At 52.8% G+C, this 57,671-nt stretch carries 51 protein-coding genes and 1 tRNA gene (1 of these 52 running past the window's edge); 29 read left to right on the top strand and 23 right to left on the bottom strand.

The features are described 5' to 3' along the window. Positions 1-126, bottom strand: the start of a protein-coding gene (gene yiaK / locus OGX92_RS15235; protein WP_003827358.1) for a 3-dehydro-L-gulonate 2-dehydrogenase. The gene continues 873 nt to the left of window position 1, outside the view; 126 of the gene's 999 nt are visible here — the first part of the coding sequence; the start codon lies at positions 124-126; its stop codon lies off the left edge, out of view. Between the two features lie 217 nt (positions 127-343). On the opposite strand from yiaK, the gene yiaJ reads away from it, so the two are divergent. Beyond that, positions 344-1,159, top strand: a complete 816-nt coding sequence (gene yiaJ / locus OGX92_RS15230; RefSeq protein WP_003827359.1) for an IclR family transcriptional regulator YiaJ — start codon at positions 344-346, stop codon at positions 1,157-1,159. A 117-nt stretch (positions 1,160-1,276) separates the two neighbouring features. Next, on the top strand, positions 1,277-1,750 hold the full coding sequence (locus OGX92_RS15225) for a 4Fe-4S dicluster domain-containing protein (RefSeq protein ID WP_003827360.1): 474 nt from the start codon (positions 1,277-1,279) through the stop codon (positions 1,748-1,750). Between the two features lie 34 nt (positions 1,751-1,784). Here the strand turns inward: OGX92_RS15225 and avtA are convergent, their stop codons facing one another. Both avtA and malS read right to left on the bottom strand, forming a co-directional pair. Further along, complete coding sequence (gene avtA / locus OGX92_RS15220; protein WP_353622209.1) at positions 1,785-3,035, bottom strand: valine--pyruvate transaminase; 1,251 nt, start codon at positions 3,033-3,035, stop codon at positions 1,785-1,787. Positions 3,036-3,211: 176 nt separating this feature from the next. Next, on the bottom strand, positions 3,212-5,242 hold the full coding sequence (gene malS / locus OGX92_RS15215; RefSeq protein WP_286586744.1) for an alpha-amylase: 2,031 nt from the start codon (positions 5,240-5,242) through the stop codon (positions 3,212-3,214). 316 nt (positions 5,243-5,558) lie between these two features. Here malS and OGX92_RS15210 point away from each other — a divergent pair, with 316 nt between their 5' ends. Next, entirely contained in the window at positions 5,559-6,383 is an 825-nt protein-coding gene (locus OGX92_RS15210) for a protein bax (RefSeq protein ID WP_003827364.1), read from the top strand. Positions 6,384-6,427: 44 nt separating this feature from the next. Here the strand turns inward: OGX92_RS15210 and xylR are convergent, their stop codons facing one another. Continuing rightward, positions 6,428-7,606 (bottom strand): D-xylose utilization transcriptional activator XylR, encoded by a 1,179-nt coding sequence (gene xylR, locus OGX92_RS15205; protein ID WP_286586743.1) that lies wholly within the window; start codon positions 7,604-7,606, stop codon positions 6,428-6,430. Positions 7,607-7,967: 361 nt separating this feature from the next. On the opposite strand from xylR, the gene xylA reads away from it, so the two are divergent. The 3 genes from xylA (at position 7,968) to yiaB (ending at position 11,349) form a co-directional block, all read left to right on the top strand. Next, positions 7,968-9,290 carry a xylose isomerase gene (gene xylA / locus OGX92_RS15200; protein WP_063941889.1) on the top strand — a complete coding sequence of 441 codons (1,323 nt, stop codon included), beginning with the start codon at positions 7,968-7,970 and terminating at the stop codon, positions 9,288-9,290. A gap of 71 nt (positions 9,291-9,361) precedes the next feature. Further along, positions 9,362-10,816 carry a xylulokinase gene (gene xylB / locus OGX92_RS15195; RefSeq protein WP_003827367.1) on the top strand — a complete coding sequence of 485 codons (1,455 nt, stop codon included), beginning with the start codon at positions 9,362-9,364 and terminating at the stop codon, positions 10,814-10,816. 167 nt (positions 10,817-10,983) lie between these two features. After that, positions 10,984-11,349: an inner membrane protein YiaB gene (yiaB, locus tag OGX92_RS15190; RefSeq protein ID WP_003827369.1), complete on the top strand. Its 366-nt coding sequence runs from the start codon at positions 10,984-10,986 to the stop codon at positions 11,347-11,349. Here yiaB and OGX92_RS15185 read toward each other — a convergent pair. Continuing rightward, entirely contained in the window at positions 11,346-12,341 is a 996-nt protein-coding gene (locus OGX92_RS15185; protein ID WP_003827371.1) for an acyltransferase, read from the bottom strand. The two genes, yiaB and OGX92_RS15185, sit on opposite strands and share 4 nt — an antisense overlap. A 172-nt stretch (positions 12,342-12,513) precedes the next feature. Between OGX92_RS15185 and OGX92_RS15180 the strand changes: the two genes are divergently transcribed. The 3 genes from OGX92_RS15180 to glyS all read left to right on the top strand — a co-directional run bounded on the left by OGX92_RS15180 (position 12,514) and on the right by glyS (position 15,908). Next, positions 12,514-12,822 carry a YsaB family lipoprotein gene (locus OGX92_RS15180; protein WP_003827372.1) on the top strand — a complete coding sequence of 103 codons (309 nt, stop codon included), beginning with the start codon at positions 12,514-12,516 and terminating at the stop codon, positions 12,820-12,822. 95 nt (positions 12,823-12,917) lie between these two features. After that, complete coding sequence (gene glyQ, locus OGX92_RS15175; RefSeq protein ID WP_001168551.1) at positions 12,918-13,829, top strand: glycine--tRNA ligase subunit alpha; 912 nt, start codon at positions 12,918-12,920, stop codon at positions 13,827-13,829. A gap of 9 nt (positions 13,830-13,838) precedes the next feature. Further along, positions 13,839-15,908: a glycine--tRNA ligase subunit beta gene (glyS, locus tag OGX92_RS15170; protein ID WP_003827381.1), complete on the top strand. Its 2,070-nt coding sequence runs from the start codon at positions 13,839-13,841 to the stop codon at positions 15,906-15,908. A gap of 66 nt (positions 15,909-15,974) precedes the next feature. Here glyS and cueP read toward each other — a convergent pair whose 3' ends face one another. The 3 genes from cueP to OGX92_RS15155 all read right to left on the bottom strand — a co-directional run bounded on the left by cueP (position 15,975) and on the right by OGX92_RS15155 (position 17,485). Beyond that, positions 15,975-16,514 carry a copper-binding periplasmic metallochaperone CueP gene (gene cueP / locus OGX92_RS15165; protein WP_003827382.1) on the bottom strand — a complete coding sequence of 180 codons (540 nt, stop codon included), beginning with the start codon at positions 16,512-16,514 and terminating at the stop codon, positions 15,975-15,977. A gap of 188 nt (positions 16,515-16,702) precedes the next feature. Next, a complete protein-coding gene (cspE, locus tag OGX92_RS15160) occupies positions 16,703-16,915 on the bottom strand; it encodes a transcription antiterminator/RNA stability regulator CspE (RefSeq protein WP_000014594.1) in 213 nt (70 codons plus the stop codon). 279 nt (positions 16,916-17,194) lie between these two features. Further along, entirely contained in the window at positions 17,195-17,485 is a 291-nt protein-coding gene (locus OGX92_RS15155; RefSeq protein WP_003827383.1) for an HTH-type transcriptional regulator, read from the bottom strand. 380 nt (positions 17,486-17,865) lie between these two features. Between OGX92_RS15155 and OGX92_RS15150 the strand changes: the two genes are divergently transcribed. Then, positions 17,866-18,576: a DUF3053 domain-containing protein gene (locus OGX92_RS15150; protein WP_286586742.1), complete on the top strand. Its 711-nt coding sequence runs from the start codon at positions 17,866-17,868 to the stop codon at positions 18,574-18,576. Between the two features lie 57 nt (positions 18,577-18,633). Here OGX92_RS15150 and ghrB read toward each other — a convergent pair whose 3' ends face one another. The 6 genes from ghrB to OGX92_RS15120 all read right to left on the bottom strand — a co-directional run bounded on the left by ghrB (position 18,634) and on the right by OGX92_RS15120 (position 24,550). Beyond that, entirely contained in the window at positions 18,634-19,608 is a 975-nt protein-coding gene (gene ghrB / locus OGX92_RS15145; protein ID WP_063941887.1) for a glyoxylate/hydroxypyruvate reductase GhrB, read from the bottom strand. 22 nt (positions 19,609-19,630) lie between these two features. Further along, a complete protein-coding gene (locus tag OGX92_RS15140; protein ID WP_003827389.1) occupies positions 19,631-20,911 on the bottom strand; it encodes an MFS transporter in 1,281 nt (426 codons plus the stop codon). A gap of 64 nt (positions 20,912-20,975) precedes the next feature. Next, the gene (locus OGX92_RS15135) at positions 20,976-21,914 is read right to left on the bottom strand and encodes a sugar kinase (RefSeq protein ID WP_286586741.1); all 939 of its coding nucleotides are present in this window, start codon (positions 21,912-21,914) and stop codon (positions 20,976-20,978) included. A 3-nt stretch (positions 21,915-21,917) separates the two neighbouring features. Further along, complete coding sequence (locus OGX92_RS15130; protein WP_267440633.1) at positions 21,918-22,667, bottom strand: sugar phosphate isomerase/epimerase family protein; 750 nt, start codon at positions 22,665-22,667, stop codon at positions 21,918-21,920. Between the two features lie 99 nt (positions 22,668-22,766). Beyond that, complete coding sequence (locus OGX92_RS15125) at positions 22,767-23,783, bottom strand: LacI family DNA-binding transcriptional regulator (protein ID WP_005133828.1); 1,017 nt, start codon at positions 23,781-23,783, stop codon at positions 22,767-22,769. A gap of 104 nt (positions 23,784-23,887) precedes the next feature. Continuing rightward, a complete protein-coding gene (locus OGX92_RS15120) occupies positions 23,888-24,550 on the bottom strand; it encodes an OmpA family lipoprotein (protein WP_003827397.1) in 663 nt (220 codons plus the stop codon). A 159-nt stretch (positions 24,551-24,709) separates the two neighbouring features. Between OGX92_RS15120 and OGX92_RS15115 the strand changes: the two genes are divergently transcribed. After that, positions 24,710-27,043, top strand: a complete 2,334-nt coding sequence (locus OGX92_RS15115; protein ID WP_286586738.1) for a molybdopterin guanine dinucleotide-containing S/N-oxide reductase — start codon at positions 24,710-24,712, stop codon at positions 27,041-27,043. On the opposite strand, the gene OGX92_RS15110 is transcribed toward OGX92_RS15115, so the two are convergent. Both OGX92_RS15110 and tag read right to left on the bottom strand, forming a co-directional pair. Then, a complete protein-coding gene (locus OGX92_RS15110; RefSeq protein ID WP_003827401.1) occupies positions 27,012-27,452 on the bottom strand; it encodes an N-acetyltransferase in 441 nt (146 codons plus the stop codon). The two genes, OGX92_RS15115 and OGX92_RS15110, sit on opposite strands and share 32 nt — an antisense overlap. Next, the gene (gene tag, locus OGX92_RS15105; RefSeq protein WP_003827403.1) at positions 27,442-28,011 is read right to left on the bottom strand and encodes a DNA-3-methyladenine glycosylase I; all 570 of its coding nucleotides are present in this window, start codon (positions 28,009-28,011) and stop codon (positions 27,442-27,444) included. The genes OGX92_RS15110 and tag overlap by 11 nt, the downstream gene beginning before the upstream one ends. Before the next feature lie 159 nt (positions 28,012-28,170). Between tag and OGX92_RS15100 the strand changes: the two genes are divergently transcribed. The 11 genes from OGX92_RS15100 (at position 28,171) to OGX92_RS15050 (ending at position 40,232) form a co-directional block, all read left to right on the top strand. Beyond that, positions 28,171-28,872, top strand: a complete 702-nt coding sequence (locus OGX92_RS15100; protein ID WP_003827405.1) for an autotransporter outer membrane beta-barrel domain-containing protein — start codon at positions 28,171-28,173, stop codon at positions 28,870-28,872. A gap of 251 nt (positions 28,873-29,123) precedes the next feature. Beyond that, positions 29,124-30,326, top strand: a complete 1,203-nt coding sequence (locus tag OGX92_RS15095; RefSeq protein ID WP_003827410.1) for an L-lactate MFS transporter — start codon at positions 29,124-29,126, stop codon at positions 30,324-30,326. A gap of 210 nt (positions 30,327-30,536) precedes the next feature. Beyond that, entirely contained in the window at positions 30,537-32,231 is a 1,695-nt protein-coding gene (eptB, locus tag OGX92_RS15090; RefSeq protein ID WP_003827412.1) for a kdo(2)-lipid A phosphoethanolamine 7''-transferase, read from the top strand. 91 nt (positions 32,232-32,322) lie between these two features. After that, a tRNA-Pro gene (locus tag OGX92_RS15085) sits at positions 32,323-32,399 on the top strand. Positions 32,400-33,001: 602 nt separating this feature from the next. Next, positions 33,002-33,238, top strand: a complete 237-nt coding sequence (locus tag OGX92_RS15080; protein WP_286586746.1) for a hypothetical protein — start codon at positions 33,002-33,004, stop codon at positions 33,236-33,238. Beyond that, positions 33,153-34,760, top strand: coding sequence for a dipeptide ABC transporter periplasmic-binding protein DppA (dppA, locus tag OGX92_RS15075; RefSeq protein WP_003827414.1), 1,608 nt, complete (start codon positions 33,153-33,155; stop codon positions 34,758-34,760). Before OGX92_RS15080 ends, dppA begins: the two co-directional genes overlap by 86 nt. A gap of 166 nt (positions 34,761-34,926) precedes the next feature. Next, on the top strand, positions 34,927-35,946 hold the full coding sequence (dppB, locus tag OGX92_RS15070) for a dipeptide ABC transporter permease DppB (RefSeq protein WP_286586737.1): 1,020 nt from the start codon (positions 34,927-34,929) through the stop codon (positions 35,944-35,946). A 9-nt stretch (positions 35,947-35,955) separates the two neighbouring features. After that, positions 35,956-36,858: a dipeptide ABC transporter permease DppC gene (gene dppC / locus OGX92_RS15065; protein ID WP_003024315.1), complete on the top strand. Its 903-nt coding sequence runs from the start codon at positions 35,956-35,958 to the stop codon at positions 36,856-36,858. Between the two features lie 10 nt (positions 36,859-36,868). Further along, positions 36,869-37,852 (top strand): dipeptide ABC transporter ATP-binding protein, encoded by a 984-nt coding sequence (gene dppD, locus OGX92_RS15060; RefSeq protein WP_286586736.1) that lies wholly within the window; start codon positions 36,869-36,871, stop codon positions 37,850-37,852. Beyond that, the gene (dppF, locus tag OGX92_RS15055) at positions 37,849-38,853 is read left to right on the top strand and encodes a dipeptide ABC transporter ATP-binding subunit DppF (protein WP_003827418.1); all 1,005 of its coding nucleotides are present in this window, start codon (positions 37,849-37,851) and stop codon (positions 38,851-38,853) included. Before dppD ends, dppF begins: the two co-directional genes overlap by 4 nt. Before the next feature lie 176 nt (positions 38,854-39,029). Further along, positions 39,030-40,232, top strand: coding sequence for a sigma-54 interaction domain-containing protein (locus OGX92_RS15050; RefSeq protein WP_193134830.1), 1,203 nt, complete (start codon positions 39,030-39,032; stop codon positions 40,230-40,232). 35 nt (positions 40,233-40,267) lie between these two features. Here the strand turns inward: OGX92_RS15050 and OGX92_RS15045 are convergent, their stop codons facing one another. Together OGX92_RS15045 and megL are read right to left on the bottom strand one after the other, a co-directional pair. Beyond that, positions 40,268-41,566 carry an SLC5/6 family protein gene (locus OGX92_RS15045; RefSeq protein WP_193134829.1) on the bottom strand — a complete coding sequence of 433 codons (1,299 nt, stop codon included), beginning with the start codon at positions 41,564-41,566 and terminating at the stop codon, positions 40,268-40,270. A gap of 117 nt (positions 41,567-41,683) precedes the next feature. After that, positions 41,684-42,880, bottom strand: a complete 1,197-nt coding sequence (gene megL / locus OGX92_RS15040; protein ID WP_008786414.1) for a methionine gamma-lyase — start codon at positions 42,878-42,880, stop codon at positions 41,684-41,686. A gap of 425 nt (positions 42,881-43,305) precedes the next feature. Here megL and OGX92_RS15035 point away from each other — a divergent pair, with 425 nt between their 5' ends. The 4 genes from OGX92_RS15035 (at position 43,306) to OGX92_RS15020 (ending at position 48,805) form a co-directional block, all read left to right on the top strand. After that, a complete protein-coding gene (locus OGX92_RS15035; protein ID WP_003827426.1) occupies positions 43,306-43,413 on the top strand; it encodes a type I toxin-antitoxin system toxin Ldr family protein in 108 nt (35 codons plus the stop codon). 226 nt (positions 43,414-43,639) lie between these two features. Beyond that, on the top strand, positions 43,640-45,646 hold the full coding sequence (gene hmsP / locus OGX92_RS15030) for a biofilm formation regulator HmsP (RefSeq protein WP_020996063.1): 2,007 nt from the start codon (positions 43,640-43,642) through the stop codon (positions 45,644-45,646). Between the two features lie 157 nt (positions 45,647-45,803). Next, positions 45,804-47,090 (top strand): C4-dicarboxylate transporter DctC, encoded by a 1,287-nt coding sequence (gene dctA / locus OGX92_RS15025; RefSeq protein ID WP_003827429.1) that lies wholly within the window; start codon positions 45,804-45,806, stop codon positions 47,088-47,090. Between the two features lie 221 nt (positions 47,091-47,311). Then, on the top strand, positions 47,312-48,805 hold the full coding sequence (locus OGX92_RS15020) for a M16 family metallopeptidase (protein ID WP_003827432.1): 1,494 nt from the start codon (positions 47,312-47,314) through the stop codon (positions 48,803-48,805). Between the two features lie 99 nt (positions 48,806-48,904). On the opposite strand, the gene kdgK is transcribed toward OGX92_RS15020, so the two are convergent. Further along, on the bottom strand, positions 48,905-49,834 hold the full coding sequence (gene kdgK / locus OGX92_RS15015; RefSeq protein WP_003827433.1) for a 2-dehydro-3-deoxygluconokinase: 930 nt from the start codon (positions 49,832-49,834) through the stop codon (positions 48,905-48,907). A gap of 230 nt (positions 49,835-50,064) precedes the next feature. Between kdgK and pdeH the strand changes: the two genes are divergently transcribed. After that, positions 50,065-50,832: a cyclic-guanylate-specific phosphodiesterase gene (pdeH, locus tag OGX92_RS15010; protein WP_003827436.1), complete on the top strand. Its 768-nt coding sequence runs from the start codon at positions 50,065-50,067 to the stop codon at positions 50,830-50,832. A gap of 78 nt (positions 50,833-50,910) precedes the next feature. Beyond that, positions 50,911-52,971: an AsmA family protein gene (locus tag OGX92_RS15005; RefSeq protein ID WP_286586735.1), complete on the top strand. Its 2,061-nt coding sequence runs from the start codon at positions 50,911-50,913 to the stop codon at positions 52,969-52,971. 83 nt (positions 52,972-53,054) lie between these two features. Here OGX92_RS15005 and OGX92_RS15000 read toward each other — a convergent pair whose 3' ends face one another. From OGX92_RS15000 to OGX92_RS14990, 3 genes are all read right to left on the bottom strand, one after another. Further along, the gene (locus tag OGX92_RS15000) at positions 53,055-54,377 is read right to left on the bottom strand and encodes an MFS transporter (protein ID WP_003023312.1); all 1,323 of its coding nucleotides are present in this window, start codon (positions 54,375-54,377) and stop codon (positions 53,055-53,057) included. Positions 54,378-54,710: 333 nt separating this feature from the next. Then, the gene (yhjD, locus tag OGX92_RS14995) at positions 54,711-55,712 is read right to left on the bottom strand and encodes an inner membrane protein YhjD (protein WP_003827439.1); all 1,002 of its coding nucleotides are present in this window, start codon (positions 55,710-55,712) and stop codon (positions 54,711-54,713) included. 71 nt (positions 55,713-55,783) lie between these two features. Beyond that, positions 55,784-56,683 carry a LysR family transcriptional regulator gene (locus OGX92_RS14990; RefSeq protein WP_003827442.1) on the bottom strand — a complete coding sequence of 300 codons (900 nt, stop codon included), beginning with the start codon at positions 56,681-56,683 and terminating at the stop codon, positions 55,784-55,786. 119 nt (positions 56,684-56,802) lie between these two features. On the opposite strand from OGX92_RS14990, the gene OGX92_RS14985 reads away from it, so the two are divergent. Then, the gene (locus OGX92_RS14985) at positions 56,803-57,561 is read left to right on the top strand and encodes an SDR family NAD(P)-dependent oxidoreductase (protein ID WP_003827444.1); all 759 of its coding nucleotides are present in this window, start codon (positions 56,803-56,805) and stop codon (positions 57,559-57,561) included. A gap of 47 nt (positions 57,562-57,608) precedes the next feature. Here the strand turns inward: OGX92_RS14985 and OGX92_RS14980 are convergent. Then, positions 57,609-57,671 (bottom strand): IS1 family transposase (locus OGX92_RS14980; RefSeq protein WP_071603212.1); only part of this gene is annotated, 63 nt, incomplete at its 5' end.

Raw genomic sequence — 57,671 nt, 5'->3', positions numbered from 1 at the left:
ATAAACGCCGGACTCGGTAGTGCGCGCAAACATTTCGGCACAGGCATCGGCGGTTTCAACGGCAATACCGCGTGCCAGCAGTACCCGATTGAACGCATCTTTCAACTGCTCAAAAGTGACTTTCATTCCTGTTTCCTTGTTTAAATTTGATCGCTTTTTTATCTCTAAATTTCACTATGCGAAATCTGATTTCAAATATAGCGATCAAATTTTGACAGATCAACGGGGTGGTCTATTTTTTAAAATCATCAAAATCAAATAGTTGTGTTTTTTCGGTTCAGATCGTGAACTGAAACACACTTTGCGCTACCATCAGAGCGCGACGAAAAGGGGAGCGGAAGCGATGGGCACAAAAGAGAGTGAAATGACGCAAGACAAAGAGAGGCCAGCCGGAAGTCAGAGCCTGTTCCGTGGTTTGATGTTGATTGAGATTCTGAGTAACTATCCGAATGGGTGCCCATTGGCCCATCTGTCTGAACTGGCCGGGCTGAACAAAAGTACTGTGCATCGACTCCTGCAAGGGCTGCAGTCCTGCGGATATGTCACGCCTGCACCTGCTGCGGGTAGCTATAGGCTGACCACCAAATTTATCGCCGTTGGGCAGAAGGCGCTGTCGTCACTGAATATCATCCATGTTGCCGCTCCGCACCTCGAAGCGTTGAATATTGCTACTGGTGAAACAATCAACTTCTCAAGCCGTGAAGATGACCACGCGATTCTGATTTATAAGCTGGAACCGACGACGGGCATGCTGCGTACTCGCGCTTATATCGGTCAACATATGCCACTGTATTGCTCCGCGATGGGTAAAATTTACATGGCGTTTGGGCATGCGGATTATGTGAAATCTTACTGGGAGAGCCATCAGGATCTTATTCAGCCGCTGACCCGCAATACCATTACCGGTTTACCAGCGATGTACGACGAATTGGCGCAGATCCGCGAAAGCAGTATGGCGATGGATCGGGAAGAGAACGAATTGGGCGTTTCCTGTATTGCCGTGCCGGTGTTTGATATTCATGGTCGGGTGCCGTACGCAGTGTCAATTTCACTCTCTACCTCGCGACTTAAGCAGATAGGGGAAAAAAATCTACTCAAGCCGCTACGGGAAACCGCGCAGGCCATTTCAAATGAGCTGGGTTTTACCGTTCGCGATTAGGCACATACCAGGCGTCGTTCAGGCACCTGACACTATTTAACCGTTTCCCCTGTCCGATCAAAGCGTCAGGGGCGGTCTCTCTGGCACTCTGTGGTTTTCACGCAGAAGGAGGGGGCAATGAACGCGTTTATTATGGCGGATGCGGCAAAATGTATTGGATGTCGTACCTGTGAAGTTGCCTGTGTCGTCGCGCATCAGCAAAACCAGGACTGTGCGTCGGTCTCTTCTTCTGCGTTTATCCCGCGGATTCGGGTAATTAAAGACGACGCCTTTACCACGGCGGTCGCCTGCCATCAATGCGAAGACGCTCCCTGTGCGAATGTTTGTCCAACTCACGCCATTCGTCGTGAACATGGGCATATCTTCGTTGAGCAGGCACGTTGTATTGGTTGTAAAAGCTGTATGCTGGCCTGCCCGTTTGGGGCAATGAATGTCGTTGCCCGTTCGTCGCGGGTGCAGGCGATAAAATGCGATTTGTGCTGGCATCGCGAGGCGGGACCAGCGTGTGTAGAAGCCTGCCCGACCAGTGCGTTGCAGTGTATTGATGCCGTCAGTATTCAGCGCCAGCGCCTGCGTTCACAGCCACTGTGAAGTGAGCCCGACCCACACCTGGGTCGGGTTTGCGTTAGCCTTCCAGCCAGGCGCGTTCGATCTCTTCAGCCAGAATCTTCACGCCAGCTTCGATTTTCTCAGGTTCTGGTACGTAGTTCATCCGCATGCACTGATGGGTATGCGGCCAGGGTTTATCCAGACCTGGGAAGAAGTAGTCACCAGGAACCATCAGTACGCCGCGCGCTTTCAGGCGCTGATACAACAGTTCGGTGGTGATCGGTAAATCTTTGAACCATAGCCACAGGAAAATCGCGCCTTCAGGTTTATGGATAAGGCAACGATCTTCAGACAAGTAGCGGCGAATAATCGCAATCGTCTCCTGAACGCGCTGATAGTAAAACGGCTTGATAACCGTTTCGGACAGGCGCAGCAGATCGTTACGTTTAATCATCTCGCACATCATCGCCGGTCCCATCCCGCCAGGTGCAAGGCTGATGATGCCGTTCATATTGGTAATCGCAGTGATGATTTTTTCATTCGCGATAATGATACCGCAGCGGGAACCCGGCAGACCCAGCTTGGAAAGGCTCATGCACAACACAATGTTGGGGTTCCACAGCGGGCGTGCTTCGCTAAAAATGATGCCAGGGAACGGTACCCCATAGGCGTTATCAATCACCAGTGGGATCCCATGCTGGTTGGCCAGCCGGTCCAGCTTCATCAGCTCGTCGTCGGTGATCACGTTGCCTGTCGGGTTAGTGGGGCGCGACACGCAGATCATGCCCGTTTCTTCACCGATATTCAGGTGTTCAAAATCAACGTGATACTTAAATTGGCCTTCCGGTAGCAGCTCAATGTTCGGACGTGCTGAGACGAAGAGATCTTCTTCCAGCCCGGAATCGGCATAGCCAATGTATTCCGGCGCTAACGGGAATAACACTTTTTGCGTTGTTCCGTCAGCGCGGCGTCCGGCGAACAGATTGAATAAGTAGAAAAACGCGCTCTGACTGCCATTTGTCAGTGCAATATTTTGTGGTTCGATATCCCAACCCTGCTTCTCACGTAGCAGTTTCGCCAGTTCAGACAGTAGCTCGGTTTTCCCTTGCGGACCGTCATAATTGCAAAGCGCATCAGTGGCTTTGCCGTTTTCCAGCATATCTGTCAGCAGAGACTGGAAGTAATTTTGCATCTCTGGAATTTGCGCCGGATTACCACCGCCGAGCATGATGGCGCCTGGGGTGCGTAAACCGTCGTTGAGGTCCTCCATCAGGCGGGTGATGCCTGAATGGCGGGTAAATTTGTCGCCAAAAAGTGAGAATGTCATAGCAGGGGGTCTGTCGAACTGAGTAGTAAAGTGGCTAACCATAGCGCTACCTATGGCAGGGTGCAAATCAGGGGGAGCGGGCTGGGTTGATGTTTTATGCTACAGATGTTTACCTGGCTGGTTTTTTATTTTGTGTTGAGCTTCCCGCTGTATGCACAGCGAGAAGCCTGTTGGGATCAGGGCTGACCGGCCCACACCACCATCACCTTATCGTCGCCATGCTCGCGGATAAATCCGTATCCCTGCTTCAATGTCAGCGTGGTCTGTTTACCGGCACCGATGGCGGGATGTCTGGCCCGGAACTGACTGATGCGCTGCCAGTGAGCGACGCTGGCGGCAGATTTCCCGGTCACATCCGGCCAGTTCATTTCTGAGCGCGTACCCTGCAATGGGTCTGAACCTGTTGGTCCAAAGGGCCGGGCAGACTCGTCGCCGTAAAAGAGTTGTACCGCGCCTGGCGCCAGCAGCAATAGCTCGGCGGCTTTGTCTCCACCTTCGCGGAACAGACGCGTATCGTGCGAGGATAGATAGCTCAGAACGTTGAAATCTTGCAATTTTTCCGCCATCTGTTGCCAGGTGAGATCCATACTCGCCAGACAATCGACGGCCTTTGCCGCTTGCTCCTGATAGTCGAAATTGATCATCGCATCAAAGCCGTGACGGTAATAGTCGCTTTGCATCACGCCGTGACCCCAAGCCTCGCCGGTCATCCAGAAAGGTTTGTCATCAAGCGCTTTATCCGGGTTCGCTTTCTTCCATTCAACCAGTGCCGCGCTGGCCTGTGTTTTTAACTGCTGCCAGGCGGGAAGTTCGACGTGTTTGGCGGTATCGACCCGAAACCCGTCAATCCCGTAATCACGCACCCACTGGCTGAGCCAGTGGGTCAGATAATCGCGGGGCGTGTAACCAGCAATAGCTTTAGCGTGCGTATCCGGTTTGTGTTGATAAAAGTTTGGTAGCCCGGAAGGCGTGGTGGATTCGGTTTTCAGATCGGGCAGGAAAGCCAGCGACATGGTCAGGTCGTCAAAACCCGGATTGTCGTAATCGCCAATATCGGTGCGGATCCAGTTTTTCCCCCACCATTTTTCCCAGCCTGCTTTATCGCTGAAGTTGATGTAATCATTAAAGCTGTGCCAGCTTTGCCCGGCGGCTGGCTTCCAGTCCGTCCAGCGTTCACCGAGCGTGTTTTTCAGTTCATCGCCCGACAAGTACAGGGTCCCAAACTGATACTCCTGCATATCCGCCAGCGTGGCGTAGCCGGTATGGTTCATGACGACATCGAACAGGATGCGAATGCCGCGCTGGTGCGCACCGTCAACCAGCGCACGCAGGTCAGCTTCATTACCCATATTCGCGTCGAGCGTGGTCCAGTCCTGAGTGTAATAGCCGTGGTAAGCATAATGGGGGAAATCACCTTTGGTGCCACCGCCGACCCAGCCGTGGATTTGCTCAAACGGCGCGCTGATCCACAGGGCGTTGATGCCTAACTGTTGTAGATAGTCGAGTTTGCTGGCCAGACCGCGCAAATCGCCCCCGTGGAAAGTGCCAATTTCCTGCATGCCGTCGTTGCGACGCCCGTAGCTGTGGTCGTTGCTTGGGTCACCATTTACAAAGCGATCCGTCAGGACGAAGTACACCGTAGCGTTATGCCAGTCGAAAGCGGCTGGGGCGTCAGTTTCCGCCCGTTCCAGCAGCAACAGTCCGTTACTGGCTGCAGCAGGCTGTAGGGTAATCGACCCATTTTTTACCGTTGCCGTTTGCTGGCTGTAGAAATCACGTACCACGGCACCTTCCGGAAAGGTCTGGCTCACATCCAGTGTTAACGGCGAACCATCCCATTTCGGGCACTGGCGAATCTGGGTCGTGACAGGGTCAGCGGCGCTTTTTACCGAGAGCATCAACGTTGGCGTTCCGGAGCGGGTATCCACTTCCAGCGTGTAATCGCCGTCTTTGAATAAGCGCCACTGCGGCGGGGCGCCTTCACACGGTTTTAGCGACAGCATCTGGTTGAGTTTTATTGCATCAGCAGGCTGCCAGCACTGTTGGTCAAAATTCAGGATTAGAGGACGAGTACCCTTCGTCAACGCTGCATGGCTGACGAATTTACCCGTACCTTCCGCTTCGAAGGTGGGGAGTCCCTGAGAAGTCCATGATGAGGCGATGGCAATGCCGGGCATGAGCGCCAGCGCAACGGCGGCAAGTTTCATAATGCTGTCCTTGGTGCTGCGATTTTCGCCAGTTTGCCAGTGAAATCAGGCCGGAAACTCCTCCTTTGAGTCGATTCCGCCAGGAGGAGAAGTGAGGGTGAGCGATCGCGCGCAAAAAATGAACTTATTTTGCGATAACCTCCACATTTTCTTCGAATTAATAGCACCCTGAACCGTTAATGCGTGACATGGTTTCAGAATTGGACTATTCCTTTGGGTGCTCTTGACGGCTATTTTTGATATGATTTGAGATTCATCTCTCATTTTTGTGAAAAATATAAGGTGTTGGAATGTATAAATCCGACCAGGAGACCTAATGATATTGACTCCCATTCGACGATATGGGGCAATGATTCTTATGTTACTCACCGTTGCATTTTCGGGTGAGGTGCTGGCAAAGACACACACGGCGACAACGAGTCACAAGCCCCAGGTAATCAAGACAAGTAATACACAGGTAAGCAGTAAACAAGAGTATTCTCGCAATAGTGCAAAGAGTAGTTCACTTCCTGATTTGCGAAAATACCCTTCCGGAACACCAAGGAAAAAAGCGTTTCTCCGGACGGTTATGCCTTATATTACCAGTCAAAATGCTGCCATTACGGCAGACCGTAACTGGCTGATTTCAAAACAGTACCAGAACCGCTGGTCACCGACTGAGCGTACGCGTATGAAAGACATCGCGAAGCGCTACAAGGTGAACTGGTCTGGCAACACGCGTAAAATTCCGTGGAATACGCTGCTTGAGCGCGTAGACATTATCCCGACCAGTATGGTGGCAACCATGGCTGCGGCTGAAAGTGGCTGGGGTACGTCGAAGCTGGCGCGTAGCAACAACAACCTGTTTGGCATGAAATGTGGCAAAGGTCGTTGTAACAATGCACCGGGTAAAGTGAAAGGCTACTCACAGTTTGAATCGGTGAAAGAGTCGGTGAATGCCTACGTCATTAACCTGAACACGCATCCGGCTTACTCTTCTTTCCGTAAGTCACGTGCGCAGCTGCGTAAAGCCGATCAGGAAGTCACCGCTACCGCGATGATTCATAAGCTGAAGGGTTATTCCACTAAAGGACAGAGCTACAACAACTATCTGTTCGCAATGTATCAGGATAACCAGCGTTTAATCGCCGCGCATATGTAATTCTGTGTGCCGGATGGCGGCTTCGCCGCATCCGGCAATATTCCTCACAGCAACACTTCGCTGTTCACATCGCGATACTCTTTGGGCGTCGTGTCATACTCTTTCTTAAAGACCGAATAAAAGTATTGCAGAGACGGATAGCCGCACATCTGTGAAATTTCGTTGATTGAAAGCGTGGTAGAAATCAACAGGCTGCGCGCTTTTTCCAGCTTTTCGGCATGAATCACGGCGTGGATAGTCTCTCCGACCTCTTCTTTAAAACGCTTCTCCAGATTCGAACGAGAAATCCCCACTGAATCCAGCACTTGTTCAACCTTAATACCTTTACAGGCATGGTTGCGGATAAAGTGCATCGCCTGAATCACCGCCGGATCGGTTAATGAACGGTAGTCGGTTGAGCGGCGTTCAATGACGCGCACCGGAGGAACCAGTGTACGTTGCAGCGGCAGCTCTTCATTTGCCAGTAAACGATGTAAGAGTTTAGCGGCCTGATACCCCATCTGCCTGGCTCCCTGGGCCACGGATGACAGCGCCACCCGCGACAGATAGCGGGTTAGTTCTTCGTTGTCGATCCCAATCACACACAGCTTTTCCGGTACTGGAATATGCAGGTGCTCGCAGACTTGCAGGACGTGCCGTGCCCGCGCGTCGGTAACGGCGATAATACCGGTTTGCGGCGTTAGTGTTTGTAGCCAGTCCGCCAGACGATTTTGCGCGTGCTGCCAGTTTTCCGGTGCGGTTTCCAGCCCCTGATAGACAATGCCGCGGTACTTCTCTTTGGCAACCAGCTGGCAAAACGCATATTCACGTTCCGCGGCCCAGCGTTTGCCGCTTGAAGAAGGCAGACCATAAAACGCAAAGCGGTTAACCCCTTTCTCTTTCAGATGCAGGAAAGCGCTTTCTACCAACGCGTGGTTATCGGTGGCGATGTAATGTACTGGGGGATAATCTTGCTCCAGATGGTAGGAGCCTCCAACGCCGATAATGGGAACCTCCACATCGGCAAGTAATTGTGCAATGTCATCATCGTCATAATCAGCAATAACGCCGTCGCCTAACCAGTCTTTAATATTATCGATACGGGCGCGGAAATCTTCCTCAATGAATATATCCCACTCGGATTGCGATGCCTGTAAATATTCACCCACTCCTTCTACCACCTGGCGGTCATAGGCTTTATTGGCATTAAATAACAGAGTGATGCGGTGACGTTTATCAAACATAAGAACCTGTCCTGGAAAGGTTAACGTGGGCCTGTCGATACTAGCAAAATCGCAGGTACGACTGCTTGATGAAGCGTGACAAATTTCTTATTTGCCTGGTGCTACGCAAAATTCACATACTGCCAGTGGGATGACAATTGCCATTTTTTATCTGCGCATTACGGTTTTTTGTTTATTGGCTAACCTTCGATCGCGATCGCTTTTTTATTTCGTTTTTCAGAGCGTTTTTTTGGGAGCCAGCGCACGTTTGGGTATTCTCTTAATAGCGGTGTGAAATAACGTAATTGAGCAATAAATCAGGAAATTCCAGTATAGCTACATCGCAGTTTACTTACCGTATTACCTGATTATGGAGCTTATTATGCCGGCTTATTTTGACCAACTCGATCGTGTTCGTTTTGAAGGCACTCAATCCACCAACCCGCTCGCATTTCGCCATTACAACCCTGACGAAATCGTATTGGGCAAGCGCATGGAAGATCATCTGCGTTTTGCTGCCTGCTACTGGCATACCTTCTGCTGGAACGGGGCGGATATGTTCGGTATGGGCGCTTTCGATCGTCCATGGCAGCAGCCTGGTGAAGCTCTGGCGCTGGCGAAACGCAAAGCGGATGTGGCATTTGAGTTTTTCCACAAGCTGAACGTGCCTTACTACTGCTTCCATGACGTGGATGTTTCGCCGGAAGGTGCGTCTTTGAAAGAGTACAAAAACAACTTTGCGCAGATGGTTGATGTGCTGGCGGCAAAACAGGAACAGAGCGGCGTGAAGCTGCTGTGGGGTACAGCAAACTGCTTCACTAACCCACGCTACGGTGCGGGTGCGGCCACAAACCCAGATCCAGAAGTGTTCAGCTGGGCAGCCACGCAGGTGGTTACGGCCATGGATGCCACGCATAAGTTAGGCGGTGAAAACTACGTTCTGTGGGGCGGTCGTGAAGGTTATGAAACGCTGCTGAATACCGATCTGCGTCAGGAACGTGAGCAGATTGGTCGTTTCATGCAATTAGTCGTGGAACACAAACACAAAACTGGTTTCCAGGGCACTTTGCTTATCGAGCCGAAACCGCAGGAACCGACCAAGCACCAGTACGACTACGATGCGGCGACCGTGTACGGATTCCTCAAGCAGTTCGGTCTGGAAAAAGAGATCAAACTGAATATCGAAGCCAACCACGCTACGCTTGCAGGCCATTCGTTCCATCACGAAATCGCCACCGCTATCGCGCTGGGTCTGTTTGGCTCTGTCGATGCCAACCGCGGCGATGCACAGCTGGGCTGGGATACCGACCAGTTCCCGAACAGCGTAGAAGAGAATGCCTTGGTGATGTACGAAATCCTGAAAGCGGGTGGCTTCACCACCGGCGGCCTGAATTTTGATGCCAAAGTACGTCGTCAGAGCACCGATAAATACGATCTGTTCTATGGTCATATTGGCGCGATGGATACCATGGCACTGTCGCTGAAAATTGCGGCCCATATGATTGAAGACGGTGGCCTGGATCAGCGTGTGGCTAAACGTTATGCCGGTTGGAATGGTGAGCTGGGCCAGCAAATTCTGAAAGGCCAGATGACGCTGACAGAAATTGCGCAGTACGCTGAACAACACAACCTGGCGCCAGTGCACCAGAGCGGTCATCAGGAATTGCTGGAAAATCTGGTAAACCATTATTTGTTCGACAAATAACGGGTCTCTGAGAACGTCCGTAAGCCCGGTCAGCTAGCGCTTCCGGGCCTTTCTTTAAGGAACGATGCCTTATGTATATCGGGATAGATCTTGGCACATCAGGCGTAAAGGCCATTCTGCTCAATGAGCAGGGCGATGTGGTGGCTTCACAAACGGAGAAACTCACCGTCTCGCGCCCGCATCCGTTATGGTCAGAACAAGACCCTGAGCAGTGGTGGCTGGCAACGGATCGCGCGGTAAAAGCACTGGGTCAGCAGCATTCACTCCGCAAGGTGAAAGCGTTGGGGATTGCCGGGCAGATGCACGGTGCGACGCTACTGGATGAACAACAAAAGGTATTGCGTCCGGCTATCTTATGGAACGACGGTCGCTGTGCTGAAGAGTGCGTGATGCTGGAGAATCAGGTTCCGCAGTCTCGAGCGATCACTGGCAACCTGATGATGCCTGGCTTTACCGCGCCAAAACTGCTGTGGGTGCAACGCCACGAGCCGGAGATTTTCAACCAGATTGATAAAGTCCTGCTGCCGAAAGATTACCTGCGTTTGCGCATGACCGGTGATTTTGCCAGCGATATGTCTGATGCGGCAGGGACAATGTGGCTGGATGTCGCGAAGCGTGACTGGAGCGATGTCATGCTGGCTGCCTGTAAACTGACTCGCGCACATATGCCTGCGCTCTATGAAGGCAGCGAGATTACCGGAACCTTATTGCCAGACGTCGCCAAAGCCTGGGGAATGGAGGAGGTTGCGGTGGTTGCCGGAGGCGGTGATAACGCGGCGGGCGCGGTTGGCGTAGGCATGATGAATGCCGGTCAGGCGATGCTTTCGCTGGGGACATCCGGCGTCTATTTTGCGGTGAGTGATGGTTTCCTAAGCAAACCGGAAAGTGCGGTTCACAGTTTTTGCCATGCTTTGCCTGAGCGATGGCATCTGATGTCTGTAATGTTAAGTGCGGCATCGTGTCTGGACTGGGCGGCAAAATTAACCGGACTGGTGAGCGTTCCTGCGTTGATTGACGCTGCGCAACAGGCGGATGAACACGCGGAGCCGGTCTGGTTTTTACCTTATTTGTCCGGCGAGCGTACGCCGCATAACAATCCGCAGGCCAAGGGCGTTTTTTTCGGTCTGACGCATCAGCATGGTCCGGCAGAACTGGCACAGGCGGTGCTGGAAGGTGTGGGTTTTGCGCTGGCTGACGGTATGGACGTGGTACATGCCTGTGGCATTCAGCCCGCCAGCATTACGCTGATCGGCGGCGGGGCACGTAGCGAATACTGGCGTCAGATGCTATCTGACATCAGCGGATTGCAGCTGGATTACCGTACCGGCGGTGACGTTGGCCCTGCACTCGGCGCGGCGCGCCTGGCGCAAGTTGCCATGAATCCGCAAACGTCGTTATCAGAGTTACTGCCTCAGCTTACGCTGGAGCAGGCGCATTATCCTGACGCGGAGCGTCATGCTCGTTATCAACAGCGTCGAGAAACCTTCCGTCGTATCTATCAGCAATTACAACCGCTGATGTCCTGACCACTTTCCCCTCTGGCTAGCAGAGGGGAATTTGCCGCATGCATATATCCACAAAAATAATAAATTACACGTATGGATGTATTCTGAAAGTCCTGTGTAGTCGCTTTTTTCTGTGTTGTCTTTAGCGGGTTATTCATATTGTATCCATGATGGATAAGGAGATCCCAATGAAGACAACCAGGCTGTTGCCATGGATATTATTCCTCTCAGGCATACTGACTTACAGTATCGGTTTATGGCGCGCATGCCCGTTACTGAGCGGCAAGGGGTATTTTTTGGGGGCGCTGATGACGGGGATGTTCGTTACGTATGCCTATCAACGTGCAGTAAATCTCAATCAAATTGATGAACGCTTCGCTTCCGTGTGTCAGATGGTGGCGCTCATCACGATAGGGTTGTTGCTGGTGGGGGTGTGGAATGCCCCGTTGGCACCCTTTGAAATAGGGTTATACCCGGCAGCATTCTTCGTCTGTTTAATGGGGCAATTTTTACTGCAGCGTTCGCGTAATCAGGCGCTGCCTGGAGACACCTAACTCACCAGCCTGCGCGTATCGATACGTTGCAACAATACGGACAGCAGCAGGCTTCCCGCCAGCGTGGCGCTGAAAATCCACAGCATATCCAGCGGTGGCCAGTTTTTGAGTTCAATTCCGTTGGTACGTAGTGCGTGAATGATCAGCGCATGAAAACCATATATGCCCAATGAATGGCGAGAAATAAGGCCCAGTAGCGGCAGAGTACGTGTGCTGAGCGTATTTTTGACCAGCGTCAGGAGCGAGGCGGCGCAAATAAATACCGCTGGGCCGCAGTAGAGGTACCAGGTATCGGCAAAATTGCCTCGCCAGCGCAGTTCATGCAATGTGCCACGAGAAATAATAAATACTGCGGTAATAAATACCGTCGCACAGAGCCAGCTGAGCGCACGCTTTTGCGTATCCATCATGCCAATCGCCCGGCCCAGCATGCCGTACAGGATGTAATAGAAAGTATCGCCACTGATGTACAGGTTGACAGGGAGCCACTCAAAGCCGCCGATTTTTTGCGAGACGGTGTTGGGATTGGCAATCACCCCAATCACAACCATGAGCGCCAGTAGCATCTTGCCGCTGATATTTTTCACCTGTATCAGCGGAGAAACCAGGTAGATGACGGCGATCGCGAAGAAAAACCACAGATGATAGAACACCGGCTTTTGCAGCAGGTTCTTCAGCGACAGCTCAGCGTTGATCGAGGTAAACAGCAGGATATAGGCCAGCGCCACGCTGCTGTAAAACAGAATGCAAAGCGCGATGCGCAGGAAATGGCGCGGTTTGGCGCTACGCTCACCAAAGAACAGATAGCCCGAAATCATAAAGAACAGCGGAACGCTGACGCGAGAGGCTGAATTGAGCACGTTAGCCAGATCCCAATTCAACGGGCTGACGCTTTGCGCATTGGTGATGTACCAGGTTGTGGTGTGGATCATCACGACCATTAAACAGGCTATCCCGCGCAGGTTATCAATCCAGAAAATTTTGGGCTGCATCAGTTCCTCTGTGTCCATTAAAAAAAGTCTGACCGATATTTTGCGAACGTAGCTCACTGGAATAATCCGAGTTCTTACGCTAAAGCTTGAGATGGTCTGATGAGATTCTCAAAATAGGATCTGTTTCCAGACACTAATAATAAGACTGACCAGCAAACCAGGCGGTAATAAAATGATGATGAAGTATTTCTTTCCCGCGATCGCTGCCCTTTTGCTGGTAGCGTGCGCTGACACACAATCGTCTGCACCTGCGCAGAAAGCGCAAAAGGTTAAGGTCAGTGCCACGCGTTCGCTGGATATGGAGTCATTGTGCAAAAATGAGGCGGCGCAACGCTACAACACTGGCACGCAGAAAATTGATATCTCCGGCCTGGAACAATTCCAGGGCAGCTATGAGATGCGTGGTTCTACCTTCCGTAAAGAGAGTTTTGTCTGTTCTTTTGATGCAGACGGGCAGTTTTTGCACCTTTCCATGCGCTAAGTTCCCCCTTTTTCCCGTTTCGTACTGTATATCTTGCAGCCAGCGGGTATACTGATCGCTTCCTTTAAATCCACACGTATCCAGCACGAAATAATATGCAAAAGTTTGATACCAGGACCTTCCAGGGCTTGATCCTGACCTTACAGGATTACTGGGCTCGCCAGGGCTGCACCATCGTTCAACCATTGGACATGGAAGTCGGCGCGGGAACATCTCACCCAATGACCTGCCTGCGTGCGCTGGGGCCGGAGCCGATGGCGACTGCTTATGTGCAGCCTTCTCGTCGTCCGACCGATGGCCGCTATGGCGAAAACCCGAACCGCTTACAGCACTACTATCAGTTCCAGGTAGTGATTAAGCCGTCTCCGGACAACATTCAGGAGCTGTACCTGGGTTCTCTGAAAGAACTGGGTATGGACCCGACCATTCACGATATCCGTTTCGTGGAAGATAACTGGGAAAACCCGACGCTGGGTGCCTGGGGTCTGGGTTGGGAAGTGTGGCTGAACGGCATGGAAGTGACGCAGTTCACCTACTTCCAGCAGGTTGGTGGTCTGGAATGTAAACCAGTAACCGGGGAAATTACCTACGGTCTGGAACGTCTGGCCATGTACATTCAGGGCGTAGACAGCGTTTACGACCTGGTCTGGAGCGACGGCCCGCTGGGTAAAACCACGTACGGCGACGTGTTCCATCAGAACGAAGTGGAGCAATCCACCTACAACTTCGAATACGCCGACGTGGACTTCCTGTTCACCTGCTTCGAGCAGTACGAAAAAGAAGCGCAGCAGTTGCTGGCGCTGGAAAATCCGCTGCCGCTGCCTGCGTATGAACGTATTCTGAAAGCCGCCCATAGCTTCAACCTGCTGGATGCGCGTAAAGCCATCTCCGTCACCGAGCGTCAGCGCTATATCCTGCGCATTCGCACCCTGACTAAAGCAGTGGCAGAAGCTTACTACGCTTCCCGTGAAGCCCTTGGCTTCCCGATGTGCAACAAAGACAAATAAGAGGCGGCCATGTCTGAGAAAACTTTTCTGGTGGAAATCGGCACTGAAGAGCTGCCACCAAAAGCACTGCGCAGCCTGGCTGAGTCCTTTGCTGCAAACTTTACCGCGGAGCTGGATAACGCTGGCATCGCGCACGGCAACGTTGAGTGGTTCGCCGCGCCGCGTCGTCTGGCGCTGAAAGTCGTGAATCTGGCGGAATCTCAACCTGATCGCGAAGTTGAAAAACGCGGTCCGGCCATTGCCCAGGCGTTTGACGCTGAAGGCAAACCGAGTAAAGCGGCAGAAGGTTGGGCACGTGGCTGCGGCATCACGGTTGATCAGGCTGAGCGTCTGACTACCGACAAAGGCGAATGGTTGCTGTACCGTGCGTATGTAAAAGGCGAAAGCGCAGAAACGCTGCTGCCAAACATGATCGCCACGTCACTGGCGAAGCTGCCTATCCCGAAACTGATGCGCTGGGGCGCGTCTGATGTCCACTTCGTGCGTCCGGTTCACACCGTGACCCTGCTGCTGGGCGACAAAGTGATTCCGGCAACGATTCTGGGCATTCAGTCCGATCGCGTGATCCGCGGGCACCGCTTTATGGGCGAGCCGGAATTCACCATCGATTCTGCCGATCAGTACCCGGAAATCCTGCGTGAGCGCGGCAAAGTAATTGCGGATTACGCTGAGCGTAAAGCGAAAATCAAAGCCGATGCTGAAGAAGCGGCGCGTAAGATTGGCGGTAACGCTGATCTGAGCGAAAGCCTGCTGGAAGAAGTCACCTCGCTGGTGGAATGGCCGGTAGTGCTGACCGCGAAGTTCGAAGAGAAATTCCTCGCAGTTCCGTCTGAAGCGCTGGTACACACCATGAAAGGTGACCAGAAGTACTTCCCGGTTTACGCGAACGACGGCAAACTGCTGCCGAACTTTATCTTCGTTGCCAACATCGAATCGAAAGATCCGATCCAGATTATCTCCGGTAACGAGAAAGTCGTTCGTCCGCGCCTGGCGGATGCCGAGTTCTTCTTCAATACCGACCGTAAAAAACGTCTGGAAGACCATCTGCCGCGTCTGCAAACCGTGCTGTTCCAACAGCAACTGGGTACGCTGCGCGACAAGACTGACCGTATCCAGGCTCTGGCGGGCTGGATTGCTGGTCAGATTGGTGCTGATGTTAACCACGCAACGCGTGCTGGCCTGCTGTCCAAGTGTGACCTGATGACCAACATGGTCTTCGAGTTCACCGACACCCAGGGTGTGATGGGCATGCACTACGCACGTCACGATGGTGAAGCGGAAGATGTAGCCGTGGCGCTGAACGAACAGTATCAGCCGCGTTTTGCCGGTGATGACCTGCCGTCGAATCCGGTAGCTTGTGCCGTGGCGATTGCCGACAAGATGGACACCCTGGCGGGTATCTTCGGTATTGGTCAGCATCCGAAAGGCGACAAAGACCCGTTTGCGCTGCGTCGTGCTGCGCTGGGTGTGCTGCGTATTATCGTTGAGAAGAACCTGAATCTGGATCTGCAAACGCTGACCGAAGAAGCGGTTCGTCTGTATGGTGACAAGCTGACCAACGCCAACGTGGTGGATGACGTTATCGACTTTATGCTCGGTCGCTTCCGCGCCTGGTATCAGGACGAAGGTTACACCGTCGACACCATTCAGGCCGTACTGGCACGTCGTCCGACTCGTCCGGCTGATTTTGACGCACGTATGAAGGCGGTTTCGCACTTCCGTACGCTGGAAGCCGCGTCCGCGCTGGCTGCCGCGAACAAGCGTGTATCGAACATCCTTGCGAAGTCTGAAGAGACGCTGAATGACCGCGTGAATGCGGCGACGCTGAAAGAGCCGGAAGAAATTGCGCTGGCAATGCAGGTGGTTGTGCTGCGCGATAAGCTGGAGCCTGTCTTCGCTGCCGGTCGTTACCAGGAAGCGCTGGTTGAGTTGGCAGAACTGCGTGAACCGGTTGATGCGTTCTTCGAGAAAGTGATGGTCAACGTAGAAGATAAAGATCTGCGTATTAACCGTCTGTCTATGCTCGAAAAACTGCGCGAGCTGTTCCTGCGCGTGGCGGATATTTCTCTGCTGCAGTAATGGCCCTGCGCTGACTTAGAAAATGCCGGATGGCGGCTTCGCCTTATCCGGCATTTTTTTATGTTATTAGCGCAACTGCAATTTTGTCAGACAGGTCTGGCTGTCTTCCATCGTCTTAATAGGATACTTCGCCGTTTTACCGTTGTAGCTCACTGCGATGGTGCCTTCCATATTGCGCGGTAGCCATACCCCGACAAAGCCATTACGGCCGCTCTTCATCGCTTTTTGTACCACCACATCACCCTTGTTATCCGTCACTTTGACATTGAATGTCTTCTCCGGCATTTCGCCCTGGCAGCCAGAAAGGCTGTGGTTGAAGCAAGGATGTGTTTGCCATTCATACGGGGCAAACGACAGATAGAACTTGTCACCGAGCGGCAGGGTATAAACCTGATCGCCCGAAGAGAGCTTCAGCGCGGTGCTGGTGATGGACGCTGAGTACGGCAGCGGGCGACTCTGCGGTGATTGATCGATCGTTTCTACGATTTGTTCGACGGATTTCCCGCTAAGTCCGTGTTCGGCCAGAAAAGTAGCTTCCGGCGTTGCCGCGAACGCAGTACCAGTGGTGAGCAAACCTAAAATCAGCAGCAGTGAGGATTTCGACATAGCTTCAATTCCTTGTGAAAATTGTGGAATATAGACTGGCTCACTATAAAGCTTGCCCTTAGGGAAAGGTCAAAGGGGCGACGGGTAAAGTAATGCAAAGAAGCGTTTAGGTGGGATGTGCTGCGAAGTACAGATAAAAAAAATCCCCGCCGTTTGGCAGGGATTCAGAATTTTTGAGCTTTTTAAGCTTACAGGCTGGTTACGTTGCCAGCTGCCGGGCCTTTAGCGCCGCTTTCGATGGTGAAGGAAACTTTCTGACCTTCGTCCAGAGATTTGTAGCCATCGTTCTGGATAGCAGAGAAGTGTACGAACACGTCTTTAGAGCCATCGTCAGGAGTGATGAAGCCGAAACCTTTGTCAGCGTTGAACCATTTTACGATACCAGTCATTTTACCGGACATAGTGTATTACCTTTTAAAAAATAAGTGTGCCTTTCGGCGATATGGCGTGCTTTACAGATTTTTTAACAGTAAAGGAAATGCTCACTACGAAGGGTATCAACGATAACTCTTGAAGGGACTTGCCTTACTAACTGCTGTAATGGTCTGTACGTCAAACCGTTGAGGGCATTAACTCATTTTACGCATGTGGATGCAACTACTATTTTCTTTTTTGTGGATAACCTTCGTAAGAGAACGGCCCTGTAACAGGACCGTTCTTAAGCAAAATTGAAAAATAGTTCAATCCATCAGTTGCTTACTTAACCTAGGGTCTGCCTGAATCAAGCGCATTAACTTCAATTCGGTAGTGGAAGGCTTTACGCGTTTAGACTCCCATTCATGAACCATCGCGACCGTCACGCCCATCACTCGGGCAAAATCATCTGTTTTTAAACCTGTCCCTCGTCGTAGCTGTTCAAATTCGGTGAAAGGGTTGGTTTTTTGCGGCAGAGTGACCGTCTGCGATACATCTTTAAAAACAATCTGCTCCAGACTGCTTAGCAGTTCAAACATAGGATCTTTGTATTCCATTGAGAACTCCTACAAATCACACAGCGGGATCGTGAATTTCTTCGAAGCTCATTAAGAGTAGTCGGAAAAAATGAAGCCGGATTTAAGGTTTGTGTGATGGATTCGTTTCAGCGGATCGCAGGTGATAATCTTTTGCTGGCTAACGAACTGATAAAGGTCGGGATCTCCGAACGATCGATTCCGATTGTAAAGATGACTAAAATATGACGCCGAGTGGTAAATGCAGCATTGTTTAGCAAAACGAACGGTGGTGGGAACGGTTATTTTCCCCCACAAGATTACGCGGAAAGGGTATCTTGCGGGGCTGACCTGGACTATCCTTGTCAACGTCAGGCACGCGGGTGTCGTTGTGCGCATTTTTGGGTGAAAGGAGTATTAAAATGGCGACAGGTAAGTCCTGCTCTCGCTGGTTTGCGTCTGTTTTGGCGCTCTTAATGGTAGTTGGCCTGAGTGGGTGTTTTGATAAAGAAGGCGATCAACGCAAAGCGTTTATCGATTTTCTGCAGAATACTGCAATGCGTAGCGGAGAGCGTTTACCAACGTTGACCGCCGATCAGAAAAAACAGTTTGGCCCGTTTGTGTCCGATTACGCGATTCTGTATGGCTATTCGCAGCAGGTTAATCAGGCGATGGACTCCGGTCTGCGCCCGGTGGTTGATAGCGTAAATGCGATTCGTGTTCCTCAGGATTATGTGACTCAGCGTGAACCGCTGCGTCAGGCAAATGGTGCGCTAGGTGTATTAGGGCAACAGTTGCAGAATGCGAAACTACAGGCAGATGCTGCGCATGGCGCGCTGAAGCAGGGCGAAGATCTGAAGCCGGTCTTTGATCAGGTGTACAACAAAGTTGTTACTGCACCAGCAGAGGCCTTACAGCCGCTGATCCCTGCCGCGCAAATTTTCACGCAGCAGTTGGTGCAGGTTGGTGATTTTGTGGCGCAGCAGGATACGCAGGTGAGCTTTGTCGCCAACGGTATCCAGTTCCCAACGTCACAGCAGGCAAGTCAGTACAATACGCTGATTGGCCCGTTGGCTGCTCAGCATCAGGCATTTAATCAGGCCTGGACTGCTGCGGTGAATGCCGCTCAGTAATTAAGATACGGTAATACATGAAAGGCCGGGTGAGCGTAAGCGCACCCGGCCTTTTGTTTATGATGCGACCTGCGGGTTTACGCAGTTCTTCTCAACGCGTCCTTGCAGCGCATCGATTAAGTTATCCACCGCACAGGCCGCCATGTTGTAGCGCGTTTCGTGCGTGGCTGAACCAATGTGCGGTACGGCCACCACGTTGGGCAGTGACAGCAGCGGTGAGTCTACCGGTAATGGCTCTTGCTCAAATACATCCAGGCCAGCGGCATGAATTTCGCCTTTTTGCAGGGCGGCAATCAACGCTTTTTCATCGACCACCGGGCCACGTCCGGCGTTAATGAAAATGGCGGAAGACTTCATTTTGGCAAACTGCTCGGTGCTGAACAGATGATGCGTTTCGTCGGTTAACGGCAGGATCAGGCAGACAAAATCAGACTCCTGCAACAGCGTATCGAGGTCGCAGTAACGTGCATTAAAGCGTTCTTCTGCTTCCTGATGATGACGGCGCGCATTATAGAGAATCGGCATGCTAAAGCCGAAATGCGCACGTTGTGCCAGCGCCAGCCCAATGCGGCCCATACCGACAATCCCCAGCGTTTTGTGGTGTACATCGGTACCAAACCAGTCCGGTCCGATACTTTTGGTCCATTCGCCGACCTTTACCCGTTCGGCAACTTCCACTACGCGGCGAGCGGTGCTTAACACCAGCGCCATTACCGTATCGGCGACGGTTTCCGTCAGCACGGTTGGCGTGTGCATCAACAGCACCTTACGCGCGTTGAGGGCATCGACGTCGAAGTTGTCATAGCCTACGGAAATCGTAGATGTCGCACGCAGCCTGGGCATTTTCTCCAGCAGAGCGGTATTGACGGCTTCACTGGAGCCCAGCAGACCTTCTGCATTGGCAAAAGCGTCGGCGTGCTGTGCGACCGTTTCCGGGCGCAGGTTAGGCACCTGAGTCACAGTAAAATGTTCTTCCAGGCGATGCAGTAAATCGTCAGGTAACGCTTTATAGAGAATAATGGACGGCTTCATGCGAATCTCCGTAAGTTAAAATTTAAGCGTGGCGTGCGCCAATAGGTAGCTGTTGATTATTAGCAGGCTTAACAATGAGAGTTAGCCACACTGAGACAAAAAGCGCTACCCCCATAAAAATGTACGAGGCAGACGGGCTGCCGGTAGCGCCATTGAGGTAGCCGACAAACCATGAACCAAAGAATGAACCTAGCGCGCCCATGCTGTTGATCAGCGCCATTGCCCCACCGGCGACGTTGCGCGGCAGCATTTCCGGGATGATGGCGAAGAAGGGACCATAGGGGGCATACATTGCCGCGCCTGCAATAACCAACAGCGTGTAAGAAATCCAGAAGTGGTCTGCGCCCACGGCCCAGGAGCCGATAAACGCGAACGCCGCGATCAGTAACAGTGGCCAGACAAACAGCTTACGGTTTTGCAGCTTATCGGACGCCCAGGAGACGAGGATCATCGCCGCCGTTGCCGCCAGATACGGTACGGATGACAGCCAACCAACTTCCACCATCCCCAGGTTTGCGCCGCCGTTGCGGATAATCGACGGCAGCCACAGGACAAAACCATAGACGCCAATACTCCAGGCGAAATACTGCATACACAGCAGGATGACGTTACGTGAGCGGAAAGCCTCGCTATAGTTACGTACGGCTTTGATGCCTTGCTGCTCTTTTTCCAGTTGTGCCTGAAGAGCGGCTTTTTCAGATTCTGACAGCCAACCGACCTGAGACGGTTTGTCTTTTACCAGCACCCACCAACAGAACGCCCAGATGATGGCCGGGAAGCCCTCAATGATGAACATTTCCCGCCAGCCCAGCGCCTGAATCAGGTAACCGGAAACCACGGACATCCACAGGACGGTGACCGGATTACCGAGGATCAGGAAAGTGTTTGCGCGCGAGCGTTCAGATTTCGTAAACCAGTTGCTGATGTAAATCAGCATTGCCGGCATCACGGCGGCTTCAACGACGCCAAGAATAAAGCGGATGGCGGCAAGCATTGGAATATTGCTGACCATGCCGGTTAACGACGCGCATGCGCCCCAGAGGATCAGACAGACAAAAATCAGTTTTCGTACGCTGCGGCGTTCAGCGTAAATTGCGCCCGGGATCTGAAAGAAGAAATAGCCGAGGAAAAACAGCGCGCCCAGCAGGGAAGAAATCCCCTTGGTAATGCCGAGGTCCTCGTTGATACCGGCGGCGGAGGCGAAGCTGAAGTTCGCGCGATCAAGGTACGCCAGGCTATACGTGATAAACACGATTGGCATGATGTACCACCAGCGTTTTGCTGCATTAGTTGAGCTATTCATAGACTGCCCTCTGGTTATGCTGATACGCCGCCTCTGTATGTAGGGTACAGAGTTGGCCGGGAGTTTATTCCCCTAATTGTTCACGTGTGGGTAATCCTTCGCTGTCGCCCTGAACCTGAATGGCCAGTGCGCCAATTTTATTGCCGCGGGTCACCGCCTGATGCAGCGAGCAGCCTTCCAGCAGGGCGCTAATAACGCCTACGGCAAAGCCATCTCCTGCGCCGACCGTATCGACCACATTGTCAACTTTTACCGGTGCCACGCAGCCTTGTTCGCCGCTGGCGGTTTTGTACCAGGCGCCATCAGCCCCAGTTTTCACGATCACGGCCTTCACGCCATGGCGCAGATAAAAGTCGGCGATGGCTTCAGGCGTTTGCTGACCGGTTAAAATCATGCCCTCTTTTAACCCTGGTAAAAGCCAGTCTGCCTGGAATGCCAGGCGGTTCAGTTTTTCCACCATTTCGGCTTCGCTTTTCCACAATACCGGGCGCAAGTTCGGGTCGAACGAGATGGTCTTCCCCTGGGCCTTCATGGTGCGGGCGGTATGCGCCAGTAGTTCATAAGAGCTGGCAGAAAGCGCTGCCGCTACGCCACTCAGGTGCAGGTGGCGCGCGCTGGCGAAATAGTCCTCGTGATAATCTTCAATGCTGAGGTGGCTGGCAGCGGAACCTTTACGGAAATATTCCACAATGGGATCGGTTCCATTTTCAACCTTAGATTTAAGCTGAAAGCCGGTAGCGTAACGCCCGTCTTGGGTGACTCCCTGCGCATCAATCCCTTCTTTTTCCAGCGACTTAACGATAAAACGGCCAAAGCTGTCGTTGCCAACGCGGCTCACCCAACCGACCTTCAGGCCCAGACGGGCAAGACCGGTCGCTACGTTAAGCTCCGCGCCTGCAACGCGCTTGATAAACTGCTCCACATCCGCCAGTTCGCCGGTTTGCGTGGCGACGAACATCGCCATCGCTTCACCAATAGTGACCACATCCAGTGAATTTTTCATGCGTTACTCCTCGCGTAACAGCTCGACGTAGCGGCGGGTAACCGCCACCAAATCCTGCCCTTCCAGGGGGAACTCAATGCCGCGCGGGACATCGTTGGGCAGCGTTTTTAGCAGCGCCAGCCAGCGCGGATCGGCTTCATCAGGCGGTACGGCGCGGTAGCTGTCGCGATGTGCAACTGCGGCTTTGACATGGATATAGCCAACGGTTGACGCCAGGTTCTGCGCCGCCTGTTCCGGGGAGTCACCCACCCACAGCCAGTTGCCCATATCGAAGGTTAAAGATATCGGCAGGTTTTGCGCCTGACAGGCTTCGTTAAAGCGCTGCATTGGCTGCAGGCGTCCGCAGTCGGTCTGATCGTTCTCGACAACCAGCTCCATTCCGCTGTTGTCCAGCCATTGGCGTAGAACGTTGAACTGTTCGGTATGGGAAAAATGGCCGAGGGAGACTTTTAACCACAGCGCCTGCAAGGCCTGCGCTTCCTCAAGTAGTTCTGGAAGACGGGGGTTGAGGTTACCGTCCTCAAGGAACAACGGTTCAGGCGCAGAGTAACAGGCCAGCAGGCCGAAGATTTCGATCGCAGAGGCCATCGTTGACAGCGTCTTCAGCTCGGCGTCGGTTAATAGCTCGCGGCGGATTTCGACGCCGTCAGCACCGGCTTCAGCGATGATGGGCAGCATTGCCGTTTGCCCGCCTGCGGCCCGTACCTGGTCGTGACCGTAAGCGGCGGTGACCACCATAATTTTTCTTTTCATGGTAACTCCAGACTAGCGTTCTTGTTATAACGCTAGATGGAACCGGTTCCAAAGAAAAGTCTATGATGTCGAATTTATGATCACCATCACGAAGGTAATTTAACGGGCGGTAGAGCCGCGCACGATCAGCTCGCCGGAGAAGACCTGTTCCTGAATGGCAGCGGAGCCGCCATCAATCCGGCGCACAACCTGCTCAACGGCGGTGTAACCAATCTGCCAGGTGGGTTGTTTCAACGTGGTAATACCGACGCCCGCCAGCTCTGCCCATTCCAGTTCGTCAAAACCGAGTAAGCCTATGTCGCTCCCCCAGTTGAGGCCAATGCGTTTCAGGGCGCGGGCTACTTGTAGCGTGAGGGCACCGTTGGCAGAGATAACGGCTTTGCGCATTCCACGATGCTGCTGGTGAAACTGGCGCAGGGTGTCGTCCAGTTGCGTATTGTCCGTGAGCGGGACTTCGGCATTTTGCGCGATAACGCCGGGGTATTGCGCGAGCGTGGCGCGAAAAGCGCTCAGGCGTTCGCGGCGGGTATTCACCATGCCGAGTGGTTCGCTGAGGAACAGGATGGCTTCAAAACCTTGTTCGACCAGATGCTCGGTGGCAACCGTTGCCGCCTGGGTGTTATCCAGCCCGACCATATCACAGGCGAAATCGGGAATTTTACGGTCAATCAGCACCATCGGCAGCGCAGACTGTTGCAGGCGGTTCAGCCCCTCTTCGCGCATCCCGACGGCGTTGACCACAATCCCTTCGACCTGGTAGCTGCGCAGCAGGTCGAGATAATGCAGCTCCTGATCCACTTCGTTGTTGGTGTTACACACCAGCGGGGTAAAGCCTTTATCGCGACAGGCGGCTTCAATACCACTTAACACGTTGACGGAGTAGGGATTAGTAATATCGGCGATGATCAGGCCAATCAGGCGGGTACGACCGTGTTTCAGGCCTCTTGCCATCAGGCTGGGACGGTAGTCGAGATCGGCAATGGCTTGTTCAATGCGGGCCAGCAGCGCGTCGGAAAGCAGGTGCTTTTCACCGTTGAGATAACGTGAAATGCTGGTCTTGCCGGTTTTTGCAGCTTTCGCCACATCGCTGATGGTTGCCCGTGTTGATTTGCTCATCGCTGATTTCCCTGAATTTGGTGACAACACCTTAACGCGAAAATCAACGATGGCAAGTGCTTCATGCCGGATGGACGCGGACTGTCTCCATCCGGCACAAAACGTTACTGGATCGGGCTTAAGGTAATTTCTACGCGGCGGTTTTGCGCTTTACCTTCCGCTGTGCTGTTGCTGGCGATTGGATTTGCCGGGCCCATACCCTGAGTGCGGATGCGGTTAGCTGCGACCCCTTGAGTGATCAAGGCGCTGGCTACGGAGTCTGCGCGCTGCTGCGACAGACGCATATTCAGATCCTGGCTACCGGTGCTGTCGGTGAAGCCCAGCACGTTGACGGCGGTTTTATTGTACTCTTTCAGTACCATCGCCACGCCGGTCAGGGTGTTAGCACCCGCAGGCTTCAGGTTGGCACTGCTGCTGTCGAAGGTGACGTTGTTTGGCATGTTCAGAATGATGTTATCGCCACTGCGCGTCACGCTGACGCCCGTTCCCTGCATTTTTTCGCGCAGTTTCGCTTCCTGCACGTCCATGTAATAGCCGATACCACCGCCAACGGCCGCGCCAGCCGCTGCGCCAATCAGTGCGCCTTTGCCGCGATCTTTCTTCGAAGAAGAGAGTGCGCCAATGCCCGCGCCGACCAGAGAGCCAATACCTGCGCCAATGCCGGATTTACCCGCTTCGCGTTCGCCGGTGTAAGGGTTTGTTGTGCAGCCAGAAACCGCCAGGGCGCCGCTCACGATGGCAGCAATAACAAATACACGTTTCTTCATCTTAATTCCTTAATGACTTTTTCTTCTTTGCCACAGCGACCGTGGCGGTTGATTATGACGTGTGAACATGAAGAAAATTCCAGGGAAGACTCTGAAATTTGTAAGTAACATTGAACGGCATAATAAATAAGCCGTCACATCGCATTCAGGAGCGCCATCTTGGCTAATTCACCCGCACATTACTCGGTGTTAACCGCCGCCCACTGGGGACCAATCCTCGTCGACACCGATGGTGAGACGGTTTTCTCCTCGCGTGGCGCACTGCCCACCGCTCATCCCAACTCATTGCAAACCGTGGTGCGCGACCAGGTTCACAGTAAAACGCGGGTACGTTTTCCGATGGTGCGTAAAGGGTTTCTCGCCTCGCCGGAGAACCCACAGGGCGTACGTGGGCAGGATGAGTTTGTTCGCGTCAGTTGGGACGACGCGCTGAATCTTATCCATACGCAGCATAAACGCATCCGTGACAGCTACGGCCCGGCCTCAATTTTTGCCGGTTCGTACGGCTGGCGTTCCAACGGCGTGTTACACAAAGCGGCGACCCTGTTACAGCGTTATATGGCGCTGGCGGGCGGTTATACCGGGCATCTGGGGGATTACTCGACGGGGGCTGCGCAGGCGATCATGCCGTACGTGGTGGGCGGGAATGAAGTTTACCAGCAGCAAACCAGCTGGCCGGTGGTGCTGGAGAACAGCGAAGTGGTGGTGTTGTGGAGCGCCAATCCGCTCAATACTCTCAAGATTGCCTGGAACGCGTCCGATGAGCAGGGCCTCGCGTACTTTGAGGCATTGCGCGACAGCGGTAAACGGTTGATCTGTATCGATCCGATGCGATCGGAAAGCGTCGATTTCTTTGGCGATAAGATGGAATGGATTGCCCCGCATATGGGGACCGACGTAGCGCTGATGCTGGGCATCGCGCATACGCTGGTGGAAAACGGCTGGCATGACGAGGACTTTCTCGCCCGGTGTACCACCGGATATGACCGTTTTGCCGACTATCTGCTGGGTAAATCTGATGATGTTGCAAAAACGGCAGAATGGGCGGCAGATATTTGTGACATTCCGGCGGCGAAGATACGCGAACTTGCGGCGATATTTCACCAAAATACCACCATGCTGATGGCCGGATGGGGAATGCAGCGCCAGCAGTATGGCGAGCAGAAACACTGGATGATTGTCACCCTGGCCGCCATGCTCGGACAAATCGGGACGCCAGGCGGCGGTTTTGGGCTGTCGTACCATTTTGCCAACGGCGGCAACCCAACGCGCCGGGCTGCGGTACTGGCTTCAATGCAGGGCAGCGTTAAAGGCGGCACCGACGCGGTAGATAAAATTCCGGTGGCACGAATTGTTGAAGCGCTGGAGAACCCCGGTGGTTTTTACCAGCACAACGGCATGGACCGTCATTTCCCGGACATTCGCATGTTGTGGTGGGCGGGTGGCGCTAACTTCACCCATCATCAGGACACTAACCGTTTAATTCGTGCCTGGCAAAAACCGGAGCTGGTGGTCATCTCGGAGTGTTTCTGGACCGCAGCAGCAAAGCATGCCGATATCGTGCTGCCAGCAACCACCTCCTTTGAGCGTAATGATTTGACCATGACCGGCGATTACAGCAACCAGCACCTGGTGCCGATGAAGCAGGTCGTACCGCCGCAGGACGAAGCGCGAAATGATTTTGATGTCTTTGCCGAGCTGAGTGAGCGCTGGGAAAAGGGCGGATATGAACGGTTCACCGAAGGTAAAAGCGAACTGGCGTGGCTGGAGACTTTTTACAATATTGCCGGGCAACGTGGGGCCAGTCAGCAGGTGACATTGCCGCCTTTCGCCGAGTTTTGGCAGCGCAACGCCCTGATCGAAATGCCGGAAAACGCCGCCAGCGCACAGTTTATCCGTTTTGCGGATTTTCGCCGCGACCCGCAGGCGCATCCGCTGAAAACGGACAGCGGAAAAATTGAAATCTACTCCGCGAGGATTGCAGGTTACGGTTACGCGGACTGCGGGGGGCACCCGATGTGGCTGGAGCCGGATGAGTGGTTCGGTAACGCCGAACCGGACCAGCTACAGCTGCTTTCTGCCCATCCGGCGCACCGTTTGCATAGTCAGCTTAACTACAGTGCGCTACGTGAGCAGTACGCGGTAGCGGATCGTGAGCCGATAACGATTCATCCGCAGGACGCCCACGCGCGCGGCATTGCGGATGGCGATACGGTCAGGGTGTGGAACCAGCGCGGGCAAGTTCTGGCAGGCGCGGTGGTGACGGCGGGTATTAAACCCGGCGTCATCTGTATTCATGAAGGCGCGTGGCCTGATTTGGATCTCGCAGTGAACGGTATTTGTAAAAATGGCGCCGTCAACGTGCTGACCAAAGATCTCCCCAGCTCGAAGTTGGGGAATGGCTGCGCGGGCAATACTGCGCTGGCGTGGCTTGAAAAATATAGCGGACCAATGTTGGTGCTTACGGCGTTTGATCCGCCTGCCAGCCCATAATCCACGTGGGGTGGTGAGTCTCTTCCTGCCATGCGCCGTCTTCAATGCGAAAACCCAGCGCATGGTAGAAGTTCACCGCTGATTGATTCTTCTGGTAGACCTCAAGGCTGAGTATCGAAAAGCGCTGCTGGACATGCTGCACCAGCGCTTTGCCGATCCCGCTTCTGATGGCGGCAGGTGCGACAAACAGCGCGCCGAGAAAGCGGTCATCAATCACGCTGGCAAAGCCTTTGAGCTCGCCTTCTTCTTCCCAAACCCAGGTTTGCGCGGCTGGCAGATAAACATCCCGCACCACGGATTCACTTTCGCGCCAGTAGCGCTCTTCGATAAACGGATGGGCATGGATTGTGCTTTCCATCCACAGCGCCAGAATTGACGGCAGATCTTCAGCCTTGGATTCACGAATCATGTTGTTCTCCCGGATAACAGATGCAGCTGGTGACATGGTCGTTGACCAGGCCGCACGCCTGCATAAAGGAGTAACAAATGGTGGTGCCGACAAACTTAAATCCGCGTTTTTTTAACGCTTTAGACAGCGCGTCTGACGCAGGCGTGGAGGTGGGAATATCACTCAGGTTGGCGGCGCGAGTCACTTGCGGTTGGTTATCAACAAATGACCAGACGAATTCGCTAAACGACTCTCCGTTTTGCGCCATCGTCAGAAAAGCGCGAGCGTTGCCGATAATGGCCTGAATTTTTCCGCGATGACGAATAATGCCGGCATCCAGTACCAGCCTTTCCACATCCTCTTCGGTCATGGCCGCCACTTTTTCCGGATCAAAATGGTGGAAAGCGTGGCGATAATTTTCCCGTTTCTTGAGTACGGTAATCCACGATAACCCGGCCTGCTGACCTTCCAGGCAGATCATTTCGAACAGTTTATTACCATCAGTTTCGGGGACGCCCCATTCCTTGTCGTGGTAGGCAATGTAAAGTGGATCCTGGCTGACCCATCCGCAACGCTGCATATTCTTCCTCGCTGTTTTTACTGGCGTAAAAATTTCATTCGGCCCGCCTTGACGCGCCAGCTAAAAAGACAATATTTAATACAGGGCCTGATGGGCCCGATATCCTTCACACAATGACAATAATATCGCCGAATTCGGCTCTTTTCTGGAGTCGCGTTGATGATTATAAGAAACAGTAGTGGTCGCCAAAGGTTAACTCTGGCGAGCGTCGTAGTTTGTGCGCTGTCCATCAATACAGCATATGGCTGGCAACAAGAATATATCGTTGATGCTATGTCAGGGCATACGGCCGAACGTTATACATGGGACAGCGATCACCAACCACGTTATAACGACATTCTGGAAGAACGTATTCGTTCCACTCAGAACGTGGCGGGTCCCGTGGTGAATCTTGCGGATGAGACGCCTATGGATGCGACCAGCGGCATGAGTATGGGCTGGAACTTCCCGCTGTCCAGGCAGGTAACGACCGGTCCGGTTGCCGCACTGCATTATGACGGTTCAACCACATCTACTTACAACGAATTTGGCGACAGCGCGACTTCGGTAACGCAGAACGATCCGCTGTGGCATGCCAGCGTGAGCTCGTTGGGCTGGCGAGTCAATTCGCAGTTCGGTGATGTGCGACCGTGGGCGCAAATCAGCTATAACCAGCAGTTTGGCGAGAATATCTGGAAGGCGCAGTCGGGTCTCAGCCGCATGTCAGCAGCGGGTCAGGACGGTAACTGGGTGGATGTCACCGTCGGTGCGGATATGCTGTTGAACCCGCACATGGCGGCTTACGCAGCGCTTTCGCAGGCTGAAAACAGCACCAACAACAGCGACTATATGTACACCATGGGAGTGAGCGCCAAATTTTAACGTAAGTAATCAGCACATAAACATCTTGATTACATGTTGAGATCAACAATCACACGCACTCCAGCGATAGCGTGTACTAACTCATGCGATAAAATTCAGTAACCCGACTTTTTGTCTCGTCATTCATTCCACATTCCAGGCATTTCATTCCGTCCTGGCGGCATTTCATGCCGTTTTCTCCTGCTCATAAAAGCGCTTCGGTATGGTTGTTGGCAGAGAATTTCCCATTTTGTTTATGCAGGAAGACTGCCATGAAAACTTCTGATTATCAGCGTACCCGCTGGCTGACACTGATCGGCACCATCATTACTCAATTTGCTTTAGGTTCTGTTTATACCTGGAGCCTGTTTAACGGTGCGCTCTCTTCTAAGCTTGATGCGCCAGTGAGTCAGGTTGCCTTTTCCTTTGGCCTGCTGAGCCTCGGGCTGGCAATTTCTTCTTCCATCGCCGGGAAACTGCAGGAACGTTTTGGCGTGAAACGCGTCACCATGGCCTCCGGTATTTTACTGGGTGTCGGCTTCTTCTTAACCGCCCACTCTGACAGCCTGATTATGCTGTGGCTGAGCGCCGGTATATTGGTCGGTCTGGCGGATGGAGCAGGCTACCTGTTAACACTTTCCAACTGTGTAAAATGGTTCCCTGAGCGTAAAGGGCTGATTTCCGCCTTTGCCATCGGTTCTTACGGTCTTGGCAGCCTCGGTTTTAAATTCATCGACAGCCAACTGTTGAGCACTGTGGGTCTGGAAAAAACCTTCATGATTTGGGGCGCGATTGTGCTGGTGATGATCGTATTTGGCTCCACGCTGATGAAAGACGCGCCGAATCAGGAAGTGAAAACGAAAAATGGCGTGGTTGAGAATGACTACACCCTGGCGCAGTCCATGCGTAAACCGCAGTACTGGATGCTGGCAGTGATGTTTCTGACGGCGTGTATGAGTGGGCTGTATGTGATTGGCGTGGCGAAAGATATTGCACAAAGCCTGGCGCATATGGATGTGGCAACGGCGGCAAATGCGGTTACCGTCATTTCTATAGCTAACCTGTCCGGTCGTCTGGTTCTGGGGATTCTGTCCGACAAAATCTCTCGTATTCGCGTTATCACCATTGGGCAGGTCGTTTCGCTGGTCGGTATGGCGGCACTGCTGTTCGCCCCGCTGAATGATGTGACCTTCTTTGCGGCGATTGCCTGTGTAGCATTTAACTTTGGCGGTACCATCACCGTGTTCCCGTCACTGGTGAGCGAGTTCTTCGGTTTGAACAACCTGGCTAAAAACTACGGTGTCATTTACTTAGGTTTCGGTATCGGCAGCATTTGTGGTTCCATTATCGCCTCGCTGTTCGGCGGTTTCTATGTGACCTTCTGCGTTATCTTTGCGCTGTTAATCATCTCACTGGCACTCTCCACCACCATCCGCCAGCCACAGCGTAGCGTATATACCGAGGCGCACGCCTAAACCTATTAGTAGTCTGATTAATACCTGGCGCATATATTTACAAAAATATATGCGCCATTTGCATTCTCCATAAGCACTTTTTCACCCTCCTGTGGTCTACTTACCCGCGCCCGTAGACATTTCACCTCTGCTGTTGTCGCATTTTCCCCTGCCTGGTCTGTTTGACTACTGCACAGGGTGTTTTTATCCCGATTCCCAGGGTTTGTTTGCATGAGATACATTAAGTCGATGACGCAGCAGAAACTCAGTTTCCTGCTGGCAATCTATATCGGTTTGTTTATGAACTGTGCTGTATTTTTCCGGCGCTTTAGCGGATATGCACACGAGTTTACCGTCTGGAAAGGACTCTCTGCGGTTGTTGAATTAGCCGGCACTGTGCTGGTGACCTTCTTTTTACTACGGCTTCTCTCTTTATTTGGTCGGCGCGCCTGGCGTGTCCTGACAACCTTAGTGGTGCTGTGTTCTGCCGGTGCCAGCTATTACATGACCTTCCTGAATGTGGTAATTGGTTACGGTATTATTGCCTCCGTAATGACCACGGATATTGATTTATCGAAAGAAGTTGTTGGCTGGCATTTTGTCGTGTGGCTGGTTTCGGTCAGCATTTTACCGTTGGTTCTGATTTGGAGTAATCGCTGCCGCTATACCCTGATGAAACAGATCCGTACGCCTGGCATGAGATGGCGTAGCGTGGCGGTGGTATTGTTGGCTGGCTTGATGGTATGGGCGCCGATTCGCCTGCTGAGCATGCAACAGAGAAGCGTTGAGCGAGCAACGGGAATCGATTTACCCAGCTATGGCGGGGTAGTGGCGAATTCCTATCTGCCGTCAAACTGGCTCTCCGCGCTGGGTCTGTACGCCTGGGCACAGGTGGATGAATCCTCAGACAACAAATCGTTGATGAACCCGGCGAAGAAGTTTACCTATGTTGCCCCCAAAAACCTCGACGACACCTATGTGGTCTTTATTATCGGCGAAACGACCCGCTGGGATCATATGGGGATTTTTGGCTATGAGCGTAATACCACGCCAAGGCTCGCCCAGGAGAAAAATCTGGCCGCCTTCCGTGGATATTCCTGTGATACGGCAACAAAACTTTCGCTGCGTTGTATGTTCGTGCGTGAGGGTGGGGCAGAAGAAAACCCGCAGCGTACTCTGAAAGAACAAAACGTCTTCTCCGTGCTCGGCCAGTTAGGGTTCAAGACCGATCTTTACGCGATGCAAAGCGAGATGTGGTTCTACAGTAACACCATGGCGGAGAACATCGCCTATCGTGAGCAGATTGGCGCAGAGCCGCGCAACCGTGGCAAGAACGTTGACGATATGCTGTTGATTACCGAGATGCAGCAGTCTCTACAAAATAATGAAGATGGTGGCAAGCATCTGATTATTCTGCATACTAAGGGCTCGCATTTTAACTACACCCAGCGCTACACCCGCGAATATGCGCAGTGGAAGCCGGAATGTGTCAATGTTGATAGTGGCTGCTCGAAGGCCCAGATGATCAACTCATTCGATAACTCGGTAACCTATGTTGATCACTTTATTACCAAAGTGTTTGATCAACTACGCGATAAGAAAGCGATCGTGTTCTACGCCGCCGATCACGGTGAGTCGATTAACGAGCGCGAGCACCTGCACGGTACGCCGCGTAAAATGGCGCCACCTGAGCAGTTCCGCGTTCCTATGATGGTGTGGATGTCTGACAAGTATCTGGAAGACCCCGACCATGCGAAGGCGTTTGCACACCTTAAGCAAGAAGCTGATATGAAGGTGCCGCGTCGTCATGTTGAACTGTACGACACCATTTTGGGTTGCCTCGGTTATACCTCGCCAAATGGTGGTATTAACGAGAATAACAACTGGTGCCGTATCCCGGACGCGAATAAGGCTACAGCCCAGTAACTGAGCTGCTGACTTTCTCACCGATCAAATGGCATTTTGATACTAAGGGATTGACGGGCGCGCAGCTGAGCAGTAAGATGCGCCCCGCATTCGGTGATTGGCGCAGCCTGGTAGCGCACTTCGTTCGGGACGAAGGGGTCGGAGGTTCGAATCCTCTATCACCGACCAAATTTAAAAAGCCCGCTCTCTGAGCGGGCTTTTTGCATTTGTGGCTTTTGTAGGCCTGATAAGCGAAGCGCCATCAGGCAAAACATCACGCTATAACAGACACTGCCGGATGGCGGCGCAAGCGCTTTATCCGGCCTACAGGCAAAGCGCTGGCAGGGCGTATTTTTTGTTTTTCCGACCCCATGTTTGACCTTCATTTTATCTGCAAAAATTGTGCACCACTTCCCACTGACTGTTAACGATTCTGTGACATATTCCATTGCCTTTTTTTATATTTGCTTGAAACTTTTTTTGCGCTACTTATGGCTGAAGCTGGCATTTTACGCTGTGCGCTTTAACGTTCATGGTATTAATCGCTCAGATATGCAGCATTAATTTAGAAAGTTTGAATAAATTGCATAAATGTTAATCACCAAATGTTGCGAAATATGAAGATGTTTATTCTGGCATAGTACGCGTAGCACAAATTTCCCTGCTGAAAATGTCCTTCCGCACTTTTTTTAATCTTTGTTTGTGAATTCTCACCGTTGGCGTAAATCACGGTGACCTGTATTGACGTTTTCACATTCTGTTGACAGATTGTAGGGTATGAGGGGCATTTCATGGAGAATCCGCACTGCAACTCAGTCGCTTATGTGAACGGAATCCCCATCCTCTTAACGCCGACCTGGCCGGGTAAAAAACAAAAAAGGCCAGGCGGTGCAAACCCACTGCAAAGGGTAAAACAACAAACATCACATTTGGAGCAGAAGAATGAGTATTTCCTTGAAGAAGTCAGGGATGCTGAAGCTTGGTCTGAGCCTGGTGGCTATGACCGTCGCAGCAAGCGTACAGGCTAAAACTCTGGTTTATTGTTCAGAAGGATCTCCTGAAGGCTTTAACCCGCAGCTTTTCACCTCTGGCACCACCTATGATGCCAGCTCCGTACCGATCTATAACCGCCTGGTCGAGTTCAAAACCGGTACGACTGAAGTGATCCCGGGCCTTGCTGAGAAGTGGGAAATCAGCGAAGACGGCAAAACCTACACCTTCCACCTGCGTCAGGGCGTGAAGTGGCAGGACAACAAAGAATTTAAACCGACGCGCGATTTTAACGCCGATGACGTGGTGTTCTCTTTCGATCGTCAAAAAAATGCCCAGAACCCGTACCATAAAGTCTCTGGCGGCAGCTATGAATACTTCGAAGGGATGGGTCTGCCGGATCTGATCTCCGAAGTGAAAAAAGTGGACGATAAAACCGTTCAGTTCGTGCTGACTCGCCCGGAAGCGCCGTTCCTGGCTGACCTGGCGATGGACTTCGCTTCTATTCTTTCCAAAGAATATGCTGACAACATGCTGAAAGCCGGTTCTCCGGAGAAAGTGGATCTGAACCCAATTGGTACCGGTCCGTTCCAGCTGCAGCAGTACCAGAAAGACTCCCGTATTCTGTATAAAGCATTCGAAGGTTACTGGGGCACCAAGCCGCAGATCGACCGTCTGGTCTTCTCCATTACGCCTGACGCTTCCGTGCGTTACGCCAAACTGCAGAAAAACGAGTGCCAGGTGATGCCGTACCCGAACCCGGCAGACATCGCGCGCATGAAGCAGGATAAAAACATCAACCTGATGGAACAGGCGGGTCTGAACGTTGGCTACCTCTCTTTCAACACCGAGAAGAAACCGTTTGATGACGTGAAAGTCCGTCAGGCGCTTACCTACGCGGTAAACAAAGAAGCGATCATCAAAGCGGTTTATCAGGGCGCTGGCGTTGCCGCGAAAAACCTGATCCCGCCGACTATGTGGGGCTATAACGACGACGTTAAAGACTACACCTACGATCCTGAGAAGGCCAAAGCGCTGCTGAAGGAAGCGGGTCAGGACAAAGGCTTTACCGTTGAGCTGTGGGCTATGCCGGTACAGCGTCCATATAACCCGAACGCACGTCGTATGGCAGAAATGGTTCAGGCTGACTGGGCGAAAATTGGCGTTCAGGCCAAGATTGTGACCTACGAGTGGGGCGAGTATCTGAAACGCGCCAAAGCGGGTGAACATCAGGCGGTGATGATGGGCTGGACCGGCGACAACGGGGATCCGGACAACTTCTTCGCCACCTTGTTCAGCTGTGCGGCAGCGAAAGACGGTTCCAACTACTCTCGCTGGTGCTACAAGCCGTTTGAAGACCTGATCCAGCCGGCGCGTGCGACCGACGATCACAACAAACGTATTGAACTGTACAAGCAAGCTCAGGTTGTTATGCACGACCAGGCTCCGGCTCTGATTGTTGCTCACTCCACCGTGTACGAACCAGTGCGTAAAGAAGTGAAAGGCTATGTGGTTGATCCATTGGGCAAACACCACTTCGAAAACGTCTCTGTCGAATAATTAAAAGCAATTAAGGAAGCGCTGCGCCCCGGTATTGTGTAGACCGGATAAGCGCAGCGCCCTCCGGCGTAATGCTTTACCCGCGATGCAGTTTGCGTGGGATAAGATTTGTGAGCAATACAGACTCACGGTTCCAGGCCGTGCGTCATTAGAGAGAATCCGGGTTATGTTGCAGTTCATTCTCCGACGTTTGGGACTCGTCATCCCCACGTTTATCGGTATCACTCTTCTCACCTTTGCCTTCGTCCATATGATCCCCGGCGATCCGGTTATGATCATGGCGGGTGAACGTGGGATCTCCCCTGAGCGTCATGCTAAACTGTTGGCTGAACTCGGTCTGGATAAGCCGATGTGGCAGCAGTACCTCCACTATATCTGGGGGGTTATGCATGGTGATTTAGGTATCTCACTGAAAAGCCGCTTACCGGTGTGGGAAGAGTTCGTACCTCGCTTCAAAGCAACGCTGGAACTCGGCGTCTGTGCGATGATTTTCGCCGTCGCAGTGGGTATCCCAGTGGGTGTACTTGCTGCCGTTAAGCGCGGCTCTATTTTCGATCATACCGCCGTTGGCCTGGCGCTGACCGGTTACTCCATGCCGATTTTCTGGTGGGGCATGATGCTGATCATGCTGGTTTCCGTGCAGTGGAACCTGACGCCAGTTTCTGGGCGGGTGAGCGACATGGTGTTCCTTGATGATTCCAATCCGCTAACCGGCTTTATGCTTATCGACACCGCCATCTGGGGTGAAGAGGGCAACTTTATTGATGCGTTGGCGCATATGATCCTGCCTGCGATGGTGCTGGGTACCATTCCTCTGGCGGTCATTGTGCGTATGACCCGTTCATCGATGCTGGAAGTGCTGGGTGAAGATTACATCCGTACCGCGCGCGCCAAAGGCCTGACCCGTATGCGCGTCATCATTATTCACGCTCTGCGTAACGCGATGCTGCCCGTGGTGACCGTTATCGGCCTGCAGGTTGGTACGTTGCTGGCCGGGGCGATCCTGACCGAGACCATCTTCTCGTGGCCGGGACTGGGGCGCTGGCTGATCGATGCGCTGCAACGCCGCGATTATCCGGTGGTGCAGGGCGGGGTGCTGCTGGTCGCGACGATGATTATCCTCGTCAACCTGCTGGTAGACCTGCTGTACGGCGTGGTGAACCCGCGTATTCGGCATAAGAAGTAAGGGGCCATCATGTCACAGGTTACTGAAAATAAAGTTATTGCTGCACCGGTGCCGATGACTCCGTTGCAGGAGTTCTGGCACTATTTTAAACGCAACAAAGGTGCGGTTGTTGGGCTGGTGTACGTTGTGGTGATGATCCTGATTGCGGTCTTTGCCAACGTCCTCGCACCCTACAACCCGGCAGACCAGTTCCGCGATACGCTGCTGGCTCCTCCCGCGTGGCAGGAAGGCGGTACCATGGCGCATCTGTTTGGTACTGATGATGTAGGCCGCGACGTGCTGTCCCGCCTGATGTACGGTGCGCGTCTGTCGCTGTTGGTCGGCTGTCTGGTGGTAGTTCTCTCCCTGCTGATGGGCGTGGTTCTTGGGCTGATCGCCGGTTACTTTGGCGGGATTGTCGATAACGTCATCATGCGTGTGGTCGATATCATGCTGGCATTGCCGAGCCTGTTGCTGGCGCTGGTGCTGGTGGCGGTATTTGGCCCCTCGATTGGCAACGCCGCGCTGGCGCTGACGTTCGTGGCATTGCCGCACTATGTCCGTTTGACGCGCGCCGCTGTGCTGGTGGAAGTTAACCGCGACTACGTCACTGCATCTCGCGTGGCGGGAGCCGGCGCGATGCGCCAGATGTTCGTCAACATTCTTCCTAACTGTCTTGCGCCGCTGATTGTTCAGGCGTCGCTTGGCTTCTCTAACGCCATTCTCGATATGGCTGCCCTCGGCTTCCTGGGGATGGGCGCACAGCCGCCTACGCCGGAATGGGGCACCATGCTCTCTGACGTTCTGCAGTTTGCCCAAAGCGCCTGGTGGGTTGTGACCTTCCCGGGGCTGGCGATCCTGTTGACGGTGCTGGCATTTAACCTGATGGGTGACGGTCTGCGTGACGCGCTCGATCCCAAACTGAAGCAGTAAGAGGTTCGAGATGGCGTTATTAAATGTAGATAAATTATCGGTGCATTTCGGCGACGTAGGTTCCGAATTCCGCGCCGTAGACCGCATTAGCTACAGTGTGGATCAGGGTGAAGTGGTTGGCATTGTAGGAGAGTCCGGCTCTGGTAAGTCCGTCAGTTCGCTGGCGATTATGGGACTGATTGACTACCCTGGCCGCGTTATGGCCGAAAATCTGGAGTTTAATGGTCGCGACCTGAAGCGCATTTCTGAGAAAGAGCGTCGCCAGTTAGTGGGCGCGGAAGTGGCGATGATCTTCCAGGACCCGATGACCAGCCTTAATCCCTGCTATACCGTCGGCTACCAGATTATGGAAGCCATCAAGGTGCACCAGGGCGGCAACAAAAAAACGCGTATTCAGCGGGCAATTGACCTGCTGACGCTGGTGGGGATCCCCGATCCGGCCTCGCGTCTGGATGTCTATCCGCACCAGTTGTCCGGTGGAATGAGCCAGCGCGTGATGATCGCGATGGCGATTGCCTGTCGTCCGAAACTGCTGATTGCCGACGAACCGACAACGGCGCTGGATGTGACTATTCAGGCGCAGATTATCGAGCTACTGCTGGAATTGCAGCAAAAAGAGAACATGGCGCTGGTCTTAATCACCCACGATCTGGCGCTGGTGGCTGAAGCGGCACACAAAATCATCGTGATGTACGCCGGTCAGGTAGTGGAAACCGGGGCCGCGCAGGATATCTTCCGCGCGCCGCGTCATCCTTACACCCAGGCGCTGCTGCGCGCGCTGCCGGAGTTTGCTCAGGACAAAGCGCGTCTGGCCTCACTGCCGGGCGTGGTTCCCGGTAAATATGACCGCCCGAGCGGTTGTTTGCTGAACCCGCGCTGTCCCTATGCGACCGACAAATGCCGCGCTGAAGAACCTGAACTGAACCTGCTGGAAGGCGGTCGTCAGTCGAAATGCCACTACCCACTTGATGATGCCGGGAGGCCTGGGCTATGAGTACGCAAAAGGCCGCTTTGCCACAGCCGCTGTTGCAGGCTATTGATCTGAAAAAACACTACCCGGTGAAAAAGGGTATGTTCGCCCCGGAGCGCCTGGTGAAAGCGCTGGACGGCGTCTCCTTTACCTTAGAGCGTGGTAAAACGCTGGCGGTGGTAGGCGAGTCGGGCTGTGGGAAATCCACCCTTGGCCGCCTGCTGACGATGATTGAAGTCCCGACCGGCGGTGAGCTGTATTACCAGGGACAGGATCTGCTTAAGCACGACCCGCAGGCGCAAAAGCTGCGTCGGCAGAAAATCCAGATTGTATTCCAGAACCCGTACGGTTCCCTGAACCCGCGTAAAAAAGTGGGACAGATTCTGGAAGAGCCGCTGCTGATCAACTCCACGCTCAGCAAAGAGGAGCGTCGTGAAAAAGCATTGGCGATGATGGCGAAAGTGGGGCTGAAAACCGAGCACTACGACCGCTATCCGCATATGTTCTCCGGCGGTCAGCGTCAGCGTATTGCCATCGCTCGCGGTCTGATGCTTGACCCGGACGTGGTGATTGCCGATGAACCGGTCTCAGCGCTGGACGTTTCGGTGCGTGCGCAGGTGCTGAATCTGATGATGGATTTGCAGCAGGAACTGGGGCTGTCATACGTCTTTATCTCGCACGACCTGTCGGTTGTCGAGCACATTGCCGATGAAGTGATGGTGATGTATTTAGGCCGCTGTGTGGAGAAAGGGACGAAGGACCAAATCTTCAATAATCCGCGTCATCCGTACACGCAAGCGCTGCTCTCCGCAACACCGCGCCTGAACCCGGACGATCGCCGTGAGCGTATCAAGCTGACCGGTGAACTGCCAAGCCCGCTGAATCCGCCGCCGGGCTGTGCGTTCAACGCCCGCTGCCGTCGTCGCTTTGGTCCGTGTACCCAGCTTCAACCGCAGTTGAAAGATTACGGCGGTCAACTGGTAGCTTGTTTTGCCGTTGACCAGGATGAAAACCCACAGCAATAAACCTGGGTTATGACCCGATAACCGGAGCCTTGTGCTCCGGTTTTTTTATATTTTCTCTTTACGTCCACAATGTGAGTCCTTTGGCAGAACATTATTCCACAGCGTCTAGAATGTAGTCAGATTTCCTCTAGTCACAGAAATATCTATTTCGCAGTTGCTAACTACCAGGAGCAAATGTGGTCACGATACGCTGGGATATTAAAACAATTGATCGTCTGTCGATGGTTGAGGATGTCCTGAAGGAATTTTCCTGCTGTGATATCAATATCATCTCCATGAAAGTGACGCCTGGGCGGATCCTGATTAAATCCTGGTGCCGCCAGCTACAGGATATTTCCTGTGTGCAATCCTGTTTAAGCCAGCGCGCCGATATTATTAATGTTGCTTATCTCTGTGAGGAGATAAGCGAGCTGTCAACGCCGGAGCCGGAACGCCCGCGCTATTTCTCTGACATTATTTGCAGCAGCCAGAGCATGCACGCGCTTATCGAAAAGGCGATAAAAATTGCCGACAGCAAATATACCGTTCTGATCCGTGGCGATACGGGGACTGGTAAAGAGCTGCTGGCCCGGGCTATCCATAATTCCGGGCAGCGACGTTTTTATCCGTTTATTCCGGTCAACTGCTCTGCGCTACCTGAGTCGCTAATGGAGAGTGAATTCTTTGGCTATGAGAAAGGGGCTTTCAGCGGCGCGGATTGTAAAGGCAAAAAAGGGCTGTTTGAAATGGCCGATAAAGGCACCCTTTTTCTCGATGAGTTTGGCGAAATGTCGCTGAGCTTACAGGCTAAACTCCTGCGCGTGCTTCAGGATGGCGGGATTCGGCGCGTTGGCGGGGCACATATTATTCCGGTCAATGTGCGCATTATTGTGGCAACCAATGCCAATCTGGAAGAGATGGTGGAACAACGTCTGCTGCGCGCCGATCTCTATTACCGCATCAACGTGCTTTCATTGACCATCCCACCTTTGCGCGAGCGCCCACAGGATATCAGCCTGCTGATTCGCCACTTTGTGCAGAAATACGCGAAGGAATTCCAGCGGCGGATCATTCTGGATAAAGCCTGTTTTGATGCCCTGCACCATCACACCTGGCCGGGAAATGTGCGCGAACTGGAAAATACCATTATTCGCCTGATGCTGATGGCCGAATCCGATGTTATTACGCGGGAAGAATTAGGGATGGTGAATTTGCCTGCCGTTGAGCGGGGCGCGACAGAACGTCCTTTTAAAGAGCAGGTTCTGTGTGCTGAACGCCGGCTCATTGAACAGATGGTGGAAGATAATGTGTCGTCACGGCATATTGCCAAAGCGCTGGGCGTGTCGCACACCACGGTGCTGAATAAAATTCGCGGCTATCAGCTGGAGAGTGTGGGTTAAGCGCCGCCAGCGTCTGACGGCGCGATATACGTGGGTTATTCAATCAGCTTCAATAAGGGCGACAGGCACAGCAGAATTCCGTACAGCAGGATCAACCAGGTTTTCAGCCCGCGTAGTTTTTCCAGTTGCGTTACTTTATAGATCAGGAAGAACGGAATAATACACGACACAATCCCGTAAAGCGGACTACCTAGCTGGAAGAATACCAGTACCGATACGCGAAATGACACCCAAATGACCAGAGTGATAACAATAAAGGTGCAAATACCCAGCGTGAGTACTAACGAATTAATTTTCTCAACGTCAATGACGCGGCTCAGAACGTTGAGAATAATACCTTTGATCGCCTCGTGGAATCCCAGATAAATACCAAAGAACGCGGTTAATACGGCGAAGATATTTAATACTGTTGAGGTGATATGAATAATCTGCCCAGGAATGACCTGAGCCGCCAGTGCCAGTGCGGAAATATTTTGTTCGAAAGCCGAAACGGCCTCTTCATGGCTAATAGAAAAGGTAAAAGAGAAGGAGAAAAACAGAATGACAGCAATCAGAGTAATGTAACTGATGCGATGCGTACGGATTGCCATACGCGTAGCCAGCACCCGGTCCGTCACCCGTTTGCGGTAGGCGATGTTCATTGGGTTCAACACCTGAATAAACACCGCTGAGAAGAAGCAGAACGGGATGGTTAGCAGTACATCACGAAAGAAAACAGATGCTTCAGGGAAGGCGCTGATATTAGCGAAGTTCCAGTGCGGAACCATCGCAAAACCAAATACGATGATGATACCTACTTTGACCACCACCATCGGGCCGGAGATTTTGAACAGCAGCTTTTCTCCCCCGGAAGCAATGGCGACCAGCACGGCAAAAATGGCCACTTTATAGATTATCGACTGCGAAAGATCGGCCTCGGTCAAGCCGAAGGTTTTGATATATGAGGCGCTGTCAAAAACCACGGATAAGGAATAAATAAATATGCCGTGAATAATCATCAGGAAATAGATGACGCCAAGAAATACGCCCCAGTTTTTTCCCAGGTAATGACTTATAATATCCGTGTAGTCATTACAAGTTTCGCTTTCTGATAATGTCTTTAAATAAATATCCTGCACAATATAAGTTGCCGGATAAGCAATAATAAAGGCAACGATAAATACCCAAATGCCTGTTAAGCCAATTTGTACCGGCATCAGTACCGTTCCGGCACCAATGGCCATGCCGATGCACAGTAATACCCAGCCAAAATCGTATTTCGTAAACGGTATTTTTTTTGAGAATGGTACGGCGGTTGCTGTATTGTTGCTTAATTGTAATGTGTTGTCCTGCATAGAACCCCCTGCCCAAAATACACGTTCTCCCCGAAAGAGGATCGCGCGTATTGCCAGACTGTTGTGCCTTGATTCTCAACAACCTGAACCGAACGGCGTCGGTTCAGGCCATATTGGTCAGAATGTTGCCTTTCTGATGGCGTGTTCAAGGTCGTTAATAATATCTTCTGGATCTTCAAGACCCACAGAAAGACGGATAAGCCCGTCGGTAATACCTGCTTTAAGCCGTTCCTCAGGTGCAACGGGCGAATGTGTCATAGACGCTGGGTGCTGAATGAGGGTTTCGGTATCACCGAGACTGACCGCGAGGAGGCACAATTCTACAGAATTGATCATCCGCCTACCAGCCTCGAGGCCGCCGGCGATTTCGAAGCTGATAATTCCACCTGGCAGGCTCATTTGCCGCTGGCCCAGCTCATACTGCGGATGCGAAGTCAGGCCAGGATAATACACCCGAGTAATGGATGGATGCCCTTCGAGGAAGCGGGCGATTTTCAGTGCATTTTCACAGTGACGTTCCATACGAATGCCCAGCGTTTTAACGCCGCGCAGTGTTAACCACGCATTGAACGGACTCATGCAGCCACCGGTGATATCTTTCAGGCCTACAAACCGCGCCTGGTCGATAAACTCCTGCTTACCAACAATGATTCCCCCAATCACATCCCCGTGACCGTTGATATATTTGGTGACGCTGTGAACCACAATATCCGCGCCCAGTTGCAAAGGCTGCTGACAGTACGGTGACATAAAGGTGTTATCCACCACCAGCAATGCGCCCTGTTGATGGGCGATACCGGCCACCGTTTCAATGTCGACCAGCGACAGCGTTGGGTTGGCGGGCGTTTCGATATACACAACTTTGGTTTCTGGTCGCATGGCGGCGCGGATTTCTTCAGGCTTTGCCGCGTCGACAAAGCTGACGTTAATCCCAAACTTCGGCATGCTGTGCGACAAAAACGCGTGGGTGCAGCCGTAAATCGCGCTGGCGGAAACGATATGGTCACCCTGCTGGCAAAGCGTCAACAGCGTTGTGGTGATAGCGGAAATACCGGACGCGGTTGCCAACCCGGCTTCACCTCTTTCCAGTACAGCCAGCTTTTTCTCCAGCGCATCGGTGGTGGGGTTACCCAAGCGGGTGTAAATGTACCCGGACTCTTCGAGCGCAAAGCGGGCGGCACCTTGTTCGGCGCTGTCAAAAACAAACGTTGAGGTCTGGAAAATAGGCGTACTAAGCGCGCCAGTTGAAGGGTCGGGTTGTTGCCCCGCGTGAACGATCTGGGTGTTGAATCCGTAAGTACGACAGTCAGACATGATATCTCCTTTAATTCGGAACAGAACAGCTCACAGTCAAATAGCAATCGCTGTGCCAGAAAATGAACTGATAGATATCAATGCGTTATGTTTTTGTCTGAACTAATGGTCGGCAGGAATGTTGCCAACTGGAAAGAATCTTTCCAGCGTGCTGGTGAGAAAATGGGTGAATTGCGAGGTGCTACGCAGAGCGCAATATTGCGCAGTGATATGGCAAGTGGGCTGCCGTAGAATCAGCGGCAAGCCGGGAATTCTCGGTGAGGCGCAATGTTGCGGGGGCTTGATCCCCGGCCGCATCGGTTGCTGGAAAGAGAAAACCCCCGCACGTTGTTCGGTATAAACCTGGCAACAAAACGGGGGCTGACTTGAACCTGAACAACTCAAGGATAGCCGTGAACAGTTGCCATTGCAACACAGGCGGCTATATGACGCTCGCACAGTTAGGCGTGGCCTTCTGGCACGATTTAGCGGCTCCAATCATCGCTGGCACCATTGCCAGCCTGATTGTGAGCTGGCTGCGTAACAGGAAGTAATGCGCTTTGTAGGCGTCTGCCTGCCGTGATGGCAACATGCGCCCGAACCAGGCCGCAGGGGGCGACCTTGCTGCCTTTTTCGGCTTAAATGCAGATAAATCTCGTCGCCAGGTGCCTATCCTGTCGCGATAATGCACGCTGGGAAGTTTTCAGATACCGCCTCTCTTAATACCGCTACGATCGGGTATACTCTGACGGCAGTTTCGTCTATCCGTGGAGAGTCAGTTTGCGTGTCAGTCGCTCGTTAACAATTAAGCAGATGGCAATGGTTGCGGCCGTTGTTATGGTGTTCGTTTTTATTTTTTGCACCGTTTTGTTGTTCCATCTGGTCCAGCAAAACCGCTATAACACGGCTACGCAACTGGAAAGTATCGCTCGCTCCGTCCGTGAGCCTCTGTCGGACACTATCCTGAAAGGGGATATTCCCGAAGCGGAAGCCATTTTAAAAAGTATTCGGCCAGCGGGCGTGGTAAGTCGCGCCGATGTGGTGCTGCCCAATCAGTTTCAGGCGTTGCGGATGAGCTTTATCCCTGAACGCCCCGTTCCTGTTACGGTGACTCGCCTGTTTGAGCTTCCGGTACAAATTTCGCTGCCGATCTATTCCCTTGAGCGTTCAGCTAACCCGCAACCGCTGGCGTATCTGGTACTGCAGGCGGATTCGTACCGCATGTACAAATTCGTGATGAGTACGCTCTCGACGTTAGTGACCATTTACTTACTTTTGTCGTTAATATTGACCGTCGCCATCTCCTGGTGCATTAACCGCTTGATTGTGCACCCCTTACGTAAAATTGCCCGTGAGCTGAACGACATCCAACAGCAGGATCTGATTGGCTATCAACTGGCATTGCCGCGTCTACATCAGGATGATGAGATTGGTATGCTGGTGCGTAGCTACAATCTTAATCAGCAGTTGATTCAGCGACATAGCGAAGAGCAAAGCGACTTTGCAATGCGTTTCCCGGTTTCCGAACTGCCCAATAAGTCGTTTTTAATGGGGCTGCTGGAGCAGGTTGTTACCCGCCAGCAGACGACGGCGCTGATGATTGTCACCTGCGAAACCCTACGTGACACCGCGGGGGTGTTAACCGAAACTCAGCGGGAAATCCTGCTGCTTACGCTGGTCGAAAAACTCAAGTCGGTATTAGCCCCCAGGATGGTGCTTTCCCAGGTGAGTGGCTATGACTTCGCCATCATCGCCCATGGTGTAAAAGAACCCTGGCACGCTATTACTTTAGGTCAGCAAGTACTCACTATCGTTAACGAGCGATTACCTATTCAGGGTATTCAACTGCGTCCTACCTGCAACATTGGGGTAGCAATGTTCTATGGTGATTTGACCGCAGAACAGCTTTACCGCCGCGCCCTGTCGGCCGTGTTAACCTCGCGCCATAAGGGTAAAAATCAAATTCAGTTCTTTGATCCGTTACAGATGGAAGAGGCGCAGCAGCGTTTGACGGAAGAGAACGATATTCTCAGCGCGCTGGATAATCAGCAGTTCGCGCTTTGGATGCAGCCGCAGGTGGAAATGTCCAGCGGTAAGGTATTGAGCGCAGAAGCATTATTGCGGATGCAGCAGCCGGACGGAAGCTGGGAGCTGCCCGAAGGGTTAATCGACAGGATTGAGTCCTGCGGCCTGATGGTGACGGTTGGTTACTGGGTGCTGGAAGAGACGTGCCGCCAGCTGTCAGCGTGGCAGGAACGGGGTCTGATGCTGCCGCTGTCGGTGAATTTGTCCGCGCTACAGCTGATGCACCCGAGTATGGTCTCGGACCTGCTGGAGTTGTTAAACCGCTATCGCATCAAGCCTGGTACGTTGATCCTGGAAGTGACTGAAAGCCGACATATCGATGATCCCCACGCTGCGGTGGCCATTTTGCGCCCATTGCGTAATGCGGGAGTACGTATCGCACTGGATGACTTTGGCATGGGGTATGCGGGCCTGCGACAGCTGCAGCACATGAAGTCGCTACCGGTGGATGTCCTCAAAATCGATAAGATGTTTGTCGATGGGGTACCTGAGGATTGCAGCATGATCTCCGCCATCATTCAGTTGGCCCACAGCCTTAATTTGCAGATGATCGCCGAAGGTGTCGAAACCGAAGCGCAGCGTGAATGGCTATCACAAGCCGGGGTGGAAGTGGCACAAGGGTTCCTGTTTGCCCGACCGGTCCCGGCAAATATCTTCGAAGAACGTTATCTGGCGCCGGAAAGCGCTGATTACAAAAGTTAAAAAAGGTCTCGCTTGTGCGAGCCAGCTCAAAATTTTTAACATTTCTGTATCAATTATGATCCAGGTACATTTCTGTCAAGTTGTGTGGGTGTTACCTTAAGGCCGCAGGTTAAACAAAACCTTACAAGACCTGTGGTTTTTACTTTAAGGACACCCTATGAAAACCTCTATATTCAAAAGCCTTTACTTTCAGGTCCTGACAGCGATTGCCATAGGTATTCTCCTTGGCCATTTCTACCCTGAATTAGGCGCCCAAATGAAGCCGCTTGGTGATGCTTTCGTTAAGCTCATCAAGATGGTCATCGCACCTGTCATCTTCTGTACTGTCGTTACCGGCATTGCAGGCATGGAAAGTATGAAAGCCGTAGGCCGCACTGGCGCGGTTGCACTGCTCTATTTTGAAATTGTTAGTACCATTGCGCTGATCATCGGCCTCATCATCGTCAACGTGGTGCAACCCGGTGCCGGGATGAACGTCGATCCGGCGACACTGGATGCCAAAGCGGTTGCAATGTACGCCGAACAGGCAAAAGACCAGGGGATCGTAGGTTTCCTGATGGATATTATCCCGGCGAGCGTCATTGGCGCGTTTGCCAGCGGTAACATCCTGCAGGTATTGCTGTTTGCGGTAATGTTTGGTTTTGCGCTGCATCGTCTGGGCAGCAAGGGCCAGATGATTTTCAACGTGATTGAAAGTTTCTCGCAGGTTATTTTCGGCATCATTAATATGATCATGCGCCTGGCGCCGATCGGTGCTTTCGGTGCTATGGCCTTTACCATCGGTAAATATGGCGTCGGAACGCTGGTGCAACTGGGTCAGCTAATCATCTGCTTCTACATCACCTGTATTCTGTTTGTGGTGCTGGTGCTGGGTTCAATTGCCCGCGCAACTGGCTTCAGTATCTTTAAATTCATCCGCTATATCCGTGAAGAACTGTTGATCGTTCTGGGGACTTCTTCTTCCGAGTCCGCGCTGCCGCGTATGCTCGATAAGATGGAAAAACTGGGCTGTCGGAAGTCGGTTGTCGGATTGGTTATACCCACGGGCTACTCGTTTAACCTTGATGGGACATCAATCTATCTGACAATGGCGGCGGTGTTTATCGCTCAGGCAACCAACAGCCACATGGATATCTTCCATCAGATAACCCTGCTGGTGGTGCTTCTGCTCTCCTCAAAAGGTGCAGCGGGTGTGACCGGGAGTGGCTTTATTGTTCTGGCCGCGACTATCTCTGCGGTGGGTCACTTGCCGGTTGCTGGTCTGGCGCTGATTCTTGGTATTGACCGCTTCATGTCTGAAGCCCGTGCGCTGACCAACCTGATTGGTAACGGTGTTGCAACTGTTGTTGTGGCTAAATGGGTGAAAGAATTGGATACCAAAAAGCTGGATGACACGTTGAATAATCGTGCGCCGGATGGCAAAACGCACGATTTATCCTCTTAATCTCGTCACTTATGCCCGTAGTCCCTTCCAGGACTGCGGGCGTTTGCGCATAATTACCCCCTGTGCCTGAAACCGTCGATTCGGCGGCTCGGGATTTTTTCACTTCTTCCGTGACATTTTTATGTTCTCGCGGTCTAACACGAAGTGTTTTTAACGTCATATTCAGAGAGTCCTTTCGAGGGCTGTCTTTTTATTTCCAGGATAGTTGATCAGGGGTTCACATGCAGGGCACAAAAATTCGACTTTTAGCGGGCGGCTTGCTGATGATGGCCACTGCCGGCTATGTGCAGGCAGATGCGCTCCAGCCTGATCCAGCATGGCAACAGGGCACGCTGGCAAATGGTTTACAGTGGCAAGTGTTAGCCACTCCCCAGCGCCCGAGCGACCGTATTGAGGTTCGCCTGCTGGTTAATACCGGTTCACTCACCGAAAGTGCGCAACAGAGTGGTTTCAGCCATGCGATCCCGCGTATCGCGCTGACGCAAAGCGGTGGCCTCGATGCCTCGCAAGCCCGTTCACTGTGGCAGCAGGGGTTCGATCCCAAACGTCCCATGCCGCCGGTTATCGTTTCCTATGATTCCACGTTGTATAACCTCAGTCTGCCTAACAGCCGTAACGATCTACTGAAAGAGTCACTTTCTTATCTGGCGAATATCTCCGGTAAACTGAGCATTACCTCTGAAACGGTCAATCATGCGCTGAATAGCGAAGATATGGTTGCAACCTGGCCGTCAGATACCAAAGAAGGGTGGTGGCGTTACCGTCTGAAGGGATCAACCCTGCTGGGGCACGATCCCGCCGATCCGTTGAAAACGCCTGTAGATGCGTCGAAAATTCAGTCTTTCTACCAGAAATGGTATACCCCGGACGCGATGACGCTGATCATCGTCGGTAACGTTGATGCACGCAGCGTAGCTGAGCAAATCAATAAAACCTTTGGCGAGTTAAAAGGAAAACGCGAAACGCCTGCACCGGTACCCACGCTCTCTCCGCTGCGAGCAGAAGCCGTGAGCATTATGACCGATGCGGTACGCCAGGATCGCCTGTCTATTATGTGGGATACGCCGTGGCAACCGATCCGTGAATCTGCCGCGTTATTACGTTACTGGCGCGCTGATTTAGCGCGTGAGGCGCTGTTCTGGCACATTCAGCAAGAGCTAACCAAAAACAATGCCAAAGACATTGGCCTCGGATTTGACTGCCGGGTGCTGTTCCTGCGCGCGCAGTGCGCGATTAACGTTGAGTCGCCGAACGATAAGCTGAACGCCAATCTGGGTACGGTTGCGCGTGAGCTGGCGAAAGTGCGTGATAAGGGACTGCCGGAAGAAGAGTTCAATGCGCTGGTAGCGCAAAAGAATCTGGAACTGCAGAAGCTGTTTGCCACCTATGGTCGTACCGATACCGATATTTTGATCAGCCAGCGTTTGCGCTCGCTGCAAAATCAGGTGGTGGATATTGCGCCTGAACAGTACCAGCGTTTACGCCAGAGCTTCCTCAACAGCCTGAGCGTTGAGATGCTGAATCAGGACCTGCGTCAGCAGCTATCGCAAGATATGGCGTTAATTCTGCTGCAGCCGAAGGGCGAACCTGAATTCAATATGAAGGATCTGCAGGCGACGTGGGATAGCATTATGGCGCCCGTTACCGCAGCGGCAACGTCTGTTGAAACGGATGAATCACACCCTGAAGTGACGGATATCCCGCCTGTACAGTAAAGGGTATCGTAACCTGTAGGCCGGGCAAGCGAAGCGCTCCCGGCTTACCCAGTGCCGGATGCGGCGTTAACGCCTTATCCGGCCTACAGGAACAATAAATTATTGCGGCATGGCGTCGCGGGGGATAATCGCCCCACGATGCTGAATGACGGTGCTTGCCGTCAGGTGGCCTCGTTTTGCGGCTTCGGCGGCATCGCCACCGGTCAGACGGACCGCCAGATACCCGGCGCTGAAGGAGTCTCCGGCCGCAGTGGTATCGATCACTTTCTCTTTCGGCAATTTAACGGCCGGAATGTCGATCAGTTCTTCGCCTGCAATGGAAACCAGGCAAGAGTCTGCGCCACGCTTCACAACCACTTCCTGTACGCCAGCCGCGTGAGTACGGGCAATTACCTCGGCAACGGGTTTTTCACCCCACAGTGCGTCTTCATCGTCCAGCGTCAGGAATGCGATATTGGTGCATTCCAGCATTTGCTGATACACCTGCTGGGTCTCTTCTTTACTGCTCCACAGGCGTGGACGGTAGTTATTGTCAAAAATGACTTTTCCACCGTTGGCACGGCATTCACGCAGCAATGACAGCAGCTTGTCACGACTTGCCGGGCTTAAAATCGCCAGGCTGATTCCGCTCAGATACAAGTAGTCAAATGTCGCCAGCTCTTCGCAAATCGCGGCAGACTGCTCGCTCTCCAGCCAGAATTTTGCGGCGGCTTCATTACGCCAGTAATAGAAGGTGCGCTCGCCAGTGCTGTCGGTCTCAATGTAGTAGAGACCCGGCAGGCGGTTTTCCATGCGCTGGGTTAATGAGGTGTCCACGTTTTCACCCTGCCAGGACTCCAGCATTTGTTGGCTAAAACTGTCGGTACCCAGTGCAGTCACATAGTGTACGGAAAGTGCCGCCGCATCGACCTGACGGGCGATATAAACGGATGTATTCAACGTGTCGCCACCGAATCCGCGCTGAACGTCAGCGCCTTTCTGTGACAGCTCAATCATGCATTCGCCAATCACGGCAATCTTTCTGGACATAGTCGTAACCTGCTCTGAAAAAAATTAGCGTTAGTGTGCGCTGTGGGTGTTAAGTGGTCAACTATATTAAAACATCGTTCCATTATTTTTTTGAGCCAGCACGTGTTCTGCGTTGTTTTTGCCGCTTAGTTTTTATTTTTGCGCACAGCTGAACGTAAAGTTCTTCCTCTGAGCGCCGATAACCTTTGACGAGTCCGGTCAGTCACACTCTTATTTACAGGACATCTCAGATGATAAAGCAGGTTACCCAGCAGCTCATTACGCCCGATGCGAGTATTGAAAGCTTGCTGGAAAGACGCTATTGGCTGCAGTGCGAGCGTGCTTACACCTACCAGCCAATTTACCAGACCAACGGACGGCTGATGGCCGTTGAACTGCTGACCGTCGTGAGCCATCCTGATAACCCTTCCCAACGTATTGCACCAGACCGCTATTTTGCTGAAGTGGCTGTACGGCATCGTGTTGATGTAGTGAAAGAGCAACTTCTGCAGCTTGAGCTGAAAGGGGGCTTTTTCAGAGCCAACAACCTGCTGGCTTCTGTGAACGTCGACGGACCAACGCTCATTGCGATGCGTCAGGATCCCGAAATCCTGAAAATCATTGAAGGCCTGCCGTGGCTGCGTTTTGAGCTGGTGGAACATATCCGCTTGCCGAAGGGGGCGTCGTTCGCCTCAATGTGCGAGTTCGGTCCGCTCTGGCTGGATGACTTTGGTACCGGAATGGCGAACTTCTCGGCGCTTAGTGAAGTGAGTTATGACTATATCAAAGTGGCGCGGGATCTGTTCGTCATGCTGCGCAAGACGCCGGAGGGACGTAATCTCTTCACACTACTATTACAGCTCATGAACCGCTATTGCCGCGGTGTCATTGTCGAAGGCGTTGAAACGCTGGAAGAGTGGCGTGATGTGCAAAACTCACCGGCTTTCGCGGCCCAAGGCTATTTTCTCTCTCGTCCAGTGCCCCTGGATACCCTCGAAGACGTAATTCTGTCACTTTGATGAGGGCGTAGCGCACCTCCTTTTCATCCTGCTGGACTATCTTTAGGACAGGCAAGGAAGGAAGTAAGGAGGTTAGACATGACGAGAACAGGTAAAATAACCACTTCAGTAATAGGGGTTTTCTTGTTGTTGATCGTCGTACTCATTATTGTGATTGCGACATTTGACTGGAACCGGCTCAAACCGACCATCAACCAGAAAGTCTCTACAGAACTCAACCGGCCCTTTGCTATACGGGGTGACCTGGGCGTGGTTTGGGAACGCCAGAAGCAGGAAACTGGCTGGCGTAGCTGGGTTCCGTGGCCGCATGTTCATGCTGAAGATATCATCCTCGGCAACCCGCCGGACATTCCCGACGTCACCATGGTGCATCTCCCGCGCGTTGAAGCTACGCTCGCCCCGCTGGCACTGCTGACAAAAACCGTCTGGCTCCCGTGGGTCAAGCTGGTCAAACCCGATGCGCGGCTGATCCGCCTGTCGGAGAAAAACAATAACTGGACCTTTAACTTAGCTGGGGACGAAAACCGCGATCCTGATGCGCCGCCATCCGCATGGTCTTTCCGGCTGGATAACATTCTGTTCGACCAGGGACGTATCGCCATTAACGATAAGGTGACGAAGTCGGAGATTGAGATCCTGGTCGATCCGCTGGGTAAACCGTTGCCCTTTAGCGAAGTGACCGGCGCAAAAGGTAAAGAGAGCAACGCCCGCGTCGAGGACTACGTGTTTGGGCTGAAAGCGCAAGGGCGATATAACGGCGAACCGCTGAGTGGTAGCGGAAAAATAGGCGGGATGCTGGCGCTGCGTGGCGAAGATACGCCTTTCCCGATTCAGGCTGATTTCCGTTCGGGCAATACGCGCGTAGTGTTTATCGGCACGATAAACGATCCGATGAATATGGGCGGGGCGGATCTGCGGCTTAAATTCTCGGGAGATTCGCTAGGGGATTTGTACGATTTGACCGGCGTACTGCTCCCGGATACGCCGCCGTTTGAAACCGACGGACGTCTGGTGGCGAAAATTGACCCGGAAAAATCCTCTGTTTTTGATTATCGCGATTTCAATGGTCGTATTGGCGACAGCGATATTCACGGAACGCTGGCCTACACCACCGGTAAGCCGCGACCCATGCTGAAGGGTGATGTGGAATCACGCCAGCTGAGGCTGGCCGATTTGGGGCCGCTGATCGGGGTGGATTCAGGCAAAGGGGCGGAACGGGCAAAACAATCTGAACAACGCAAAGGTGAGAAGAGCGTTCAGCCTGCGGACAAGGTCTTGCCGTATGACCGTTTTGAAACCGATAAATGGAACGTGATGGACGCTGACGTGCGTTTCAAAGGACGGCGTATTGAGCATGGCAGTAGTCTGCCGATCAGCGATCTCTCCACTCATATCATCCTGAAAAATGCCGACCTGCGCCTGCAACCGCTGAAATTTGGTCTTGCGGGAGGCAGCATTGTCTCCAGCATCCATCTGGAAGGAGATAAAAAGCCGATGCGGGGGGAGGCGGATATTCAGGCGCGGCGGCTGAAGCTAAAAGCGCTGATGCCCGATGTGGAACTGATGCAGAAAACGCTCGGTGAAATGAACGGGGACGCCCGGTTTAGCGGCAGTGGAAACTCGGTAGCGGCGCTGCTGGGTAACAGCAATGGCAACCTGAAACTGCTGATGAATGACGGCTTGATCAGCCGGAATCTGATGGAAATTGTGGGCTTGAATCTGGGGAACTATCTTGTCGGGCAGATATTTGGTGATGACGAAGTGCGGGTGAACTGCGCGGCGGCGAATCTGGATATTGTTAACGGCGTGGCGCGTCCGCAGATTTTTGCTTTCGACACGGAAAACGCAGTCATTAATGTCACTGGTACGGCGAGCTTTGCGTCGGAGCAACTGGATTTAACCATCGATCCGGAGAGCAAAGGGATTCGTATTATTACTCTGCGTTCGCCGCTGTATGTTCGCGGCACCTTTAAGAATCCGCAGGCTGGCGTGAAGGCCGGACCGCTGATTGCGCGCGGTGCGGTTGCTGCCGCATTAGCCACGTTAGTCACTCCTGCGGCGGCCTTGTTGGCGCTGATTTCGCCGTCAGAGGGTGACGCGAATCAGTGCCGGACGATCCTGTCACAGATGAAGAAGTGATGTCTGGCCGGATGTTTATCCAGCCTGGATTTCATGCTCAACGTAAGCCGGATAAGGTGGTTACACCGCATCCGGCAAAAGAATCACAACGACTGATGGCGGGTTTCGTGGGTCAACAGCAGTGCAATCAGCGTTAACGCCGCCATCGATGCCAGATACGTACCGACAGCCGCCAGACCATAATTCGCCTGCAACCATGCGGCGATGTATGGGGCAACCGATGCGCCGAGAATTGACGAAACGTTGTACGAGAACGACGCCCCCGTATAGCGCACTTCGGTCGGGAACAGCTCCGGCAGCAGTGCGCCCATCGGGCCAAATGTCAGACCCATCAGGCTTAAGCCCAGCAACAGGAAGGCGAACACCAGCACCGGATTGCCAGAGCCGAGCAGCGGTTTAAAGGCAAACAGCGCAAACAGAATGATCAGCGTGGTGATGATAAGCATGCTCTTGCGGCGACCAAACGCATCGGCCAGCAGGCCCGCCACCGGTACCATGACGCCAAAACCAATGACCGCCATCATCAGCATCCACAACACTTCATTACGCGGCAGGCCAAGCCCTACAGGCGCTGCGGCGGTACTGAACGTCATCGAATAGACGGTCATGATATAGAACAGCGTATAGGTCGCCAGCATGATGAACGTGCCGAGGATCGTCACGCGAACATGTTTTGTCAGTAGAGTACCCAGCGGGATTTTCACCTGTTTTTTCGCCGCGGCTACTTTGGCGAAGACCGGGGATTCATGCAACGAAACGCGGACGTACAGACCGATAATCACCAGCACAGCGGAGAAGATGAACGGTACGCGCCAGCCCCAGCTCATGAACTGTTCGTCGGTCAGCAGCCAGGAGAGCAGCAGAAAGGTACCGTTGGCGAAGAAGAAACCGATAGGCGCGCCCAGCTGCGGAAATGATCCGTACAGCGCGCGTTTGCGCGGTGGCGCGTTTTCCGTCGCCAGCAACGCTGCACCGCCCCATTCACCGCCCAGACCTAAACCCTGACCAAAACGCGCCAGAGCCAGCAGCAGCGGGGCGAAAATGCCGATAGTTTCATAGCCCGGCAGCAGGCCAATGACGACTGTCGAGATCCCCATTGTGAGTAGTGAAGCAACCAGCGTGACTTTACGGCCGACGCGATCGCCGAAATGTCCGAACACCGCGGAACCGATAGGTCGGGCCACAAAGGCGATAGCAAAAGTGGCGAGGGACTGTAGCGTAGCCGCGGTCGGATCCCCCTGCGGGAAGAAGATATGCGGGAACACGATCACCGCGGCGGTGGCGTAAATATAGAAGTCGAAGAACTCAATGGCGGTGCCAATGAGCGAGGCGACGACAACTTTATTGCGCGAGTTGACCGGGGTGTGTTCCTGTTCGTTGTCGAGTGTTGTGGCTGTTGCTTGCATAATATTTTCTTATTTTTGGCCGAACGAAAGGTCATATTACGCACAGCAAAAGAGACATTTCAATCTGTAACAAACTTTGAGATCGGTTAAAAATAGAGCAAAAAGGGGATAATTTTTAGGCTTGAGATTTCACTTCCATGAAATGCTTCACATAATTTAAAACTTGGATGATAAAACTGGTTTCTGGTTAAATAAAAGTTACGAGTTGGATTTATTCACTAAATCAGTGAGAGCAGGCGGCATTATAATTGCCGGATGGCGCTACGCTTATCCGGCCTACAAAACTCTCCCGTAGGCCGGATAAGCGTAGCGCCATCCGCCATAAATGATGAATTAGCGGTGGGTTTTCCCCGGCATACGCGGGTCGTCTTTGTATTCCGCTGTGGCAATCCAGGCTGCGCAAAACAGGGTCAGACGAGCGAAGAAGTAGAAGAACGCCATCAGTCCAAGCACGGAACCAAATGCCGCGCCTGACGGCGACTGCACCAGTGATGGCAGCGTATACGTCATGATCATTTTGATGACTTCAAACCCCAGTGCCGCGATAAAGGTACCGCGTATGAGCGCTTTCTTACGCGGTCGGTGACGCGGTAGCCGCCAAAAAATCCAGAAGAACAGCAGGTAGTTGGCGAAAATAGAGATGGTCAGGCCGATCAGCCGCCAGGCGGGCTTCAGCCATTCGATACCGTCGAGATACAGCGCAGAGATAATCATCTGCTGGGCGGAACCGGCGATAGAGGTAATGGACAGAGTAACAATCAGCGCAACCAGTAAGCCAATCAAGGAAACAAAATCACGCAGATATTTGACCCAAATTTTTTCCTGATCCTGCGGCGTACGTTCCCAAACATCCCGCGACTGGGCACGAATCGCTTCGCGCAGGTTCCCCATCCAGTTAATGCCGGAATAGAGCGCGATGCCAAGCCCTACCAGACCTACAGTGGTACGTTGCTGAACGGCGGTATTGATGGTGTTTTTCAGCGTAGAAGCGAGCGTCGGATCGCTGACGTTCAGCAAAATCTTGTTGAAGATATCCTGCAACAGCGTAGGGTGCGAAGCGAGAATAAAACCCGCGGCGGCAAACGACACCATCAGGATTGGGATCATCGACAGAAACGAGAAGTAGGTAATGGCGGCACCAAACTGATTTCCCATACGATCGTTAAACCGCTCTGCGGCACGAATAAGATGGGCGATGATGGGCTGACGTTGAATTTTATCGGCGAAGGTCAGAGCCGTTTTCAGCGCCTGGTTCGCTTTAGCGTTTTTCTCCGGCTCGGCGGAGGCTGGTTTATGTTCTGGCGTAGGGTGTTTTGCGTCTTGTTCCTGCGTCATCCGATCGGTTGTCCTTATTTTGTTCACTCATGACATTATAGCCTGCTCAGGGGCGCATCCTGAAAAATGGACTAATCCACATAGTCTTTCATCACACCAGTCAGCCATTCCATAAACAGATGTACCCGGCGGGAGAGGTTGCGCCGATGCGGATAAAGCAAAGAGACTGGCATTGGCTCGGCGCGATATTGCGGCAACACTTCGACCAGCGTACCGGCGCGCAGGGCATCACGCACGCCAACGCGCGGCACCTGAATAATGCCCAGACCGGCAAGGCATGCCGCGTGATAGGTTTCGGTACTGTTTACCGTTAGCATGCCGCCGGTTTTAACCCATTGCGTGCCATTTTCTGTCGCCACTTCGAAACCTTGCGCACGCGTTCCTAAATTGACCGAGTAGTGCACCACCGCATGCGAGGCAAGATCCTCCAGATTTTCCGGATAACCAAAGCGGGCGAGGTATTGCGGGCTGGCGCAGTTAATCTGCGTGAGTTTCCCCAGCGGACGCGCAATCAGCCCTGAATCTTTCAGCGCGCCCACGCGTACCACACAGTCGAAACCTTCGCGGATCAAATCCACCAGGCGGTCGCTGCTGCTGAGTTCGAGTTCCAGGCCCGGATACTGATGCAAAAAGCTCGGTAAGCGGGGCATCACCAGGTTCCTTGCTACACCGACCGGCATATCAACGCGCAGCTTGCCGCTGATGCTGGACGGATCGTGATGGAACAGCCCATCCAGCTCATCCAGATTACTCAACAGATCTTTCGCGCGTTCGTAATAGATCATGCCGTCTTGCGTGAGCTGAACGCGGCGGGTGGTGCGGTGCAACAACTGCGTGCCCAGATGATTTTCCAGAGCCTGGATCTGGCGCGATACGCTACCTTTAGGAAGTCCGAGGGTGTCTGCGGCGCGCGAAAAGCTCTCCAGTTCTGCGACGCGGATGAACAACTGCATTGCGTGAATTTTATCCATTCTCATGCCCTATTGTTGTTCTAAATGAAACAGTAATGCGCAGTTAGCAGTATTTATTGTTCTTCTATCACCTAATAAGCTTTGTCTCAATCTTCACAACACCTGAAATGAGGTTTCTTATGACGCAACGTATCGCATTGGTGACTGGCGGCGGCCGCGGACTCGGTAAAAACGCGGCGCTGAAGCTGGCGAGTAAAGGAATCGGTATTATCCTGACGTGGAACAGCAATGAAAAAGAAGCGCAGCAGGTTGTGGGTGAAATACGCCAATCTGGCGGTAAAGCGGCGGCATTACCGTTAAATGTCGGCGATATTTCTACATTCCCTCAGTTTGTTCAACAGGTGCAGGGAACGTTACAAACGCAGTGGCAAAGTAACGCGTTTGATTATTTATTGAACAATGCCGGAATCGGCATCAACGCACCGTATCCGGCATTTACTGAAGCGCAATTTGACCAACTTTTGAACATCCATTTTAAGGGGCCCTTTTTCCTGACGCAGAGCCTGCTACCGCTGATAAATAAAGGTGGTCGCATCCTCAATGTCTCTACCGGGCTTGCCCGCTTTGCGCTACCGGGTTACAGCGCATACGCAGCCATGAAAGGTGCGATGGAAGTGCTAACCCGTTATCAGGCAAAAGAGCTGGGAGAGCGCGGCATAACGGCGAATATTATTGCGCCAGGCGCAATAGAAACGGATTTTAGCGGCGGAAATGTGCGGGATAATGCGCAATTGAATGCGTACATTGCATCGCAAACGGCGCTGGGACGCGTTGGTTTACCTGATGATATTGGCGACGCCATTGCTGCGCTGCTCAGCGATGAACTGGCCTGGATGACGGCACAGCGTATCGAAGTATCCGGCGGAATGTTCCTGTAAACCCATAAGGTGCTTATTCAACAGGTCACGGCGGTAATGACTCCAACTTATTGATAGTGTTTTATGTTCAGATAATGCCCGATGACTTTGTCATGCAGCTCCACCGATTT

Source organism: Citrobacter sp. Cpo089, assembly GCF_030332695.1.
In the GTDB taxonomy this organism is placed as follows: domain Bacteria; phylum Pseudomonadota; class Gammaproteobacteria; order Enterobacterales; family Enterobacteriaceae; genus Citrobacter; species Citrobacter portucalensis.
This window is presented reverse-complemented; position numbering and strand designations above follow the sequence as displayed.

What these genes read in the sequence shown, in the direction of transcription:
- yiaJ (WP_003827359.1), top strand. Translation starts at nt 344, where the DNA reads ATGGGCACAAAAGAGAGTGAAATGACGCAAGACAAAGAGAGGCCAGCC.
- OGX92_RS15225 (WP_003827360.1), top strand. Translation starts at nt 1,277, where the DNA reads ATGAACGCGTTTATTATGGCGGATGCGGCAAAATGTATTGGATGTCGT.
- avtA (WP_353622209.1), bottom strand. Translation starts at nt 3,035, where the DNA reads ATGACATTCTCACTTTTTGGCGACAAATTTACCCGCCATTCAGGCATC.
- malS (WP_286586744.1), bottom strand. Translation starts at nt 5,242, where the DNA reads ATGAAACTTGCCGCCGTTGCGCTGGCGCTCATGCCCGGCATTGCCATC.
- OGX92_RS15210 (WP_003827364.1), top strand. Translation starts at nt 5,559, where the DNA reads ATGATATTGACTCCCATTCGACGATATGGGGCAATGATTCTTATGTTA.
- xylR (WP_286586743.1), bottom strand. Translation starts at nt 7,606, where the DNA reads ATGTTTGATAAACGTCACCGCATCACTCTGTTATTTAATGCCAATAAA.
- xylA (WP_063941889.1), top strand. Translation starts at nt 7,968, where the DNA reads ATGCCGGCTTATTTTGACCAACTCGATCGTGTTCGTTTTGAAGGCACT.
- xylB (WP_003827367.1), top strand. Translation starts at nt 9,362, where the DNA reads ATGTATATCGGGATAGATCTTGGCACATCAGGCGTAAAGGCCATTCTG.
- yiaB (WP_003827369.1), top strand. Translation starts at nt 10,984, where the DNA reads ATGAAGACAACCAGGCTGTTGCCATGGATATTATTCCTCTCAGGCATA.
- OGX92_RS15185 (WP_003827371.1), bottom strand. Translation starts at nt 12,341, where the DNA reads ATGCAGCCCAAAATTTTCTGGATTGATAACCTGCGCGGGATAGCCTGT.
- OGX92_RS15180 (WP_003827372.1), top strand. Translation starts at nt 12,514, where the DNA reads ATGATGATGAAGTATTTCTTTCCCGCGATCGCTGCCCTTTTGCTGGTA.
- glyQ (WP_001168551.1), top strand. Translation starts at nt 12,918, where the DNA reads ATGCAAAAGTTTGATACCAGGACCTTCCAGGGCTTGATCCTGACCTTA.
- glyS (WP_003827381.1), top strand. Translation starts at nt 13,839, where the DNA reads ATGTCTGAGAAAACTTTTCTGGTGGAAATCGGCACTGAAGAGCTGCCA.
- cueP (WP_003827382.1), bottom strand. Translation starts at nt 16,514, where the DNA reads ATGTCGAAATCCTCACTGCTGCTGATTTTAGGTTTGCTCACCACTGGT.
- cspE (WP_000014594.1), bottom strand. Translation starts at nt 16,915, where the DNA reads ATGTCCGGTAAAATGACTGGTATCGTAAAATGGTTCAACGCTGACAAA.
- OGX92_RS15155 (WP_003827383.1), bottom strand. Translation starts at nt 17,485, where the DNA reads ATGGAATACAAAGATCCTATGTTTGAACTGCTAAGCAGTCTGGAGCAG.
- OGX92_RS15150 (WP_286586742.1), top strand. Translation starts at nt 17,866, where the DNA reads ATGGCGACAGGTAAGTCCTGCTCTCGCTGGTTTGCGTCTGTTTTGGCG.
- ghrB (WP_063941887.1), bottom strand. Translation starts at nt 19,608, where the DNA reads ATGAAGCCGTCCATTATTCTCTATAAAGCGTTACCTGACGATTTACTG.
- OGX92_RS15140 (WP_003827389.1), bottom strand. Translation starts at nt 20,911, where the DNA reads ATGAATAGCTCAACTAATGCAGCAAAACGCTGGTGGTACATCATGCCA.
- OGX92_RS15135 (WP_286586741.1), bottom strand. Translation starts at nt 21,914, where the DNA reads ATGAAAAATTCACTGGATGTGGTCACTATTGGTGAAGCGATGGCGATG.
- OGX92_RS15130 (WP_267440633.1), bottom strand. Translation starts at nt 22,667, where the DNA reads ATGAAAAGAAAAATTATGGTGGTCACCGCCGCTTACGGTCACGACCAG.
- OGX92_RS15125 (WP_005133828.1), bottom strand. Translation starts at nt 23,783, where the DNA reads ATGAGCAAATCAACACGGGCAACCATCAGCGATGTGGCGAAAGCTGCA.
- OGX92_RS15120 (WP_003827397.1), bottom strand. Translation starts at nt 24,550, where the DNA reads ATGAAGAAACGTGTATTTGTTATTGCTGCCATCGTGAGCGGCGCCCTG.
- OGX92_RS15110 (WP_003827401.1), bottom strand. Translation starts at nt 27,452, where the DNA reads ATGATTCGTGAATCCAAGGCTGAAGATCTGCCGTCAATTCTGGCGCTG.
- tag (WP_003827403.1), bottom strand. Translation starts at nt 28,011, where the DNA reads ATGCAGCGTTGCGGATGGGTCAGCCAGGATCCACTTTACATTGCCTAC.
- OGX92_RS15100 (WP_003827405.1), top strand. Translation starts at nt 28,171, where the DNA reads ATGATTATAAGAAACAGTAGTGGTCGCCAAAGGTTAACTCTGGCGAGC.
- OGX92_RS15095 (WP_003827410.1), top strand. Translation starts at nt 29,124, where the DNA reads ATGAAAACTTCTGATTATCAGCGTACCCGCTGGCTGACACTGATCGGC.
- eptB (WP_003827412.1), top strand. Translation starts at nt 30,537, where the DNA reads ATGAGATACATTAAGTCGATGACGCAGCAGAAACTCAGTTTCCTGCTG.
- OGX92_RS15080 (WP_286586746.1), top strand. Translation starts at nt 33,002, where the DNA reads ATGGAGAATCCGCACTGCAACTCAGTCGCTTATGTGAACGGAATCCCC.
- dppA (WP_003827414.1), top strand. Translation starts at nt 33,153, where the DNA reads ATGAGTATTTCCTTGAAGAAGTCAGGGATGCTGAAGCTTGGTCTGAGC.
- dppB (WP_286586737.1), top strand. Translation starts at nt 34,927, where the DNA reads ATGTTGCAGTTCATTCTCCGACGTTTGGGACTCGTCATCCCCACGTTT.
- dppC (WP_003024315.1), top strand. Translation starts at nt 35,956, where the DNA reads ATGTCACAGGTTACTGAAAATAAAGTTATTGCTGCACCGGTGCCGATG.
- dppD (WP_286586736.1), top strand. Translation starts at nt 36,869, where the DNA reads ATGGCGTTATTAAATGTAGATAAATTATCGGTGCATTTCGGCGACGTA.
- dppF (WP_003827418.1), top strand. Translation starts at nt 37,849, where the DNA reads ATGAGTACGCAAAAGGCCGCTTTGCCACAGCCGCTGTTGCAGGCTATT.
- OGX92_RS15045 (WP_193134829.1), bottom strand. Translation starts at nt 41,566, where the DNA reads ATGCAGGACAACACATTACAATTAAGCAACAATACAGCAACCGCCGTA.
- megL (WP_008786414.1), bottom strand. Translation starts at nt 42,880, where the DNA reads ATGTCTGACTGTCGTACTTACGGATTCAACACCCAGATCGTTCACGCG.
- OGX92_RS15035 (WP_003827426.1), top strand. Translation starts at nt 43,306, where the DNA reads ATGACGCTCGCACAGTTAGGCGTGGCCTTCTGGCACGATTTAGCGGCT.
- dctA (WP_003827429.1), top strand. Translation starts at nt 45,804, where the DNA reads ATGAAAACCTCTATATTCAAAAGCCTTTACTTTCAGGTCCTGACAGCG.
- OGX92_RS15020 (WP_003827432.1), top strand. Translation starts at nt 47,312, where the DNA reads ATGCAGGGCACAAAAATTCGACTTTTAGCGGGCGGCTTGCTGATGATG.
- kdgK (WP_003827433.1), bottom strand. Translation starts at nt 49,834, where the DNA reads ATGTCCAGAAAGATTGCCGTGATTGGCGAATGCATGATTGAGCTGTCA.
- pdeH (WP_003827436.1), top strand. Translation starts at nt 50,065, where the DNA reads ATGATAAAGCAGGTTACCCAGCAGCTCATTACGCCCGATGCGAGTATT.
- OGX92_RS15005 (WP_286586735.1), top strand. Translation starts at nt 50,911, where the DNA reads ATGACGAGAACAGGTAAAATAACCACTTCAGTAATAGGGGTTTTCTTG.
- OGX92_RS15000 (WP_003023312.1), bottom strand. Translation starts at nt 54,377, where the DNA reads ATGCAAGCAACAGCCACAACACTCGACAACGAACAGGAACACACCCCG.
- yhjD (WP_003827439.1), bottom strand. Translation starts at nt 55,712, where the DNA reads ATGACGCAGGAACAAGACGCAAAACACCCTACGCCAGAACATAAACCA.
- OGX92_RS14990 (WP_003827442.1), bottom strand. Translation starts at nt 56,683, where the DNA reads ATGGATAAAATTCACGCAATGCAGTTGTTCATCCGCGTCGCAGAACTG.
- OGX92_RS14985 (WP_003827444.1), top strand. Translation starts at nt 56,803, where the DNA reads ATGACGCAACGTATCGCATTGGTGACTGGCGGCGGCCGCGGACTCGGT.